Raw genomic sequence first — 55,868 nt, forward strand, 5'->3', positions numbered from 1 at the left:
TTGGTCGGAAAAACGCTTCTTCATGGGGATGTCCTCATGTGGCTTATGAAGACATTACTAACATCGGGGTGTACTAATCAACTGGGAGCAGGTCAGAGCTGCTTTTCCTTCAAGTTCAGAATGCTCTCGAACAGCTTGAGCAAAATTTTCTTCAATCAGGCTCAGCTTCTCTTGGCTATCATATAATTCATTTGCGAGGGAAGTATTACTTGCGATAAGGTTATCGACCTCCACCTTATGCTTTTTGCTTTTCTTGACTAGGGTAACAGTCAGGATTGGAGAAAGTAGGGCTAACAAGAGTACTAATGTGACAAATAAATCCATTTCATAATCCTTTATTCTGTCAATTCAAAACTGGTGTGATTCTTACATATGTAATCTCTTCAATATCTGAAAAAACACACTCAAAACTGTTGCCTGCGGTGGGAATTTAAATCATGTCCTTGGGCAATCAGATGATTAGTTTAACTGAATAAGTTCCATTGATATTGATCAACCAGTGCCCATCACATACACCTATGAATTTGGTTCACAGATGAATGAGGTTATATCACACTGATATGAAGATATCTTTATCAAGTCTGGATGCCGACATTCATTAATTCAATTCAATTCAATTCAATTCGATTATCGGATATGGGATAACTATGAGCCTAAAAATTAGTACGCAAAAAGTTGATACATGGAAGAAGCGCATACAACGAGAAGGCCTGAAGGGGTCTACTTATTTTGCACAGCAGAGTGGGGTTGTATGGGTCTCTGCATCACAAGACCATCAAGCAATCTGTCTTAGAGTACTGGGAAGAGATTCAGGATCCAGTTCGTTGGATAGCTATCTTCGCTGGGATAATGTTAGCGCGATATCGCTCGTGGAATTGCTATATCAGATTGAAGTTGCCTAGCTGGCGGGACATTACACTTGCATTTCTTCCCGCTGCTTTGTCTCGCAACGGATCTAAATGAAGTACTCAATATGCCTTATGCACAAGGTATGAATTTCGGGCAAGAAAAAACCCGGCAATCTTGAACCTAATAAGGCGGGATTGACGGGCTCTCCAAATTTGGGGACTTCAAAGAAAAGCAGTGGCACTAATTAAGACTCTGGCTAACTTTAAAAGTTCGTGCGAGGGGGCAAAAATTTAAAAAAATATTGATTTCTTTTTGCCCCATTACACTTCAATGAGTTACGTCATGCACCGGGCCAGATGATGACGATTAGCGTACCGGCGAGCGTCAGTAATACGTTAGCAATGGCATAGGTTCCTGCATAACCGAGTGCCGGAATGTTACTGCGTGCCGTGTCGCTGATGATTTCCATCGCCGGGGCGCAGGTTCGTGCACCCATGATGGCTCCGAACAGCAAAGCGCGGTTCATGCGTAAAACATATGCCCCGAAGATGAAGCAAATCACCACCGGCACCAGGCTGACAATCAGGCCGGAAAGCAGCATCTGGCCGCCTATTGCGCCGAGACCATTATTGATACCCGCACCGGCACTGAGGCCGACACCCGCCATAAACACCATCAGGCCAAACTCTTTCACCATATTTAGCGCGCCCTGCGGGATATAACCGAAAGTAGGGTGGTTGGCTCGCAGGAAGCCGAGCATGATCCCGGCGAACAGCAGTCCGGCGGCGTTACCGATGCCAAAACTAAAGTTTTTGAACTGGAAAGTGATGAGGCCGATCATCAGGCCGACAATAAAGAAGGCGCAGAAGGCCAGCAAATCCGTGAGCTGACTGTGTACGGAGATAAACCCGATACGCTCCGCCACGCTTTTCACCCGTTTTGCGTCGCCGCTGACCTGCAACACATCGCCTTTATTCAGCACGATACTGTCATCGATAGGCATTTCAATCTGACTGCGGATCACGCGGTTGAGGAAACAGCCCTGATCGGTGAGATTCAGTTGACTCAGACGCTTGCCGACCGCGTGGTTATTCTTGACCACCACTTCTTCGGTCACGATACGCATGTCGAGCAGGTCGCGGTCAAACACTTCCTTACCGTTACGGAAACTCGGGTCGAGGCGTGAATGTGCGTCCGGATAACCGACCAGTGAGATCTCATCGCCCACCTGCAATACGGCGTCGCCGTCCGGTGTCGCCAGGATGCCATTACGGCGGATTCGCTCTATATAGCAGCCAGTCTGACGATAGATCCCCAGTTCACGCAGGTTTTTACCATCAGCCCAGGCCACCAGCTCCTGCCCCACGCGATAGGCGCGGATCACCGGCAGATACACTTTTCGTTTACTGTCGGTATCCAGGCCACGCTCGCGCGCGATCTGCTGGGCGCTGGTAGGCAAATCCTGATGTTGCAGCTTCGGCAGATAACGTGCGCCGAAAATCAGGCTCACCAGACCGATGAGATAGGTCAGGGCGTAGCCCAGGCTCAGGTTATCCAGTTCAGGCCCGAGCATCTTGTTACCGCCCATGGTATTACGCAACGTGTCTCCGGCGCCGACCAGAACCGGGGTTGAGGTCATTGAACCCGCGAGCATCCCGGCGGTGAGGCCGATGTCCCAGCCGAACAAACGTCCGAGTCCGAGTGCCAGTAACATGGCGCTGCCGACCATCACCAGTGCCAGCATGAAATAATTTTTGCCGTCACGGAAGAAAATGGAAAAAAAGTTTGGCCCTGCTTCGACGCCTACGCAGAAAATAAACAACATAAAGCCGAGGTTGAGCGCTTCAGTATTAATACTGAAATGCTGCTGACCCAAAAGCAGCGAAACCACTAATACGCCGATAGAATTTCCGAGCTGAACGGAACCCAGGCGAATTTTCCCCAGGCACAGACCGAGTGCCAAAACCACAAATAATAACAGGATGTAATTCCCGTTTAACAAACTAGCGACGTTTATATTCACAAGGATAACTTATTGTTTACCAACAAATTCTTGATATAGGAGAATGTAAAGGATAAATTCAGAAACAGAAAATTCCTACTCAGGATCGCGCGGTCTGTTTCAGCCCCGGCGGGGTGGAAAATTGGGTTTCGGGCGTCATTTTAGTCACAGAACGCCAGTTCAGCCAGAGAAATGCCCGTATAAATCTTCTGAAAGCTTTTTTTGTGTTTCGCGGGAGTGCGGAACGCTCTGGGGAAATGAGCCAGAAGGCTCTGACAGGTAACAAAGAACGCATTTTATGCAGAGAACCTGTGAAATCTCGCCAACTTTAAGGAGGAAGTAAAATGGCAATTTGGCGAAAAGTGGTAGCCCCATTAATTTGTTGCACAATGTTCTTAATTATTTTTCTTATGTTAAAGAATGGCTGGATTATTGTTAGAAATATCGCGCCAGGCCCGGAATATGGTCTGTTATTATTTTTAATTCCCGGCGTGGTGACGTCGCTGATTTCCCGCGATTCGGCGATATTTTCGTCCTTTGTCGGCGGGCTGGTTTCCATCCCTGTGTGCTTTTTATTGCGCATGGCCTTTTATCCACGCGTTCGTCCGCTGATGCAGGAACTGGCCTATGCCACCAGTGCGATATTTTGGTGTGTTCTGGGCGCTATGCTGGTTCATTTGCTGGTCATTGCTTACCGGCAGTTCAGGCAACACTGACATGTCATGATGTAGAAGCCATAAAAAAGGCGCTCACTGAGCGCCTTTTGGCTGTGTATATCTTTATTTTATCGCGGATCAGTTGCTGAACAGCGCCAGATGCTCTTTGGCATAGGCTTCGAAGTCAGTACAGCCACCGATGTGTTTCTGATCGAGGAAAATCTGCGGAACGGTTTCTACCGGTTTACCCACGGTTTTTTCCAGGTCGGCTTTAGTGATGCCTTCCGCGTGAATATCTATGTAGCGGAAGTTGAAATCATCACGTTCTTCAGTCAGTTTTTCAGCCAACTCTTTAGCGCGTACGCAATAAGGACAGCCAGGACGCCCAAAAATTACTGCAAACATGGAGACTCCTTTGTTAATGCCAACAAGATAAATGAAAGGGGAATGTCTGTTTTTGTTAACCACATCACCTTTTTGATGTCGCTACTATGCCTGTTACAAACCATAAAAAAAAGCAGGAATTACCTGTCAGTCCGATACCTTTGACCTATCTGAATGAACCGGCAGTCTTTTTCAGACACAGTACATTGTTACAGCTACAGGTGCCGGAATCCTTGCAAACGGTGCTCACAGCATGAATGATTGGGGCAACTTTTTTATTTATTCTTACCGCTCAGGAATTTTTTAATGACGCCGACCATCGATCTTCTGCGCTCACACCGCTCCATCCGTGCTTTTACCGATCAACCGGTCCCGGACGAGCAACGTGAAGCCATTATTGCCGCCGCTCAGGCTGCTTCGACTTCGAGCTTTCTGCAATGTTATTCGATTATCCGCGTTACCGATCCTGTGCTGCGGGAGACGCTGGTGCAGTACACCGGTGGTCAGAAATATGTCGCCAGCGCCGCTGAATTTTGGGTTTTCTGTGCTGATTTCAATCGTAATTTACAGATCAACCCTCAAGCCGAGCTGGGTCTGGCCGAGCAGTTGTTACTCGGTTGTGTGGACACCGCGTTGATGGCGCAAAATGCCATGACGGCGGCGGAGTCACTGGGGCTGGGCGGTGTGTTTATCGGCGGTATCCGTAATCAGGTGGAAGACGTAGTGAATCTGCTGAAACTGCCTAAATTTGTGATGCCTTTGTTTGGTTTATGTATCGGAACCCCCGCGCAGGATCATCAGGTCAAGCCGCGTATGCCGCAGTCTCTGCTGGTGCATGAAAACAGCTATCAGCCGGTAGATAAAGAGCAACTGGCAGAATATGACGACGCGCTATCGGCGTATTATCTGCAACGCGACAGCAATGCGCGACGCGATACCTGGAGTGATTTGATTATTCGTACCCTTAAAAAGGAACAACGTCCGTTTATGCTGGACGCATTGCACAAGCAAGGTTGGGCAACACGCTAAACGGCGACGGAGTGTTGGATGAAAATTGCAATTCTTTCCCGTGACGGGTCGTTGTATTCGTGTAAACGCCTGAAGGAAGCGGCTGAAGCACGCGGACATGAGATCGACATTATCGATCCACTGTCCTGCTACATGAATATCAATCCTGCTGCGCCCAGCGTGCACTATCGCGGGCATCAGCTGGATAAGTACCATGCGGTGATCCCACGAATTGGCTCCGCGATTACCTTCTATGGCACAGCGGTGCTGCGTCAGTTTGAAATGCTGGGCAGTTTCCCGCTGAATGAATCGGTGGCGATCACCCGGGCGCGCGATAAATTGCGTTCCATGCAGATTCTGGCGCGTGAAGGCATTGATCTGCCGACGACCGGTTTTGCTAATGCGCCGGATGACACCGCTGATTTGATTGCGCTGGTCGGTGGTGCGCCGCTGGTGGTGAAGCTGGTTGAAGGAACACAGGGGATTGGTGTGGTGCTGGCAGAAACCCGTCAGGCGGCAGAAAGTGTCATTGACGCATTTCGCGGCCTGAACGCGCATATTCTGGTGCAGGAATATATCCGCGAAGCAGAAGGGCGCGACATTCGTTGTCTGGTGGTGGGGAAAAAAGTGGTCGGAGCGATTGAGCGTCAGGCCAAACCGGGTGATTTCCGCTCGAACCTGCATCGCGGCGGGACGGCCACCAATGTCAAAATTACGCCGCAGGAGAAAGACATTGCGGTTAAAGCCGCGCAGACTCTGGGGCTGGACGTCGCCGGGGTCGATATTTTACGTTCAAACCGCGGGCCGCTGGTGATGGAAGTCAATGCTTCGCCGGGGCTCGAAGGGATCGAAGCCACCACCGGTCTGGATATCGCCGGTATGATGATTGACTATATCGAACAAAGAGCGCGGCCGGGATTCCGTCTGAAATCCGGTGGCTAATTCTTATTCCCGTGCGTTAAATGTCCATCAATCCGGTAATGATCGTAGCGCTGACCGGCAATATTCCGTAAGCTATGACCCCTTCGTAATGCCGCTGGCGTTACGAAGGGTTTGTTTTTTTCGTTGTGTTGAACTCGTGAGGCATTCTATGGATTCGCTCATCGTCCCTGATTTAGCGCTGCTGCGGCGCTGGCTGGATCAGCTGGGCATCTCTTTTTTCGAGTGTGATTCCTGTCAGGCTCTCCATTTGCCGCATATGCAGAATTTTGACGGCATTTTTGATGCCAAACTCGATATTGTAGATAATGTGATTTTGTTTTCTGCACTGGCCGAAGTCAAACCGACGGCGTTGATCCCGCTGGTGGCCGATCTGAGCTCGATTAATGCCAGTTCACTGACCATTAAAGCGTTCGTGGATATCCAGGACGACAATTTGCCGAAACTGATTGTTTGCCAGTCACTGACGATTGCAGTGGGTGTGACGGAAGAGCAGTTTGCTTTCTTCCTGCAACAGGCTGAGGAGCAGATGTCGATGATTATTCTCGAAGCGCACGCCAATGACCTGCTTTTCCTTGGCGAGGAAGAAGAAGGCATGCCGGTCACTACTGTGAATCTGCCTTTACTGCATTAATTTTCCATTTCCGGACATTCATTTCCCCCCTCTGAAGATCCTTTCCTGCGAGCCGTGCTTATTGCGGCTCCGCTGCCTTTATCCGCTTTCGCCATAAGTTATGCTGCATTTGTGTGGTTGTTGCCAGATATTTCACTTTGTTAAAAGGCAAAATGCCAGACGGTATAGACTAAATCTGCATAATTAATCGATAAACGCCGGTTTTGTCTCAGGAGGCTGGTACACAAGGGTTGCAGGCGCTATGCTTCTGACTCTGCATCAAGCGTGATTACGTCGTAAAACCAAACGGTTAATTCGCAGGCAGCGTATGCGTCAACGTTGAATGCCTATGCATATTCCATGGGTGTCGGTTGGCAGTTGTGTGAAAGGTTTTGTATCCGTCTCAAAGATACAAATTCGATTTATATTCCCTGTCTTGGAGGTAGTAACGGATGTTCACCCTGCGTAAAAAGTGGTTATCGGGTGTTGTCGCCGGCCTGGTTATGGCTGCGTCCGTCACAGCGTCTGCGGATGAAAAAACGCTGCATATCTATAACTGGTCCGATTATATCGCACCAAATACCGTGCCTGATTTCCAGAAGGAAACCGGCATTAAAGTGGTTTACGACGTGTTTGATTCCAATGAAGTGCTGGAAGGCAAACTCATGGCAGGCAGCACCGGCTTCGATCTGGTGGTACCGTCGGCCAGCTTCCTCGAACGTCAGCTGGCGGCTGGTGTGTTCCAGCCTCTGGATAAGAGCAAACTGCCAAACTATAAAAATATGGATCCTGAGCTGCTGAAGATGGTGGCGCAACATGATCCGGGCAACAAATACGCGATCCCTTATCTGTGGGCGACTACCGGTATCGGCTATAACGTCGATAAAGTGAAAGCCGTACTGGGTAAAGATGCCCCGGTAGACAGTTGGGATCTGGTGCTCAAGCCTGAAAACCTCGAGAAACTGAAAAGCTGCGGCGTTTCATTCCTCGATGCCCCTGCGGAAATCTACGCAACAGTCCTGAATTATCTGCATCTGGATCCGAACAGCACCAAAGCATCAGATTACACCGGTGCAGCCAACGATCTGCTGCTGAAACTGCGTCCGAACATCCGTTATTTCCACTCTTCTCAGTACATTAACGACCTGGCGAACGGCGACATTTGTGTGGCAATTGGCTGGGCTGGTGATGTGATGCAGGCGGGTAACCGCGCGAAAGAAGCGAAAAATGGTGTGAACGTGGCGTACAGCATTCCCAAAGAAGGGGCGCTGGCCTTCTTCGACGTGTTTGCTATCCCGGCAGATGCTAAAAATCTCGATGAAGCCTATCAGTTCCTCAATTACCTGATGGAACCAAAAGTTATCGCGCAAATCAGTAACACCGTTTACTACGCCAGCGGAAACAAAGCCGCGACACCACTGGTTAACGAAGATGTGCGTAACAACCCGGGCATTTATCCACCGGCCGATGTTCAGGCGAAACTCTTCACCCTGAAAGTTCAGGATCCGAAGATTGACCGCGTGATCACCCGTTCGTGGACCAAGGTTAAAACCGGCAAATAATACTCTTCATCCTTCAGGCTGCCTCTGCGTTGGCTGCGCGAACGCGCCCCGGTCACTGACGTGTGTCAGCTCCCGGGGACTTGCTCACTTGCCGCCTTGATGCAACCAGAATGATTTTGAGTATCGTTAACGCGGCTCCGCTTATTGATGGCGGGGCCGCTGACGTTTTGCTTCCGGCTGTATTTTGGGTATACCGATCAGGCACTTTCCCCCCTGACTGTTATGCTTATTTGAACTGCTTTATTCTGATACCGGAGATTTCTCTGAGTGAACGACGCTATCCCCCGCCCGCAGCCTAAGACCCAGAAAGGTTTCACGCCTTTGCTGGAAATCCGCAATCTGACCAAATCTTTTGATGGCCAGGCCGCCGTCGATGATGTGAGCCTGACCATTTATAAAGGCGAGATTTTCGCACTGCTCGGCGCGTCCGGCTGTGGGAAATCAACCCTGTTGCGTATGCTGGCCGGTTTTGAGCCGCCCACGCAGGGCCAAATCGTACTGGATGGCGTAGATCTTTCGCAGGTGCCGCCGTATCAGCGTCCGATCAATATGATGTTCCAGTCTTACGCCTTGTTCCCGCACATGACCGTTGAGCAAAACATCGCGTTCGGCCTCAAGCAGGACAAACTGCCGTCAGCGGAAATCAAAAGCCGCGTGGCGGAAATGCTGACGCTGGTGCATATGCAGGAATTCGCCAAACGTAAGCCGCACCAGCTTTCCGGCGGTCAGCGTCAGCGTGTGGCATTAGCGCGCAGCCTGGCGAAAAGACCAAAACTGCTGCTGCTCGATGAGCCGATGGGGGCGCTGGATAAAAAGCTGCGCGACCGTATGCAACTGGAAGTGGTGGATATTCTTGAGCGCGTCGGCGCGACCTGTGTGATGGTGACACACGATCAGGAAGAGGCGATGACCATGGCGGGGCGTATCGCCATCATGAACCGCGGTAAATTCGTGCAAATCGGCGAGCCGGAAGAAATTTATGAACACCCGACCAGCCGTTTCAGCGCCGAATTTATCGGCTCCGTGAATATATTTGAAGGTGTGCTGAAAGAGCGTCTGGACGATGCGCTGCTGCTGACCTCGCCGGGGCTGAGGCATCCGCTGAAAGTCGATCCGGATGTGTCTGTGGTTGACGGCGTGCCGGTGTATGTTGCGCTGCGTCCGGAAAAAATCATGTTGTGTGAAGACGTGCCGCAGGATGGCTGCAACTTCGCGGTCGGAGAGGTGGTCAATATCGCCTATCTTGGCGACCTGTCGATTTATCACGTCAGGCTGCACAGCGGGCAGATGATTACGGCGCAGTTGCAGAACGGTCACCGTTTCCGCAAAGGTATGCCAACCTGGGGCGACGAAGTGCGCCTGTGCTGGGAAGCCGACAGCTGTGTCGTGCTGACTGTTTAAAGGGGGATGAAAATGTCTGTAATCTCCGAAACCCCGGCCAGCAAACCTCCGGGCGGATTTAAAGCCTTCACCGGTCGTCTGCAACAGCGGCATGGCCGCAAGCTGGTGATCCTGCTGCCGCTGGTCTGGTTCCTGCTGCTGTTTTTACTGCCATTTCTGATTGTTTTCAAAATCAGTTTTGCTGAAATGGCGCGGGCCATTCCGCCGTATACCGATCTGGTTACCTGGTCAGACGGCATGCTGGATATTGCACTCAACATCGCCAACTACATCGGCCTGACCCAGGATCCGCTGTATATCGATGCGTATTTGCAATCGCTGCAAGTGGCAGCGATTTCCACGCTGCTTTGCCTGCTGATTGGGTATCCGCTGGCGTGGGCGGTGGCACACAGCCGCACCTCGACGCGCAACATCCTGCTGTTGCTGGTGATCCTGCCATCATGGACGTCATTCCTGATCCGCGTTTATGCCTGGATGGGCATTCTTAAAGACAACGGTGTACTGAATAACGTACTGATCTGGCTGCATGTTATCGACCAGCCTCTGGTGATTTTGCACACCAATCTGGCCGTGTATATCGGCATCGTGTATTCGTATCTGCCGTTTATGGTGTTGCCGATTTACACCGCGCTGACCCGCATGGATTACTCACTGGTGGAAGCGGCGCAGGATCTCGGTGCGCGTCCGATGAAAACCTTCTTCAAAGTGATTATGCCGCTGACCAAAGGCGGGATTATTGCCGGTTCGATGCTGGTCTTTATCCCGGCGGTGGGGGAGTACGTGATACCGGAACTGCTCGGCGGGCCGGACAGTAATATGATTGGCCGTGTCCTGTGGCAGGAATTCTTCAATAATCGCGACTGGCCGGTAGCCTCGGCGGTGGCGGTGGTCATGTTGTTGCTGCTGATCATGCCTATCCTGTGGTTCCAGAAATACCAAAACAAAGAGCTGGGAGATAAAGAATGAATCAGTTACCGGTTGTCCGTTCGCCGTGGCGAATTCTTATTCTGGTGCTCGGCTTTACGTTTTTGTACGCCCCGATGCTGATGCTGGTTATTTACTCATTCAACAGCTCGAAGCTGGTAACGGTCTGGGCTGGCTGGTCTACCCGCTGGTATACTCAGCTTTTCCATGATTCGGCGATGATCAATGCTGTCGGCATGAGCCTGTCGATCGCCACCGCTGCCGCCACCATGGCAGTGGTGGTCGGTACACTAGCCGCCGTGGTGATGGTGCGTTTCAGGCGTTTTCGCGGTTCAACCGGTTTTGCGTTTATGCTGACTGCGCCGCTGGTCATGCCTGATGTCATCACCGGTCTGGCGTTGTTGTTGCTGTTTGTGGCGATGGGGCACACTTTTGGCTGGCCGGCTGAACGTGGCATGTTCACTATCTGGCTGGCGCACGTGACGTTTTGTAGTGCGTATGTCGCGGTCGTGGTCTCGGCGCGTTTGCGTGAACTGGACCGTTCCATCGAAGAAGCGGCAATGGATTTAGGCGCACCGCCACTGAAAGTGTTCTTTATTATTACGCTGCCGATGATCTTGCCAGCGCTGATTTCGGGCTGGTTGCTGGCGTTTACGCTGTCGCTCGACGATCTGGTGATCGCCAGTTTCGTCGCCGGGCCGGGCGCGACCACGTTACCGATGCTGGTTTTTGCCAGCGTGCGTATGGGTGTCAACCCTGAAATCAACGCACTGGCGACGCTGATCCTGCTGGTGGTGGGCATCATCGGCATGATTGCCTGGTGGTTTATGTCGCGTGCCGAGAAACAACGGCGCAAAGAAATTCAGCGCGCTCAACGTGCTTAAATTTTAAGATAATTTTCAGGGCGGATGTATTCCGCCCTGAACGTAAATGGAGAGCCCAAACGGATTTATGAAACTGGCATTTATCCCTGTTCCCGTCATGATCGGTGCGTCGGCGATTGTCGCGACGCGCTTGCTCGAATTCATATTATTGTTTGATGCTATGGGCTTTTCAGGGCTGATGAGCTTTATTGAAGTCAGTGCCGAGTCCTGGCTGAACTGTTTCATCATGCTGGCCAGTTTGCTGATTGTGTTGACCGAATGCCGTGCCGCGTACGCTATGATGCGTGGCCGCCGCTGGGGGCGCCGGGCATTCATCGGTTGTCAGGTGATCGTGGTCGGTTACATGCTGCTGGCGTCATTTGACTGGTTCGGCCCGCGTATCTTTCGCTTTAACGTCGAAACACAGGGCGAATTTCTCTATGCGCTGCTGATGCAAAAAATTCCCGATATGCTGGTGCTGCTACTGTTGTATGTGCCTGCCAGCAGCCGCAGATACTTTTCCCGTCGCAAATAGCCTCGATGTAAGTGAGTCTTTCCCGCCGCGCAGTGATAAACTGCGCGCCAGTTTTTTACTGCATCTGATGACCGGAAATTTTTCATGCATTGCGCACTTTACACCGCCGGAACCTGCCGTTCCTGCCAGTGGCTCGACAAACCTTATTTACAACAGTTAGCCGACAAGCAGCGGGATCTCAGCGATTTGCTGTCAGATTTGCCGGTGGCTGAATGGTGTGAACCGGTCACCGGCCCGGAAAGTGCGTTTCGTAATAAAGCCAAAATGGTGGTCAGCGGCAGCGTGGAACGCCCTTTACTTGGGATGTTGCACCGCGACGGCACGCCGGTCGATTTGTGTGAGTGCCCGTTGTATCCGGCCAGTTTCCCGGCGGTATTTTCAGTTCTCAAAATCTTTATTGCCCGCGCGGGCCTGACCCCTTACAGCGTTGCGCGCAAACGCGGCGAGCTGAAATTCCTGTTACTGACTGAAAGTCAGAAAGATGGCGGCATGATGCTGCGCTTTGTGTTGCGTTCAGACGGCAAACTGGCGCAACTGCGTGCGGCACTGCCGTGGCTGCAACAGCAGTTGCCACAGTTGAAAGTGATTTCCGCCAACATCCAGCCGGTGCATATGGCGATCCTCGAAGGTGACACTGAAATTCCACTGACGGATGTTCAGCGGCTGGAAGAAGATTTTAACCATGTCCCCCTGTTTATCCGCCCGCAAAGCTTTTTCCAGACCAATCCGGTGGTGGCTGAAAAGCTTTACGCCACGGCGCGTGACTGGGTGAGGGGGCGAGGGGATATCCGAAGTATGTGGGATCTGTTCTGTGGCGTGGGCGGCTTTGGTCTGCACTGTGCAACGCCGCAGATGAAACTGACCGGTATCGAAATCAGCGCGGAAGCCATTGCCTGTGCGAAAGAATCGGCGGTGCGTCTGGGGCTGCAAAACGTTGAGTTTCAGGCGCTCGATTCCACCGGTTTTGCGACCGGCAAAGGCGAGGTGCCGGATCTGGTGCTGGTGAATCCGCCGCGTCGCGGCATCGGCAAAGCATTGTGCGAATATCTCAGCCACATGGCGCCGGACACGATTCTCTATTCAAGCTGTAACGCCCAAACTATGGCGCAGGATCTGGCGTTACTGCCGGACTATCACATTCTGCGTGTCCGGCTTTTCGACATGTTCCCGCATACCGCGCATTACGAAGTGATGGCGCTGCTGGTGCGGCGTTAAGCCATTCAGTCAGCCGCCAGCTGATTCATGATCAACACAATCTTATCCAGAATTTCACTGAACAGATGCTCGCTGAACGGGGCGAGCATCGGCATCATCAGGCTGATCGCCAGAATCCCAATGCTGAGGGTCAGCGGAAAACCGATGACGAAAACGGAAAGCTGTGGCGTCACGCGGTTTAACAGGCCCAGCGCCATGTTGAGCGTCAGCAGCAATGTCACGATTGGCAGAGCCAGCATCATCCCGCCGCTGAATACAATGCTGCCCGCTTTGGCGACGGCCATAAAACCTTCGGCATTCACCGGATTATGGCTGATGGGCAGGGTATGAAAACTGTCGGCCAGCAGGGAAATCAGCCACAGATGCGCGTTGAAACTCAGGAACAACAACACCGCCAGCAGGTTTAAAAACTGTGCCAGCAGCGGGGTATTGAGACGGTTGCTCGGATCATAAAACGTCGCAAAGGAAATCCCCATCTGCAAACCCATAATTTCACCGGCCATACGGATGGCGGCAAAGGCCAGTTGCATGGTGATACCCAGCGCGGTGCCAATCATAATCTGCTGCATTGCCAGCCACAGTGCAGGCGTGGAGAAGATCGGCGTGTCCACCGGCGGCAGGGAAGGCGCAATCAGGAAGGTAATCATCATCCCAAGACCGAGTTTCACGCGGTTCGGTACTGACTTTTCACTGGTGATCGGCGCGGTGCTGATCAGCGCCAGAATTCGCAGCAGGGGCCAGAAATACATGCTCAGCCATCCGGCTAACTGGGTGCTGTCGAAGGAAACCATAGATTAACCGATGATGTAAGGCAGGTTGGTAAACAACGTGCGCATGTAATCGAGCAGCAGATTCAGCATCCACGGCCCGGCGATCACGATAGTCGCCACAACGGCCAGAATTTTAGGAATGAAGGACAGCGTTTGTTCGTTGATTTGTGTCGCCGCCTGCAACAGGCTGACGATAAGCCCGGTCACCAGCGCGGCCAGCAACAAAGGCGCAGCAACGGCCAGCGCCACTTTCATTGCCTCGTTACCCAGTGCCATTACCGATTCAGGAGTCATAAGATTCTCGTAAAAGAAGACGGGCGACTCCCTCCCCTGCGAAGGGGAGGGTTGGGGTGGGGTATGAATAGCAGCTCAGAATTTCAAGTTGCCTGTAAAACCCCCTCCCGGCCTCCCCCTTCGCAGGGGGAGGAGCAAAAAACGCCCAACAATTTAGCGTTTTGAATTAACTGTAAAAACTCTGCGCCAGTGATCCGAGCAGCAGTTGCCAGCCATCGACCAGCACGAACAACATCAGCTTGAACGGCAGTGAGATGGTGGCGGGTGGCACCATCATCATCCCCAGCGCCATCAGTACGCTGGCGACCACCAGGTCGATAATCATGAACGGTATGAATACGGTGAAGCCAATCTGGAAAGCGGTTTTCAGTTCGCTGGTGACGTAAGCCGGTAACAAAATACGCATCGGCACGGCTTCCGGGCCTGCAAGAGGCGGGATGTTGGCCAGACGCGCATACAAAGCCAGATCGCTTTCACGGGTCTGGCGCAGCATAAACTGGCGTAACGGCTGAGCGCCTTTGTCCATTGCTTCCTGCATGGTGATCTTGTTTTCGCTGAAGGGCTGATAAGCATCGCTGTAAATTTTGTCGAATACCGGTGCCATCACGAAGAAGGTCAGAAACAGGCCAAGGCCGAGCAGCACCTGGTTTGGCGGCGCGGAAGGTGTACCCAGTGCATTTCGCAGTAAACCCAGCACGATAATGATGCGGGTAAAACTGGTACACATCAGCAGCATCGCAGGTAACAGGGTCAGTGTGGTGATAAACACCAGCGTCTGGATCGGCAGCGACCAGTTTTGTGTCCCGTTAGACATCTGCTGGCTGATGATCCCCGGTAACTGTGCAAAAGCTGCCGGGCTGGCAAGCAATAGCAGCGGCAGACACAGGTGAGTGACCAGGCGAACAGGGCGCTGACGGGCAGCGGTAAGGGCGGATTTCAACAAGGTCATGCCTGCTTTCCCGGACGTTTCAACATTTTCTGCATCAGCTGACGGAAATCAGCGGGTGGGTGATTGGGATTGCCTGAGTCTGGCGTCTGTTCAACCGGAGGCGCGCTCAGCGTATGCAGTGGGGTGATGTTTTGCGCCGTCACGCCCAGCACCAGCCAGGTATTGTCGACCTCTACGATCACTACTTTTTCACTGCGACCGACCTGTACACTGGCGGTCACTTTCAGCAGTTTGTTATTTTTAGACTGTGGCGCGAAACCTGCACGCTTAACCACCCAGCCGATAAACAGGATCAGTAGCAGGATGCCGCCGAGTACAGTACTGACTTGTGTCAGCACCGAACTGGCAGGCATCGCCTGAGGTGATGCCTGGGTGGTGGCGTGATTGACCGGGCCGGAAATGTACGGAGAATCCGTCACGGCATTCTGGCTCATCAGCGGCTCAGGCGACGCATACGTTCGGACGGGGTGATGATGTCAGTGATACGCACGCCGTATTTATCGGCGACCACCACTACTTCACCCTGAGCAATCAGATAACCGTTGATCAGGATATCCAGCGGTTCACCGGCCAGACCGTCGAGCGACACCACGGAACCCTGCGACAGACGCAGCAGTTCTTTGATGGTCATTTTGGTGCGACCTAATTCCACGGTCAGTTTCACCGGAATATCGAGGATCATGTCGATATCTTGCAAACTGCCTGTTCCGTCCTGGGCACCCAGCGCGGCGAAAACACCGTCAGTTGACGCTTTCGCGCCGCCCGCAGACTGTTGTTCGTTAAACGCATCAGCCCATAAATCGTCAACGTTATCCGATCCGGCGTCAGACGGTTTATTGGTGTCACTCATGGGGCTGTTCCTCATCTAGAGAATTTAAAATTGGGTTGATCAAATGTTCAACGCGCAGGGCGTATTGTTCGTTTAAGGTGCCATATTGGCTGGTCAGCACAGGCACGCCATCGACATGAGCGATCAGGCGGTCCGGCTTCTCAATCGGCAGTACATCGCCCGGTTTCAGTTTCAGGATCTGCGACAGGCGCAGCGGGATTTCGACGAAATTCGCCACCAGTTCGAGCTCAGACTGCTGAACCTGATGCACCAGGTTTTCACGCCACTGACTTTCTTCATTACGTGAGTTTTCGACCGGCGGATTGGTCAGTAACTCGCGTAAAGGTTCGATCATGCTGAACGGAATACAGATGTTGAAATCACCGCTCAGCGCACCGATTTCCACATGGAACGGCGTGGTCACCACGATGTCGTTCGGGGAAGAGGTGATGTTAGTGAATTTGATCTGCAATTCGGCACGCACATATTCAACGCTCAGCTTGTAAACGCCGCTCCAGGCATCTTCGTAGGCATCCAGTGCCAGCCTGAGCATGCGTTTAATCACGCGCTGTTCCGTGTGGGTAAATTCGCGGCCCTCCACTTTGGTCGGGAAACGACCATCGCCCCCGAACAGGTTATCCACTGCGATAAACACCAGGCTCGGTGCGAACACAAACAGCGCCGTGCCGCGCAGAGGTTTCAGGTGGATAAGGTTCAGGTTGGTGGGCACCGGTAAGTTGCGTGCGAAATCGTGGTAGGGCTGGATTTTGATCGCCCCTACGGTGATGTCCGGGCTACGGCGCAAGAGGTTGAACAGCCCCATACGGAAATGACGGGCAAAACGCTCGTTAATGATTTCCAGAGCCTGCAACCGCTCACGCACAACGCGACGCTGCGTCGTAGGGTCAAAAGGTTTTACACCGTCATCAGACGCGGCAGTCTTTGCTGCAGCCGCAGTGTTGCTTGCATTATCACTGTCACTGTCACCATTGAGCAGCGCGTCGATCTCGGCCTGTGAAAGTATGCTGTCGCCCATAATTTGTTTATCGCAGTATGAAAGCAGTGAAAAGCACGTCGTTGATCACCTGAGGAGGCTGACCTTTGACCAGTGGCGCGTCCAGAACCTGTTTGATGTCCTGAACCAGCTGTTGTTTACCCGCTTCGCTGGCTAACTCCGTCGACTTCTGACGGGAGAGCAGCAACAGCAGGCGGCTGCGAACTTCAGGCAGGTATTCATTAAGCGTAGCGCGATTTTTTTCGTCCGGCAGACGCAGGGTCAGCCCGACATACAGCACGCGGTCAGGATCGTTATCCGCCGTTTGCAGGTTAACGGTGAAGGTATCCAGTGCCAGGAAAATCGGAGCCGCAGGCGGTTCGTTCTTTTTCACTTCAGTCGTCTGTGTTCCATTTCCGGATTGTTGCTTGTGCAACATCCACCAGGCGTAACCGGCCGCACCACAGGCTCCGATGGCAATCAGTAACAGCAGAATGATCATTAACGGCCGCTTTTTTTTACGCGACGCCGAGAGAGCAGAGTCAGACATGGATGAGGCGATTTCCTGTAAGTATGAGCCGTCTGGCGCGAGAAGCACCACACTGCTGAGTCAATTCTGAAAACGATTATCCCGCTTATCCCGTTGTTCAATAGTCAGAATAGGCGGGGTAAATAAGGTCAGCTCTGCCGTTTGAATTAAGGACGAACTGACCGTCAGCAATTATCTGAAACAATTCTGCGAACTTTTACGCAAATTCCTACGCAAAAATGTCCACGCTGTTGTTGCCGCTGACCCGTGAAGCGAGGGAGGCCGGAACCGGCAAGGCATCGCTGGCAGAGGGAGTGCTGCCGGAGCTGAACGCCGCCCAACTGGCGGCATTACCTTGCTGCGAACCGGACTGACTTTGCTGCTGGGCTTGCTGCCACTGCGAACTGTCACTGCCGACGCTGCTCTGACCCAGGCTGATGCCGTTGTCTGCCAGCGCGGTTTTAAGCTCCGGCATGGCGGCTTCAATTGCCGAGCGCACGCCGCTGTGACCGGACACAAAGTGGAGCTGTGCCTGATTGTTTTCAATCTTCATGCTGATCTGAATAGAACCCAGATCAGCCGGATGCAGACGAAGTTCTGCGGTCTGTTGCCCCTGACGGTTGAACATCATCACCTGCTGGCCCAGCTGTTGCTGCCATTCCGGTGTACCGAGCTGTGCATTAAGCAGCGGCGTTGTTGGCGCGGTCACGGCGCTGGTCATGGTTGGCGTGCTGGAAACCGGCGCGGAAGAGACAGCAACGGCGGCGGTGTTGAGCTGATTCAGTGCCTGCGTGCCGTTATCGGCAGCGCGGCTGTCATTTTGCTGCAGGGCCGCGGCATTGCCGGCTGCTGCGCTCATTGACGCCAGCGCGCTGCTAAAATCAGGTGTGTTGCTGGTGGCCGCTTTACTGCTGGCGGCATGTTGTGCGGAGCCCGACGCGGTATTGCCTGAGGCGGCAGCCGCTGCTTTCGGATCGGTGTCCGTTACTGCGGCGGTTTTGCCATCAGCCGTCAGTAAGGAAGAGGCGGTCAGACCGGCGAGCAGTGAACTCTGCTTATCGGTTGTGGTGGGTTCGCTGCTGACGGTTTGCGTGGCGACGGTGGTGGCGGTTTGAATCTGCTGAGCCGGTTGCTGCTGCGCCGCAAGTTGCGCGAGCAATGACTGAACAGAAAGGTCAGCACCGGCGTCAGTGCTGTCTTTATCTTTATCGCTCAGGGCGGCATCTTTGACCGGGACGGAGCCCGTGCCTTTCAGATTGCCGGTCGGCAATATCTGAATCGCGGCGATCATTTTGCTCAGATCACTTTCATCCAGCATCAGGCTGCCGTCTTCTTCACCAGAAGTCACTGCCTGCGTCAGGGTTGTTTTATCGACGACCACCCCTTTGGCAGAGATTTGCTGGCCGAGTTTGGCTAACGTACTGGTGATTTTCGGATCCACTTTTTCGCCGAGCTGGGCTTCAAGCTGGCTGGCGAAATCCGCCGGGCTGGTAGCGCCCGGCTCGGTGATCGCACTGACGTCCGTTGCCGGTGACGTACTGACAGAGGCACTGCCGGTCGCCGCGCTCGCGGTGGTCTTCGCCGTGGTAACGGCTGCAGGCAAAATATTCAGATTCATGGTTGTTTCTTCCTGTGTGCGCTGCGCTGGGCGAACTCATCGTTCTGCTTTTGATCAATCTTATTTTCCAGAGAACGTTGCTGCTCACTGGCGCGGGTTTGCAACGTCTGGTACGCATTGAGCCGTTGCTGCTTGTCCTGCCACTGGTTAACCGCCATATTCAGCCGCTGATCCCATTGTTGTAGCTGTTTGCGGTGCTGCTCAATCGCCACTTCCAGTGTGCCGATAAACTGTTGGTAGTTTTGCCAGGTATTCGCGGCAATCCCGTCGGTCATGGTGGAATTGAGTTTTTCCCGGTATTCACGCTGATAATTGAGCAGCATGGTGAGCTGCTCGTCAGCCTGACGTTGCGATTGTCGGATTTGGCCCAAATGACTGGTCGCCTGATCCAGCGCTTTTTGCGCCAGCGAGCAAAGTGTGATTAACGGCGATGAACTTTCCATTTATGCCTCGCTTATCTTGGTTTAGCCCGGGAACAACATGTTCAGTTCCAGACAGGCGTCTTCATATGTGCTGCGTTCCATGATGTCCTGTTGCAGGAAGTTCTCCATCTGCGGATACAGCTTGATAGCGCGATCGAGCATCGGATCGCTGCCTGCGGCGTATGCACCGACGCTGATCAGGTCACGGTTGCGCTGGTAGCTGGACAACAATTGTTTGAAATTACGAACGCGCCCGTACTGGGCGTCGTCAATAAGCGAGGTCATGGCACGGCTGATCGACGCTTCAATATCGATTGCCGGATAATGGCCGGATTCCGCCAGACGGCGCGACAGCACCACATGGCCGTCAAGAATGGCGCGGGCGGAGTCAGCAATCGGATCCTGCTGGTCATCCCCTTCGGTCAGTACGGTATAAAACGCGGTAATCGAGCCGCCGCCGCTGATGCCGTTACCCGCGCGTTCAACCAGCGCAGGCAGTTTTGCAAACACGGAAGGCGGATAGCCTTTGGTGGCCGGTGGTTCGCCGATCGCCAGGGCGATTTCACGCTGCGCCATGGCATAACGGGTCAGGGAATCCATAATCAGCAATACGTGCTGACCGCGGTCGCGGAAGTCTTCGGCGATACGCGTGGCGTAAGCGGCACCCTGCATACGTAAAAGAGGAGAGACGTCAGCCGGTGCTGCGATAACCACAGAACGGGCACGACCTTCGTCGCCCAAAATGTTCTCGATAAAGTCTTTGACTTCACGGCCACGTTCACCAATCAGTCCGACCACGATCACGTCGGCTTTGGTGTAGCGCGCCATCATGCCGAGCAGGACGGATTTCCCGACACCTGAACCGGCGAAAAGCCCCATACGCTGTCCGCGACCCACGGTCAGCAGGGCGTTAATGGCGCGGACGCCGACATCCAGCACATCGGTGATCGGTGTACGTTGCAGCGGGTTAAACGGCGGCGTGATAAGCGCCGCGCGATAGCCGGTGTCCGGCGGCGGTAATCCATCCAGTGGCTTGGCGCTGCCATCTAGCACACGGCCGAGCAATTGCGTACCGAGCGGCAGTTGTTTACCTGCGGTCTGGCCGTCGGCGGCAATACGGGCATACACCCGCGCGCCCGGCAAAATACCTTCCACTTCTTCCAGTGGCATCAGGAACAGGCTCTGACCGTTAAAGCCGACCACTTCGCTTTCGACTTCCTGTACGACCGGCCCGTCATGGCGCTCAATCAGGCAGGTCGCACCCAGCGGTAACTGCAAACCGGTGGCTTCCAGTACCAGACCTGTTGCCCGCGTCAGACGGCCATAACGACGGACTGACGGCGTACGCGCCATGCGTTTTTCCGCGTCATCCAGCGTTTTCAGCAAACGGCTCAGTCGGGCGGTCATCAGAGATCTCCCGGTGCGGCGAGACGGCACAGTTCATGCCAGCGGGTGGCCAGCGAAGCGTCCATATCGCCATCTTCGGCACTGACTTTACAGCCGCCGCTGTGGATCTGGCTGTCGGCCAGCAGTCGCCAGCCGTTCATGCTCAGGCTGGCTCCCAGTTGCAGTTCCACACGCTCGAAATCTGCCGGGTTAACGCGCAGTTGCGGTTTGCCCTTGAACATCGGTTCCTGCTGGATAAGTTGTTGGATCTGATTAAGCAGGGCGGAACCGTCACAAATCGGCGCCTGACCAATAATCTGTTTGGCGGCAGTCAGCGCCATTTGCATCAGACGGGAAGCAATGACGCTGTCCAGCGCATCCAGTGTTTGCTGGAAGTCAGAAACCATATGCTGCCAGTGTTCAGTCAGAACCGCCTGCTGTTGCTGACCTTCCTGCAAACCCTGCTGCTGCCCGGCTTCCAGACCTTGCTGGAAACCGGCGGCGTAACCTTGTTTCTGTCCGGCTTCGAGACCCTGCTGGAAACCCTGTTGTTCGGCGTGACGCTGAAGATTGAGCAATTCATTCTGGTCTACCTGAACTTTTGGCAGACCGTCGTCTTGCTCTGGTTCGCCGCCGGCCAGCAAAGGTTCATCGGGCGTGGTAAAGACGGGCATTCTGAGGTCGCCCGGTCTCCACCGCTGCCATGGCAAAGCATTGATGCGCTCAGCATGACGTTCTTCCGCCGTTTTCTTTTCCGGTGCCGGTTTGTCAGACTCTGGTGAGTCAGTATTAGGAGCATCAGACATAAGAATCCTCGCCGCCGCCAACCATCATTTCGCCGGACTCTGCCAGGCGGCGAACCGTCTGCAGAATTGCTTTTTGTTCGTTCTCGACCAGAGACATACGCATCGGTCCGCGGTTTGCCAGATCGTCGCGCAGGATATCTGCTGCACGTTGCGACATGTTGCGCAGGAATTTGTCGCGCAATGGCTGTTCCGCCCCTTTCAGTGCAACCAGTAACGATTCGCCTTCGACTTCCTGCAACAGGCGCTGGATACTGCGGTCGTCCACATCCACCAGATTTTCGAACAGGAACATCTCGTCGATAATTTTCTGCGCCAGTTCGCCGTCGTAACCGCGAACGGCTTCGATAACCGCCTCTTCCTGCTGAGTTTTCATCAGGTTGATAATTTCTGCCGCAGTACGAACACCGCCCATCTTCGAACGTTTGAGGTTCTGGCCGTCGAGCAGGTTGTTCAGCACTTCGGTCAGTTCCGCCAGCGCCGCTGGCTGGACACCGCCGAAGGTTGCGATACGCAGCATGACGTCGTTGCGCAAACGCTCGTCGAACAGCGCCAGAATATCGGCAGCCTGACCACGTTTGAGGTGAACGAGGATGGTGGCGATAATCTGCGGATGTTCGTCGCGGATAAGATCGGCTGCCATCAGCGGTTCCATGAAGTTCAGTGTTTCCATGCCGCTGGTGGTTTCGCGCGATTCCAGAATATCTTCCAGCAGGCTTGACGCACGCTCCTCGCCCAGCGCTTTGGTCAGTACCGCACGCAGATATTCGCTGGTATTGACGCTCAGTGCGGCGTACTGCTCGGATTCGTCCTCGAACTCGTTCAGCACTTCCGCCAGTTGCTTGTTAGAAATTTGATGGATATTCGCCATCGCGCCACTGATTTGCTGCACTTCGCGAGGGGAGAGGTGTTTGAACACCTCCACCGCGCGGTCTTCACCCAGCGTGATCATCAAAATGGCGCTTTTTTCGGTTCCGGTCATAGTCATGGTTGTTCGGTACTCATCCATTGGCGGATAACCAGGGCGACGATACGAGGATCCTTATCGGCCAGCTCCTGCACACGTTGGGTCTGAACTTCAACACTGACACGCTGTTGTGAACGTTTACGTTTTTCCAGCTCGTCATTGCTGAGTTTGACCGGTTTACTGCCTTCAGGCTGTGGCATGGTGGCGGCAAGCGCGGCTGCGGCTGCGGCATCTTTCTCTGCCTGCTGTTTGCGCAGCATCGGACGAACCATCTTGCGCCACAACAGCCAGGCCACAATCAGCACCAGTAACCAGCGACCTGCATTGAGTAACTGATCGAAGAACGCCTGTTGTTTCCAGAACGGCAGCTCGCCGGAATCGTCAGCCGCTTCGTTGAACGGTGTATTCACCACGTTCAGCGTATCGCCACGTTCCTGAGAGAAGCCCATCGCTTCGCGTACCAGATCATCAATTTTCTTCAACTGATCGTCAGTCAGCGGCTTCGCTTTGCCATCCGGTCCGACCTGGTAGTTAACGACAACCGCCGCAGACAGACGCTGAACGGCACCGGCGCTGTGCTGGGTATGCGTGATGGTGCGGTCAACTTCATAGTTGGTGGTTTCATCACGACGACGGTTAGACGGCACATTGGCATTCGCGGTGGTGGCTGCATTTTGCGCATTATTGCCGGTCTGATTTTGTGTGCCATTTGCATTGTTTGCCGCTGGCGGGTTCGTCACCGGTGCCGTCGCTGCCGGAGCAGGCTGGTTGCTCAGTGCACCCGGCACGCCGCCGACCGATGACGCGCCAATCTGGTCGCTGGTGCTTAACTGACGTGACCGCACAGCCGCTTTATCGGCTGAACCATTTGGCTGATAGTTTTCATCTGTCTGTTCACGGCTGGCGTAATCAATCTGCGCGGTGATTTGCGCATGCACGTTACCGTTGCCGACCACCGGTTGCAGAATGGACTCGATACGACGTTGCAGACGGCCTTCCACTTCATTGGCATATTTCAGCTGGGAAGCATTCAGGTCACGCCCGTTGTTATCAGATTGCGTCAGCAGATGACCGCTCTGATCCACCACGGTAACGTTCGCAGGCGGTAAGCCGGAAACACTGCTCGACACCATATAAACGATGGCATTGATCTGGCCGTCATCCAGCGCACGCCCCGGCTGTAAATTCAGGGTCACAGAGGCGGAAGGATTTTTTTGTTCGCGGACAAATAAGGAAGGCTTAGGAATGGCTAAATGGACACGGGCGCTGCTGACCGGGCCCAGCGTTTCGATGGTACGTGAGAGTTCACCTTCCAGCGCACGCTGATAGTTGATCTGCTCGCTAAACTGGCTGATGCCGAATTTTTCCTGATCCATTAATTCAAAACCAACCGCGCCGCCTTTAGGTAAACCGGCAGCCGCCAGTTTCAGACGCGTTTCATACACTTTGTCGGCAGGGATCAGCAACGCACCGCCGTTATCAGAAAACTGATAAGGAATGTTCATTTGGGTCAGCTGAGTGACGATGGCGCCGCCATCCTGGTCACCGAGATTACTGAAGAGCACCTTATAAGTAGGCTGCTTAGCCCACAGCATCATGACAACAACAATAGCCACGGCTGCCGCAGCAGCGATGGCGATAGGAACTTTTGGGTTGGCGCGCAGGCGATTAAGCAACGCAGTAAAACCGCTTGGAGGGGTTTCTGCGCCGGCTATTGCGGAACTCATACAAGATCCCTATTTAGCTGTTGAATGGTGGTGTTCATGTTGTCTCTTAACAAAACAGACTCCCAAGTGCGCAATCGTTGAAGCGTGACATTTTTCAGTCCTCCATACAGGCAGGCCTATTTTCTAGGTGAGCCATTATTTGCCGCTTAACGCAAAGTTAATGGCCCGATAAGCCATGGTTTTTAGGTTCAATTACCGCGTTTAGGAAAAAACTGATGTGATAGGGTGTCATTCCATGAAAGAAGCCATTTGTTCACCGACACCCCGATAACCGGAGAAAGCATGTCAATTCAAGGCATTGAGAGCGTTTTACAGCAGATGCAGGCCACGGCTATCCAGGCCGGTGCCGCACCAAAGACCGATACCGCATCAGAGGCCGGTTTTGCCAGCGAATTAAAAGCGGCATTAGGCAAGATCAGCGAGACCCAGAACAACGCAAAACTGGAATCTGAAAAGCTGGAGATGGGTGTTCCCGGTGTCAGTCTGAACGACGTGATGGTCGATCTGCAAAAATCCTCGATTTCATTGCAGCTTGGGGTCCAGGTAAGAAATAAACTGGTAGCAGCGTATCAGGATGTGATGAACATGTCGGTGTAGGGGAGAATCTGGCGGATAAAGCGAGTGCAGGGGGTGAGCAAAAAGTTTGCCCTGTTATCACCTCCATTGAACACAATGAAAATATTATTTTCTAACTGATTAATTTGTATTAATAACTGCTAATTATTTCTTCTTCCTATTTCACTTAATAAATAACATCAGAAACACATCCGTTTTTTACGTTTAAGGCGTACTTTTACCGTTGTTATTCGCATGATGGCTTTTAATTAGCTTGTTAATCATCATGCGAGTTATTTCACCCGAATTTTTACAATCTGACACCATTGTTTTTAATTTGTATTAAGTTTGGTGTTCGGATATTTATTGTCCGGTAATTCTTATGAAGCCTGTAGATCCATGCGCAGGCAGGGGAAAATGATTAATAATCATTATCAGCATCCTTCGCGGCTGACCGGAGTATCAGCCAGATCAACAACCCGATGACCGCCAGAACGATGAGTACAATAAAAAGAATTTTCATCAGTACACCATGCTTAAATTTTCCGCCATGCTCTCTCAGATTGACATAAATTGACAATCTATTTCGGCGTGAAGTAAGCGTAATTATTGCTTCAAAACGTTACGTTATAAAAAGTTTAATTTAAGAGATGAAAAAGACAATGAAATTAACACCGCCATGATTGAAAATGACCGGACGGGATGCCGCCCGGCGGGGTTGTGAATCATTCAATAATCGTTTCGGATGTCATTTATTGATGAGCTGATAAAGAACCATGCGGCAATACCTGTGATCATCGCAATACTTAACATTATGTTCATGTTTTCAGCCTCCAGTCTTTCATGCCAGTAGGGGAGCTTCATCTTTCCGGAGTATCTGATCGAATTGTTACAGTAAGTCAGTTATGGGGGGAATTCTGGCCACTTTATTTACTTTCCTCCTGTTACTATTATCGACCTTAACGGGCAGTAACTTGAGGCTGCAGAGTGAATAAATCAGCGTTGTGAATGGGATAACCGGCGAGTTGTAACGCAGAACTGTAAGTTTCAGAAAAAATGTTACCGGTGTCACAAAATTGTCCTTTGCATGGGCAGGTTTATTTGCCAGAATCGCAAAAAAAAACGCTTCACCTGCATAAAGCACCTGCACAAAATGATAATCCGTCCCCCTCGTCACTGGTTCTTGCGTTTGTTCGCCTGGCATGGTTCTGTCCTGCCCAGTATTCTGTTCCGTCTGAGTCTCAATTTACTGATGTCACTTGCCGCCATTCTCACTCTTCCCTGGTATGAGACCCTTGGCGTGAAACTCACACTCGCGCCTTTCAGCCTGCTCGGTGTCTCTATTGCGATCTTCCTCGGCTTTCGTAACAGCGTTGCGTACGCACGTTATATTGAGGCGCGGCAATTATGGGGTGGTTTGCTGATTGCCTGCCGGACATTACAAAGTCAGGTGATGGCTGTGTGTCCGGGAGAGGCGCAGCGCGTGACTGCGTTGCTGCTGGCGTTCTGTTTCAGCCTCAAGCACCAGTTGCGTCACAGTGATCCGCGTCCGGATCTTCAGCGTTTGCTGGGTGACGATGCGGAAGATATTCTGTCGCGCCGTGCGCCGACAAATATGGTTCAGCTGCGGTTGTCACAATGGCTGGCTGAACGACGCCGCAGCGGTGAACTGTCGGATATTGTCTATACCCATATGGATTCCACGCTGTTACAGCTTTCACAAGTGGTCGGTGGGTGTGAACGCATCGTTAGCATGCCGATTCCGTTTGCGTACGGTCTGTTGCTGCACAGGACGGTATATCTGTTCTGTAGTTTGTTGCCGTTTGCACTGGTGGTGGATTTGCACTACATGACGTTGCTGGTGTCAGGTTTTATTTCTTATAGTTTTTTGTCGCTTGATACGCTGGCGGAAGAGCTGGAAATGCCTTTTGGTCTGGCCAATAACCACCTGCCTCTGGATGCCATGTGCACCAACGTAGAGATTAACCTGCGTGAGATGAACAACCAGACGCAACTGCCGGATACCCCGATGCCGGATCCGCGCTTCCGTCTGACGTAGAGGTGATCGTGCGCACAAATTGGCTAATTATTAATCAGTGCAATGGCAAAATTCTTAATGTTCATGAAGCTGTCATAATTTAGAAACAAAAGTGAAATAGGATGTAGGAGCTAAAACAATCCCTTCCGATATCACGAGGTCGTTATGTCAGTTATTCAGGCCAAATCATTGCACGAAGCTGAAGATCTGCTTAATTCCGGTATGGTGAAAAAAGTCGAGCTGGCTTTTAATATTAACAGTGATGAGTTTTTCAAACTTGCGCTGGAATGTGGTGACCGTGGTGCGAAAATTACCAAGGGTAAAAATTTCTTTATCATCACACTTAAAAAATGGGTTATTCCGTCGAATGACCAGACTGCAACAAAAAGCAACGTTCTGATGTAATTGCTTTTTGCATCTCCATAACCCTGTCATAAGACAGCGTTATGGAGGTATTTATTGCCGCTTCTGCCGTTTCCCGTGCATTACCTCATCGCTTTCATCATATAAACACTCAGCGGATCCGGGGACAACGCATAGTCGCCAAACGCTTCTGTCCGGCAATAACCCAGTTTTTCATACAGCGTGATGGCTTTTTCCTGAAACACACCCGTTTCCAGAAACAGGTCTTTGTACCCCAACGCTTTCAGTTTCTTTTCCATTGCGGCAATCAGTAATGAGGCAATGCCCTGACCGCGATACAGCGGGCTCACGTAAACACGTTTCATTTCCGCGAGGCCGTGTTTTGTGATAAACAGACAGGCGCAACCGGCCCAGTCATCATCAACCCTCGCCATAAAACACGTGATCTCACCTTCATCAAGTTCAGTGATGTTAATTCCCTGAAACGATTCCGGCGGGTAGAGCGGATATTGATAGGCATCCAGCTCAGCAATCAGTCGTGTCAGATGCGGATGAGTCGCATCGGTTTCAAAAATCTGGGCACTCACAGCGCAGGCTCTCAGTGTAACAAAGTGGATTTATATTTTTAACTTAAATCACCCCGAAAACAAGGGACTGGCAGGCAGAAGTGTGGCGGAAAACCGCCTTTGCGTAAGAAGAGTGTAAAATTTAATTATGTTCCTGATACGTCTGTCAGAGTTATCCGATTTTAAGTGCCTCCGCTTCATTTTATACATGTTCTTTATTTCTTTTATGTAACATTCATCCCGAGTGATTAATGTATGCGATGAAATAACCTGGAGTGATTAATGATTTGCGTGTTATCGCGCTGGGGGAAAGGAAGTATATTATAAGAGGTTGATTGAAAGGATAAAATTATGGCTGTCTATCCTGTTGGCGTTTTTGTCACGCTTACTTTTACACCAGGTTTATTTGAAATTGTCGCTGTTCTGGATGAGGTTAAACCAGTGCAATATCAGGTCATTAACGTTGAAACGGGCAATGTGATCAGGGTGAATGAACACTTTATCCGCGGCATCGTGAAGCCTTAGTGATTTGTATTAAATGACGATGAACTCAGGAGGCCGGGCAATACTGTTTGCCCGGCCTTTCGTTTTTAGTCCGGCATCAGGTTGTTAAAATCCTCTTCATACAGGCTGCGGCATTCTTCCATAAACTCCGGGTATCCCAGTTCTGAGGTCTGAACTTCACGGCCAAGTCGCTTTTCCAAATCTTCGTGAAACCACTCAAATTCGCCATGCAGGATGCCGGTAAATCCGGTCAGTATGATGCATTGCTGTGGCGTCAGTTTTTTCACAGGGGTTCCTCATGATTTTCGGGGGGCAAAAGACGGTTACGCCAGCTCTTGCGCAATATAAATGTTGAAAGAGAGAAGTGCTTCACGCCGGTATCCGGCAGGACGCGGCAATATATTCTATCCTCTAATTAATTCCACTGGAAAACAAGGAGTCACATATGGATCAGGATCTGTTTGAACAGGCACCGCTGCCGCTGCTTACCCGGTTTGAGATCGGTGACAGGGTCAAGTTGCTGACGTTTCCGGTAGGCGTACATCCGGCCAGCTATCAGCTTGATGTGGCGATCACCAGAATTCATGATGGTGAATTTGAAGGTGAAATTGTGCGCATTGCGCCACTTGGCCGTCTGGGGCATCACGAGGCGCATTTTACGGTGGGCGGGCATGTTGAATTTTTCGCCCGCAACATTCAGGGGATGGCGGCCTGAAAGTCAGGTGGCTCCTGAAAACAAAACCCCGCGTTAATGGCGGGGTTTATGGCTTTCAAAAAACAATTTTTACATCAGGGGTTTCACGTGCTTGGTGAGCGCCTGGGTGGTTAATTCGTCGGCTTTAATTTTCGAACAATTTCCACAATAGCCCACAAGATACCAGTTCCCGTCTGCGCCTTTTTCCGGATTAACTTTGTAGCGTTCGTTGCGTTTACCGTAAAACTCGCGTTCCGCGTTCTGTGCTGCGTCTTCCCAAAAGCACAACGAAAACTGATGTTGTTTATCAACATGCCGTTGTCCGTTGCGGCTTCCGCCAACCAGTAAATAATGATATTCAGACATGCATCCTCCTTTTCCCAATACGGGCAATTATCCTGACAACAAGTGTAAAACTCGTTTCACATGGAAAAGCTCATCCGAAAGACTGCAAAAACTTCAAAGGGCGTGCTGAAGACAACCCGTCGCACAATTCTTATTCCTCTAAAATTATAGAGCACGATCTTACTTGGGGATGGAAAAGCGGGAAAAATGTGACCATTATCACTTTTTATTTTTTAACGAGTGTGATGCGCCTCTTACAACAAATTCATCTGTTGTGCGTTGTCCGGTGTGTCTGAGATTTTTTTGTTAGATTTTCGTTCTTTAGCGACCGGAGCAGGGCGCTGCATTTCCTGATGAAGCCAGTGCAAAATCACCGTCACGGCATAGTGCTGCTGTGCGGGTGTCATAGCCGTATGTGCGGGGATGTGATGCCACTTTTCCAGACAGCCGCGACAGCAGGTGGCCGTTGCGTGCTGGGCAATGAATACCGGGTGACCGCGCATCGGCGTCTGTTTTCCATCCTGCTCTGGCTCTGTCGGGGCAAGGCGCTTAGTAATGAAATCCGCCGCGTGCTGGCTGACCGTCTCCGGCCCTTTATCCTGGCAATACCGGTACTCTTTGGCACCGAGATGGAAACGCTGACGGAAAGGTGAAGCGGCCAGGCGCTTAAAAACATGATCGATGGAAAACATAATCTGGATGTCCGGGTCAATTCTAGGCGCAGAAATAGCGGCGTTAATCACATCATCAGTCGCCATCAGCGGCTGCCAGACCATGTTAGTCTGGCCTGACTATTCCACTCCCGCAGGAACCTGCAATGGCAGAAAAACATGTTATAGATTTGGTCATGTCGGTCAACAAGCAAGCTGAAGAAACTGCCATGCAACAGATGATGCTGCGAAACTTTATCATTGTGATGTGTCGCAGTATGACCGACGAACAAAAGAATCAGGTGAGATGGCAGATGCGCCAGATCCACCAGGTGTCGGATGCTGAACACCGCAACGGCGATACCGACATGCTGGAAAAAACACGGCGGGATGTTGAAATTATGCTGGAGCTGATCAATTAGGTTTCATCTGATGCCCGTTTCATTTCTCATGCGCTATCGTTAACACAATGATAACCAAAGGGAGAGTAAGATGGGATTCTGGAGAGTATTGATCACAATTCTTGTGCCGCCATTGGGCGTATTGATTGGCAACGGTTTCGGCGGTGCGTTTCTGCTGAACATTATCCTGACACTTTGCGGTTACCTGCCGGGTCTAATCCACGGATTTTGGGTGCAGACTCGCAAATAACACATTGTCTCGCAATAACACTGTCTTGCAGTTATCTGATCCCGGTCAGCAGGCCGGGTTCAAGATATTAAGAGGACATTCAGTGCAGGCAAACTCAGAACAGAGAGAAGAGAAGGACGACCGGCAGACTCATCGGCCAGGTAAATCCGATAATACCGGAAGTTAACAGTCTTATTTTTATCGTATCGCGGCTCACCAGCAAAGTGAACAGCACCGCAATGCCCAATCCGCCCCAGTAAATTGTTTTAATCACTTCCCACCAAACGTGCACAACTCACTCCTGCCCATGAATAAAATAACGGCGTGTATGATATTCCGTTAACATCTGGTAATCAAATATTGTGTGATGTTACTCAAGGTTTTGTATTGTATCTGTTTGGCGCGAGTTGTTATATGTTGTCGATTGTGAGCGGCGCAGGGGTAGAAAGGGGGCGTAAATGACCACGGATGGCGGTAGGGGCGAATCCAAAACGTTTCCGGAAACGCTCGGCAAAACGCGAGCCGCTTTCATAACCTACCTGATGTGCAATATGTGAAATGGCCAGATCGGTGCATTGCAACAACCGCAGTGCGTGGGTCATGCGTACATCGATCATCAGATTTCGCAGCACACAATTTTCGCCCGCAAGACGTCTGCGCAACATCACTTCATTCATCATCAGCTTTTCTGCCACTTCGGCGGCGGTAAATGATTTATGCAGATTATTGACTAATAATTCACGTACGTTATCTGTCACGCTTTCACTGTGCTGTACGGAATACCGCACACCCAGTTGCGAAAGCCAGAGTAACTGTTCGAGCATGCGGTGGCGGGTTATCGGTGCGGGCAGACCATGGTGCCAGAGAATGGCTGAGTGAGTGTCGGTAAAACTTTGTTTGAACGCACCGGGGATGTGCGGAATGACTTGCAGGGTATTAACAGCAAGAAGTGGCGGGCTGAAGCCGGTTGCGTGCAGGCCTGCATCACTGAGTAACTGATGATCCCATGCCATGATGGCGCAGCTGAAAGGGCCATTTCCGGATAAATGGTGAGTCATGCTCAACGTTTGTCCACTGTTAAGCACCAGCATTTCGCCAGCCTGCAGTGTGACTTGCTGTGCCTGATCCGTAATTGAGAGGCTTCCGTTCTGAATGAGAACCAATTGTGGCTTATCAATATAAACATCATGAATAAAAAGTTCACTATGCTGAATAAGCAGAGAAATGGTTCCTATCCCTGGAGTCACTTTTATTTTACGAACCATGATGATGATGCCCGAAAATGACGACGGCAACCTGTAGTGTGCTGCCTGATAAATAATTCCCGCTTTGCTAATACAAACAGGCTGCCGGTTAATATGTGTAAGTTATGGGAGCAGACAGAGAGAACTAGCCCTGGCAGCCAGGCGCTCTCTGCCTCTGAAACCTTATTTTTGCACAAGAAATATTGGAAAGAAAACAAACAAATATTTAATAATTATTGGCGATCGCCGAAGGCAATCGAACGGAGGTCAATTTTTCCGTAAGTCGTATTCACTTGTTGTTGTCGGGACGACTGACCAATCAGCTCGGTGAGTTTATTCATCCGGGCTTGTAACAATGTTTTAATCGTATTTTCGTTATCAAGAATAATGCGCAAATAGCGGCGGACATCATTCTGAATCATTACCGATGTCTGTTCTGACATCGGTAACCGGGTCGTGGCTTCGACTGCTTTGACGTAACTGACTTCGAGCTCAACCAGCTCATCCCATTTCTCTTCTCTCGCCAGCCGCAACATCTGCTCGCTTAAAGACAGGATCAGTTGATATTCATTAACCAGATACTGATGTTGATCCATTATATTGGTCCTGCGACGGGTGGTAGTTTGGGCCGATTTGCCGCCAGGCATCGGCGATATTTTCAAGCAAGGTCAGCACCTCAGCGATGGCCTCTTGATCGTTGTGTAAATTTGCATGCAATAAACGACGGACCATATAGGAATAAAGCGCTTCGAGGTTATCCACTAATTCAGGATCGCCTTTTTCACGACTTAATCCGGCTTTCAGTCCGCTGTCGATAATGTTAATTGCCATAGACAGTGATTTGCCTTTTTCGGCAATGCTGCCCTGCTGGATAAAAATACGAGCACGGATCAGGGCGCTGCGCGCCCCGTCGAATAACATCGTCACCAGCTGATACGGAGTGGCGCTCATGACGCCACTTTCAAGGCCTACCTGTGCGTAGGCCTGAGTTCCTTTTGCATTATACATATTCAGTTTCCTTACTAGCTTGAACTTGATGAGGACATAGCTTCGAACTGCTGCGTCAGATAATCCGCTGTGCTGTTGAGCTTCTGGATCGAGACATCAAGTGCCGTGAATTGCGTTTTATAACGGGCGATGGTGTCGTTAATGCTGGTGTTCACCTTGTTGTACTGCTCGGTGAGGCTTTTCAGCGTGGTGTTCACGGCTGTTTGGGCATTAGCAATCGTACCGGTGCTGGTGTTCAGGAACCCGCTGTTCAGGTTGCTGATGTTGGTCATCACGCCGGTGGTTTTGCCGTCACCTACCATCATGGTCTGCACAGCATTCGGGTTACTGGTTAACGCTGCACTCAGCTTGGTGCTGTCAACTTCCAGCTTACCGGTGTCCGGGTCAGTGGTAATACCGATACTCTGCAATGAACTTACTGAACCAGAACCCGAGACGCCGGTGATCGCTGACTTCAGACGTGTCTGGATGGTACGCAGTGCGCTGTCACCCAGTAATGCGCCGTTGGTACTGTCAGCCGTATCGGTATTCGTCGCGGTGGCTGTGAACTTGGTCAGGCTGGAGAACGTATCCTGCAACTTGTTATACGCATCAACAAAAGTCTGGATAGCAGTTGTTGCTGTGGAGGTATCTTTCGCCACTGTCAGCGTTGCTGCGGTTGTGGTCGTGCCGGTCAGATTTAACGTAATCCCGTCCTGCGCATCACTGATGGTGTTGCTTTGACGTTCCAGATCGATGCCATTAAAGGTCAGCTTGGCATTGCCTGCTGTGGCATTTTCGGTCATCGCACCGGTGCCGGTGGATGAGTTATATCCGATAATATTATTCAGCTGGTCATCACCGGTGACGCTGACGGTCATTTCTGAATTGGTACCGGTATTGTTCGCGCTCAGTACCAGCTTGTAGCTGCTGTCATCCACTTTGACGATACTGGCCGTGACACCGCCACCGGCTTTATTGATCGCATCACGAACACCGGTCAGTGAAGTCTGATCATCGGTCAGTTTGATGCTCAGTGGTTTACTGCCGTCGCCCTGGCTGATGGTCAGGGTACGGGTATTATCAGTGGTCGTGGCGCCCAGTGCGGTTTTATTGCTCGACTGCGTGGCAGAAACCAAAGACTGCGCAGAGGCCAGCTGTGTCACGGAAACGGAATATTTACCCGCCGCGGCGCCGGTGCCGGTTGTCACACTGAACGCAGACGTGTTGCTCGACGAAGCCGTGGTCGCCCCGTAAGTATTGGTCGATGACAATGCGGTCGCAGCGTCAGAAAAAGTTTGTAATGCGCTTTGGAGCGTGCCATAGGCCGTCAGTTTGGCGCTATAGCTGGTTTGTGCCGCGGTGATCGGGGTTAAACGTTTTTTTTCTGCAGTCGTCAGGTTATCCAGCAGGTCTGAAAGTTGTAAACCTGAACCGATACCTAATGAAGAGATAGTGCCTGAAGTGGCCATAATTATCCTTTACAGTTTGATTGCCCTGAGTACGTGAATTTACAGTCGCCTTCGCTTCGTTCGTTCACCGGTTTTCCTGACGGATGTCAGGTAACGGGTTCACTCCCTCGCCGCTTACTGCAACTCCAATGACTTTAGGTATAAAAGAGTCTTTAAGCCCTATCGGCACGACGGAGAAAAAGTTTAATAGATCACAACAAAAAGTAATGGCGTGAATAGGCGGTATAAGGAAGGGTAATTCTCAAAGTAAGAAAACCGGATTTTTTGAGAAATAATTCTAAAGGTTACCGCAGTACCGCCGATACAAGTTTGGACGGTGATGAACGCCGTGGGCAATAAGCCCGAACCCTTAACCAGATTTGAAGGAATACACTCATGGCTCAAGTTATCAATACCAACACGCTGTCTCTGATGACTCAGAACAACCTGAACAAATCCCAGTCCGCTCTGAGCACCGCTATCGAGCGTCTGTCCTCCGGTCTGCGTATCAACAGCGCAAAAGACGATGCTGCTGGTCAGGCGATTGCTAACCGCTTCACTTCTAACATCAACGGTCTGACTCAGGCTTCACGTAACGCCAACGACGGTATCTCTGTTGCGCAGACCACTGAAGGTTCACTGAGCGAAATCAACAACAACTTACAACGTATTCGTGAGCTGTCTGTTCAGGCTGCTAACGGCACCAACTCCGATTCCGACCTGACCTCAATCCAGGACGAAATCACTTCCCGTCTGTCTGAAATCGACCGTGTATCTGGTCAGACTCAGTTCAACGGCGTGAACGTACTGGCCTCTAACCAGACGATGAAAATCCAGGTTGGCGCTAACGATGGTCAGACTATCGACATCGACCTGCAGAAAATCGACTCTACCACTCTGGGTCTGAACGGTTTCTCAGTAGCAAGCAACGCACTGAAAACCAGCGATGCAATCACTCAGGTTGGCGCAAGCGGCTCCCTGAAAAACGTTGACCTGTCTGCAGCGGCAACTTCTCTGGGCCTGGACGCAAGCAAACTGTCTCTGAAAAACGTTCAGACAGCAGCTGGCGCAGCGACTGCAACTTACGTTGTTTCTGATGGTACCAGCAACTACGCTGCATCTGTAGATGACGCAACTGGCGCTGTAACACTGAACACCACTGACGTTTCTTACACTGACACTGACAACGGTGTTACTGCAGGTACTCAGACTGGCAAACTGGTTAAAGTTGGCGCAGACGCCACTGGCGCAGCAGTAGGTTACGTTACCGTTCAGGGTAAAGACTACAAAACTGCAGCTGGCGCTATCGTTGACGGCGGCGCTACCGGTACTGCGAACGTTGCAAGCACCATCGGCGACATCGCCAGTGCTGCTAACACCAACGCTTACACTGGCGTTGCGACTTCTGACCCACTGAAAGCAATCGACGCTGCTATCGCTAAAGTTGACACCTTCCGTTCTTCACTGGGTGCGGTTCAGAACCGTTTCGATTCTGCCATCACCAACCTGGACAACACCACGACTAACCTGTCTTCTGCACAGAGCCGTATTCAGGATGCTGACTACGCAACAGAAGTTTCAGCAATGTCTAAAGCACAGATCCTGCAGCAGGCTGGTACTTCAGTATTGTCTAAAGCTAACCAGGTTCCTCAGTCTGTACTGTCCCTGCTGCAATAATTGTCTTAGTCGACAAATTACGCAGTTCGGTTACAAACAGAACAAACCCCGCTCCGGCGGGGTTTTTTTTAACTAAAATTTACCATTCTTAAGGATTAATGCGGGGCATTCGCTGGTATAATTTAAGATAATCTTTATGTTGCGATTGTTTTTTGGTCAATCGTTTGCGGTGTTACCGGCGGACGTCTGCAAACAGAATCTGCGAGACATAATCAAAATAACCGCGTTTTTCAGGCCTTATTCAGCCGATTGATTAGCGATTATCACTGGCACAATGATACTGACCCTAAATTTGCCAGGTTACGACAGTGAGCGATCTGTATACCGCCGACGGCGTGATAGACAAAAATTCTTTGTGGCAGCGCTATGTTCCGCTTGTGCGCCATGAAGCCCTGCGTTTGCAGGTGCGGCTTCCCGCCAGCGTAGAGCTTGATGATCTACTGCAAGCGGGCGGGATCGGCCTGTTAAATGCGGTTGAGCGTTTTGATGCGATGCAGGGGACGGCGTTTACGACGTATGCCGTTCAGCGTATTCGCGGCGCCATGCTCGATGAGTTGCGTAGCCGCGACTGGGTGCCGCGTAGTGTCAGACGTAATGCGCGTGAAGTGTCCCAGGCGATGCATAGCGCAGAACAGAAATTAGGGCGACCGCCGAGTGAAGGAGAGGTGGCGCAGGTGCTGGATATTCCCATTGAGGAATACCGGCAGATATTAATGGATACGAACAGTAGCCAGTTGTTTTCTTATGACGAATGGCGCGAAGAGCACGGCGATACTGCCGAGGCATTGATGGAAGGGCACGAAGAGGCCAACCCGTTACATCATCTGTTGGAGGGTAATTTACGCCACCGGGTGATGGAAGCTATCGATGCGTTACCTGAACGGGAGAAGTTGGTACTTACGCTTTACTACCAGGAAGAGTTGAATTTAAAAGAGATCGGGGCGGTGCTGGACGTCGGGGAATCCCGTGTAAGCCAGCTCCACAGTCAGGCGATTAAGCGTTTGCGAACACGCCTGGCCAACGACCACTGATCCGCTTTTTCCTGGCCGGTTATACATTTTATATCCCTTATCAGGAATAAATTTATGCCAGCGGGAATCAAAACAAGGCCTTTAAGCCGTTATCTTAAAGATTTTAAACACAGTCAGACTCATTGCTCACAGTGTGCAAAAGAACTCGACAGGATGGCACTGGTGTTTCGCGGGCAAATCATCAATAAAGAGGCCATCGCCAAGATGGACCAGCCTATTGATGATGACGTGTGGCACAACCTGTCGCAGGAACTGACCGCACTGTGTCGTTTTTGCAGTGAGATAAGCTGTAACAGCCATTCGTCCTATTTTGACATTATGGCGTTTAAGCAATATCTGTTTGAGCAGACTGAGATGAATCACAGCACGGTGCGCGAGTATGTTGTCCGCCTCCGCCGTCTGGATGAAATCCTCTCTGCAAACAACTATCCTCTGGATAAACTTTCAGGGGACAGTATCCACCAGCGGATCATCAATGATTTGCCGGTGGCGGGTCATGACAACTACCGTATTGCCCTGCGCAAATACGACCAGTATCTGGCCTGGCAGAAATCCGCGTAATCGGATCTCAGACAGACTGACACGCAATGCACAAACAGGCTCCTCCGGGAGCCTGTTTTTTTGTCTTGAATCTGTCCGCAGTTTCTATAAATTCTTTATATACTTACTCAATAACCTGTCTCTAAACTCAAACCAACTTCGACTATAACGACTTCGTGCGGCACCGTGCTGTGCGTCAGGGGAACATCGTGCCTGCTAAAATTTCTTTGCTTAAAACCCGGCTGGAAGCCTTCGATCGGATCGATTTACTGGGCAGCGCCACGCCGCTGGAAAAACTGCATCGTCTTTCCGAATACGCCGGACGTGACATTTACATTAAACGCGATGACATCACGCCGCTGGCGATGGGCGGTAACAAGCTGCGCAAACTGGAATATCTGGCCGCCGCAGCGCTGGCAGAAGGTGCGGATACGCTGGTGACCGCTGGTGCCATTCAGTCAAATCATGTACGCCAGACCGCCGCCGTGGCCGCCAAACTGGGCCTGAAATGCGTTGCGTTGCTGGAAAACCCGATCGGCACCACCGAAGTCAATTATCTGAGCAACGGCAACCGTCTGCTGCTGGATCTGTTCAATGTGGAAGTGGTGATGTGCGATGCGCTTGATGACCCGATGGCGCAGCTTGCAGAACAAGCCGAACGTCTGGAAGCACAAGGTTTTCGTCCCTACGTCGTGCCGGTTGGCGGTTCCAATGCGCTTGGTGCACTCGGCTACGTGCAGTGCGCGCTGGAAATCGCCGAGCAGTCTTCGGCCAGTTTTGTGGATTTCAGTGCCGTGGTGGTGGCATCGGGCAGCGCCGGTACGCACGCTGGTCTGGCCGTCGCTTTGCAACATTTAATGCCAGACACGCAGTTGATTGGTGTGACAGTGTCGCGCAGTGCCGATGCCCAGCGTCCCAAAGTTGAAGCCATTGCCCGGGAAGTGACAACACAATTACAACTGGGTGAGAAAACGCCGTCAATTACCTTGTGGGACGAATATTTTGCGCCACGCTACGGTGAGCCAAATGAAGCCGGAACCGCCGCCGTGAAATTGCTGGCAGAGCAGGAAGCCATGCTGCTGGATCCGGTGTATACCGGCAAAGCGATGGCCGGATTGCTCGACGGTATAGCGCGTGATTTGTTCCCGGATGAAGGCCCGATCCTGTTCATTCATACCGGCGGTGCACCGGCACTGTTTGCGTATCATCCGCAGGTTTAATACTCTAAAATCCGCTTATGCTTTTTTGAGCTAAGATTATGGAATTATATTCCTGATAACTGACGCGGCGGGTGCTACTGTGCGCAAATTCGTAGGGGATATAGCGTTCTATAACTAACTATAACTGAGGTGAATATGGGTTTTTCTACACTGCGTCGTCGTTTACTTCTGGGTGCTGTTGCGGTCACGCTGACAGCAGGCATGGTCAGCAATACTTTTGCTGACGAAGGGTTACTGAAGAAAGTCAAAGATCGCGGCACCTTGATTGTCGGGCTGGAAGGGACTTACCCTCCGTTCAGTTTCCAGGGTGAAGACGGCAAACTGACCGGCTTTGAAGTCGAGTTCGCCGATGCACTGGCGCAGCACATGGGCGTTAAAGCGAAACTGCAACCGACCAAATGGGACGGCATGCTGGCTTCGCTGGAATCCAAGCGTATTGATGTGGTGATCAATCAGGTGACCATTTCGCCTGAGCGTGAGAAAAAATATGACTTCTCTACGCCATACACCGTTTCCGGTATTCAGGCGCTGACTAAAAAAGGTCAGGAAGGCACCATCACTAAACCTGAAGATCTGAAAGGCAAAAAAGTCGGCGTGGGTCTGGGCAGTAACTACGAGCAATGGTTGCGCGAGAATGTGCAGGGCGTGGACATCCGTACTTATGATGATGACCCGACTAAATATCAGGATCTGCGCGTAGGCCGTATCAACGCCATTCTGGTTGACCGTCTGGCAGCACTGGATCTGGTGAAGAAAACCGGTGATACCTTAGCCGTTGCAGGCGCACCGTTCTCCCGTCTGGAATCTGGCGTGGCCATTCGCAAAGACAACCCGGAACTGCTGGCTGCTATCAACAAAGCGATTGCTGAAATGCAGAAAGATGGCTCGCTCGCCAAAATCTCTGAAAAGTGGTTTGGTGCTGACGTCACAAAATAATACCCGTAAAACCGGAGCGTCAGACTGGCGCTCCGGCTCATTACGAACTGATCCATAAGGTTCTTATCGGATGCAAGAAAGTATTCAACTGGTGCTGGATTCAGCACCATTTTTATTGAAAGGAACACTGTTTACGCTCCAGCTCAGTCTGGGCGGAATGGTGTTCGGTCTTATCCTGGGCTTCGTGCTGGCGCTGATGCGCCTTTCGCATTTCTGGCCGCTGTCATGGTTATCGCGTTTTTACGTCTCCGTTTTCCGTGGCACGCCGCTGATCGCCCAATTGTTTATGATCTACTACGGTCTGCCACAGTTTGGCATCGAGCTGGATCCTATCCCGGCAGCCATGATTGGCCTGTCGCTCAATACCGCGGCCTACACCTCCGAAACCCTGCGTGCGGCGATTTCGTCCATCGAAAAAGGGCAGTGGGAAGCGGCGGCCAGTATTGGTATGAATCCGTGGCAGACCATGCGCCGCGTGATTTTGCCGCAGGCCGCCCGCACCGCGCTGCCGCCGCTCGGTAACAGCTTTATCGGCCTGGTAAAAGATACCTCGCTGGCCGCGACCATCCAGGTGCCGGAACTGTTCCGTCAGGCACAGCTTGTGACGTCGCGCACGCTGGAAGTGTTCACCATGTATCTGGCCGCATCGGTTATCTACTGGGTGCTGGCGACTGTTTTATCCTTCCTGCAAAACCGTCTGGAAGACCGCGTTAACCGTCAGGATCAGGAGCCTTCATGAGTACCATTGACGTAAAGCAACTGACAAAAAAATTCCACGGACAAACGGTGTTGCACGGTATCGATTTACAGGTCAACGCCGGCGAAGTGGTAGCGATCATCGGGCCAAGCGGTTCGGGTAAAACCACCTTGCTGCGCAGCATTAACCTGCTGGAAGAGCCGGACGGCGGCACCATAAAAGTCGGCAATATCGAAATTGATGCCAGTAAGCCGCTCAGTAAACAGAAGAATAACGTCCGTGAGCTGCGCAAGCAGGTGGGGTTTGTTTTCCAGAACTTCAACCTGTTCCCGCACCGTTCAGTCCTGGAAAATATCATCGAAGGACCGGTGATTGTGAAGGGCGAGTCAAAAGAAAAAGCCATCGCCACAGCACGTCAGCTTCTGGAAAAAGTCGGGTTAAGCGGCAAAGAAAATGCCTATCCGCGACGTCTCTCCGGTGGCCAGCAGCAACGCGTTGCCATCGCCCGCGCACTGGCGATGAGCCCGGAAGTGATTTTGTTTGATGAACCGACCTCCGCGCTCGATCCGGAACTGGTGGGTGAAGTGCTCAACACTATCCGCGCACTGGCACTTGAGCACCGCACCATGGTGATTGTGACCCACGAAATGAGTTTCGCCCGTGACGTGGCAGACCGCGCTATTTTTATGGATCAGGGGAAAATCGTGGAGCAGGGGCCAGCGAAAGAGCTGTTTTCGAATCCGCAACATGCCAGGACGAAACAGTTCCTGGAGAAGTTCCTGGCCCACTGAGATCAAAACCGTGGGCGTCGGCCCACACCGACTTGGGGGACGGCTTATCGCCGCCGCCCCCCAAGCCCCCCCCGGCTCTTTCACTGCGCGCTTCGCTGGAGGCTATGTTTCAGCGAGCGAGGTGACAGCCGCAAAATCCCGCCGCTACGCGGCAAGATTTCCAGCCTGTCGCAGTGTTTCCTGAAACATAGCTTGCGTGCGGATCACTTGTTTGAAAAAGCGAGGGGAGTTCAGAGGGGAAAAGCTTTTCCCCTCTGGTCGGTTTCGGCGCGAAAGGCCACATGATAACCGTTATTGAGAAACCGAAATTTTCTCGATTCAGCCCTTAATGTAACGGGAAATTTTTTCAGGCTTTTTTAAAAGCCGCCACTTGCAGCGGCTTTCCTGCCATCCCAACCTTTATCCGATCGTCATCAGACTCGCATTGCCCCCGGCGGCTGCCGTATTCACACTCAGTGAACGTTCATGCAGCAGGCGTTCCAGCAGAATATTATCCTCGCCGCGTGCAAAGCCCTGTACCGATATAATGGCGCCCGGACGCTGCGCAATGGTCTGACAAAGTTCGCGCAACTGATCCGCATCACCGTGATAAATCACTGCATCAAATACCTGCGCATCGTTCTGCCAGTCTTTGGCGAAATCGACTCGCGCCTGCACTGCTTTTGGCAGGATGCTGAACAAATCACGTTGCAATGGCGCTTCCGGCCAGAGAATGCGGCAACCTGTCGCGGTGACAGCGGCAAGCTGGGTCAGGGCATCTTCCTGATTATCCGCCAGTGCCAGAACGCGCTCACGCGGTAACAGTGCGTAAGTGTTACGCTCGCCGGTTGGTCCCGGCAGTGTGCGCAAGGTGCCGCCCTGACTGGTTTGGGCGAAACGTTCGCAAACTGCGACAAACTCCTCACGGTGTTTCTGCTCCGTTGCCCATTGTTGCAGCGCCCGGTGCGGTGCCAGCAAGGCTTCGCGCACGGAGGTATCGAGCGGCAGTTCGCGATCCTGACGTAACAGGGTTTGCTGGACGGCGTCTTGCGGACGGCTGCTCAGCAGACGATAAAGATACAGCGGGCCACCGGCTTTCGGACCGGTGCCGGACAAGCCTTCGCCGCCAAAAGGTTGCACACCCACGACAGCACCCACCATATTGCGGTTCACGTACATATTGCCGACGTGTGCCTGCTGCGTAACGCGATGAATGGTTTCGTCGATGCGGGTATGAATACCCAGCGTCAGGCCATAACCGGCGGCATTAATCTGACCGATCAGCTTATCCAGATCCTGGCGGGCATAACGCACCACGTGCAACACCGGCCCGAAGATTTCTTTCTTCATCTCATCGAAGCTTTCCAGCTCGATCAGCGTCGGTTTAACAAAGGTACCGCGGCTCCATTCCTGCTGGTCAGCCGTAAATTCCTGCGCAGCCTGATACACGGTGCGGCCTTTGGTGCGCATCGCATCGATGTGTTTTTCGATACCGGCTTTGGCTTCGGCGTCGATCACCGGCCCGATGTCGGTAGACAAGCGCTCCGGATTGCCCATCCGGCATTCCGCCATCGCACCGCGCAGCATTTGCAGCGTGTGGTCGGCGACGTCGTCCTGAATACACAACACGCGCAGGGCGGAGCAGCGCTGACCGGCGCTGTCGAAAGCCGACGCGACCACATCCGTCACTACCTGTTCGGTCAGGGCGGAGGAATCGACAATCATGGCGTTCAGCCCGCCGGTTTCGGCGATAAGCGGCGTCGGACGCCCCTGCAGATCCAGACGACCGGCGATGTTGCGTTGCAGAATACCCGCGACATCCGTCGAACCGGTAAACAGCACGCCGCGTACACGTTCGTCATTGACCAGTTGCGAACCGACCGTTTCACCCCGGCCCGGCAGCAACTGCAATACGCCTGCCGGAACTCCGGCTTCATGCAGAATGCTGACGGCTAATGCAGCAATCAGCGGCGTCTGTTCTGCCGGTTTTGCCAGCACGCTGTTCCCGGCGGCCAGCGCGGCAGCAATCTGACCGGTAAAGATCGCCAGCGGGAAGTTCCACGGGCTGATACAGACCACCGGCCCCAGCGGACGGTGCGTGTCATTGGCGAAATCTTCGCGGATCTGCCCGGCGTAATAATGCAGGAAGTCCACGGCTTCACGTACTTCGGCAATGGCGTTATTAAAGGTTTTTCCCGCCTCGCGCACCAGCACGCCGAGCAGGTTTTGCAACTGCGCTTCCATCAGTTCTGCAGCGCGTTGCAGGATGGCGGCACGTTCTTCGGGAGGTGTCGCAAACCAGATTGACCCGGCAGCGGTTGAGGCATCCAGCGCGCGGCTGATTTCAGCTTCTGTCGCTTCGCGAACATACCCGACAATATCGGTATTTTCAGACGGGTTGATCACCGGCAGGAATTCGCCGTCGTCCGTTTGCGCATCAATTATCGGCTGCGCTTTGACCGGGTGGCTGGCGCTTTGCAGCAGGGCGCTGGAAAGGGAGGCCAGACGGTGCTCGCTGGACATATCCAGACCGGCAGAATTCACACGTTTTTCGCCATAAAGATTGCGCGGCAGGGCGATTCGCGGATGGGGTAACCCGACCTGACCTTCGCTGGCGGCAAGCGCTTCGACCGCCAGAACCGGATCGGCAACCAGTTCATCGATCGGTAACGTGGCATCGGCAATACGGTTAACAAAGGAGGTGTTCGCGCCGTTTTCCAGCAGACGACGTACCAGGTATGCCAACAGTGTTTCGTGTGTACCGACCGGGGCATAAATGCGGCACGGGCGGTTCAGTTTGCCGTCAGAAATTTTCCCCACCACCTGCTCGTACAGCGGTTCACCCATACCGTGCAGGCACTGGAATTCGTACTGACCGGGATAATAGTTATTACCGGCCAGTTGATAAATCGCCGCCACGGTGTGGGCGTTATGCGTCGCGAACTGAGGATAAATCAGGTTCGGCACGGCCAGCAGTTTACGGGCGCAGGCCAGATAGGAGACATCGGTGTAAACCTTGCGGGTATAAACCGGATAATCTTCCAGACCGTCCATTTGTGCGCGCTTAATTTCGCTGTCCCAGTACGCACCTTTCACCAGACGGACCATCAGACGGCGGCGGCTGCGCTGTGCCAGACTGGTCAGGTAATCAATCACCATCGGGCAGCGTTTCTGATACGCCTGAATCACGAAGCCGATGCCGTTCCAGCCCGCCAGTTCCGGTTCGAAGCAGAGTTTTTCCAGCAAATCGAGAGAGATTTCCAGGCGGTCAGCTTCTTCGGCATCGATGTTGATACCGATGTCGTAACTGCGTGCCAGCAAGGTCAGTGAAAGCAGGCGCGGATACAACTCTTCCATTACACGTTCATATTGCGCACGGCTGTAACGCGGATGCAGGGCGGAAAGCTTGATGGAAATGCCGGGGCCTTCATAAATGCCGCGACCATTGGAGGCTTTGCCGATGGCATTGATCGCCTGCTGATAGGACTGCAAATAGGCCTGCGCGTCTTTCGCGGTGAGCGCGGCTTCACCCAGCATGTCGTAGGAATAGCGGAAGCCTTTTTCTTCATGTTTGCGGGCATTGGCCAGCGCTTCGGCGATGGTTTCGCCGGTCACGAATTGCTCTCCCATCAGGCGCATTGCCATGTCCACACCTTTGCGGATTAGCGGTTCGCCGCTTTTGCCGATAATGCGGTTCAGCGATTTTGACAGACTCGCTTCATTATGCGTCGCCACCAGCTTGCCGGTGAACAGCAAACCCCAGGTCGCGGCGTTAACGAACAGCGACGGGCTGCGGCCCAGATGCGAATGCCAGTTACCGTTGCTGATTTTGTCGCGGATTAACGCATCGCGGGTTGGTTTGTCAGGAATACGCAGCAGCGCTTCCGCCAGACACATCAGCGCCACGCCTTCCTGAGAAGACAGAGAGAACTCCTGCAGCAGGCTTTGCACCATACCGGCGCGGCCGTTTGCACTCTTTTGGTTCCTGAGTCTGGTGGCAATGTCAGCAGCCAGTTTCAGCGCAGCATCATTGAGCGGGGCAGGCAAACGCGCCTGTTCAAGCAGCATCGACACGGCTTCAGGTTCAGGGCGGCGATAGGCGGCAGTGATGGCAGAACGGCTGACTGACTGTGGCAGGATCTGCTCGGCGAAATCTAGGAACGGCTGATGGGCTTCCTGAACCAGTTGCACAGCGACATCTTCCATACCTTCAGGCGCAGCGCCATTCAGCGCCGGAATTTCCGGCAGCGTATCGCCATTTTCCAGTCGTTCCAGATAGGAAAATATCGCTTGTTTGATCAGCCAGTGCGGCGTGCGGTCAATTTTGTGAGCCGCTTCTTTAAGCCTGTCGCGTGTACCTTCATCCAGCTTCACGCCCATCGTCGTCATACCCATGCGCAAACACTCCATATAAAAAATTTCAGGTGAATTCGTTATTTTATGCTGAGCAATATCTTCTATGTTGCAACCTTGTGCAACCCTGTTAATGCATGAAGTATGCCTGTTGTGATTTGTCTGGCATTTTTAACAATAAAATAACGGCATGGATCTTGCCTGCATTCACCTGAGGAGAATGTCAAAGGTTGCATCAGGTGCAACTTTTGTCAGTGCAAAGTACAACCGGTATTGCGGATAACTGTGATGGAGGGTGAATTTTGTGTATTTGAAATGTTAAAAATATTGAAAAGTGGATCAGGCTAAACCAGTATCCGGCCCGACAGTAATTTTGAACAAAAACCACACAGAGTCAGTGACTACGTAAAAAATATGGAGAGTCTTGCTGCAACCTTACAGGGTTTCAGCCATCATCTCGCCCCGGCAGGTTTTTAGCGGCACTTCTGGTGGAGTGCTTCAGGACAGACAGCTGCCGGACAACATCGCAAAAAATAAGAAGTGGAGAATGGAATGACAATGAACACACCGATGCTGGTGACGTTTTGTGTTTATATTTTCGGGATGATTTTTATTGGGCTCATCGCGTATCTACGAACCAAAAACTTTGATGATTATATTCTGGGCGGACGCAGTTTAGGCAGCGTGGTGACGGCGCTTTCAGCCGGTGCTTCTGACATGAGCGGCTGGCTGTTAATGGGATTGCCGGGGGCGATTTTTATTTCCGGGATTTCGGAAAGCTGGATCGCCATTGGCCTGACCATCGGCGCGTACCTGAACTGGAAACTGGTGGCAGGGCGGCTGCGTGTGCACACTGAAGCCAATAATAATGCGCTGACACTGCCGGATTACTTTACCCATCGTTTTGAAGATTCCAGCAAGCTGCTGCGCATTATCTCCGCGATTGTGATTTTGGTGTTCTTCACCATTTACTGTGCCTCCGGCATCGTGGCCGGTGCGCGTCTGTTTGAAAGCACCTTCGGCATGACGTACCAGACTGCACTTTGGGCTGGTGCGGCGGCGACCATCATTTATACTTTTATCGGCGGTTTTCTGGCAGTCAGCTGGACTGATACCGTGCAGGCCAGCCTGATGATTTTCGCGCTGATCCTGACACCGGTTATCGTCATCCTCGCAGTGGGCGGTATTGATACCTCGATGATGGTAATCAATGCCAAAAACCCTGAATACACCGATATGTTCAAGGGCATGAATCTGGTGGCGATTTTGTCATTGCTGGGCTGGGGACTGGGCTATTTTGGTCAGCCGCATATTCTGGCGCGCTTCATGGCGGCCGATTCTCACCGAACTATCCGCAGCGCGCGCCGTATCAGCATGACATGGATGATTTTGTGTCTGGCGGGCACCATTGCCGTAGGATTCTTCGGGATTGCTTACTTCAGCAATAATCCGGGCGAAGCGGGCAACGTGACGCAAAACGGTGAGCGCGTGTTCATCGAGCTGACGAAAATTCTGTTTAATCCCTGGATTGCCGGTATTTTGCTGTCCGCTATTCTGGCGGCGGTGATGAGTACCCTGAGCTGTCAGTTGCTGGTGTGTTCAAGCGCGATTACCGAAGATTTGTATAAAGCCTTCCTGCGCAAAGGCGCAAGCCAGCGCGAACTGGTGTGGGTAGGGCGTGCGATGGTGCTGGTTGTGGCGCTGGTCGCGATTGCGCTGGCCGCCAATCCGGAAAACCGTGTTCTCGGTTTAGTCAGTTATGCATGGGCCGGTTTTGGCGCAGCATTCGGACCGGTGATCCTGATTTCCGTGATGTGGAAACGTATGACGCGTAACGGTGCACTGGCAGGCATGATCGTCGGTGCCGTGACAGTGATCCTGTGGAAACAATACGGCTGGGCCGAACTGTATGAAATCATTCCCGGCTTTATTTTCGCGTCACTGGCTATCTGGATTGTCAGCCTGGCGGGGCGTAAACCTTCCGCCGCCGTGGAACAGCGCTTCACTGTTGCGGAAGCGGAATATAATACTATTTAACGGTTTTTTACTTTTATGACACTCAGACCGGGGGCATTCAGCCCCCGGTTTTCAGCATTTTCCGCCGGATAATCCCCCCGTCCTGATTTTTCCTGTCTATTTACCGATCACGCTTCAAAAAAAGGATCGGTTACCTCTTGTATTTCTTTTGGCAAGAATGATAATCACTATCGTTTCTTTTTACTTTTCTTTACAGAGACCTTACACATTCTGTTGTTCGTCAGAATTCAGGGCTCGGGAGCTCGTCATGTTCGTTCCGTTTCTCATTATGTTTCGCGAAGGGCTGGAAGCTGCACTGATCGTCAGCCTGATTGCCAGCTATCTCAAACGGACGCAACGCGGGCAGTGGCTCGGTGTGGTCTGGATTGGCGTTTTCATCGCTGCCGCACTCTGTCTGGCGCTCGGTCTTTTCATCAATGCCACGACCGGTGAGTTTCCACAAAAACAGCAGGAGCTGTTTGAAGGTATCGTCGCCGTCGTTGCGGTGTGCATCCTGACTTATATGGTGTTCTGGATGCGCAAAGTGTCGCGTTCTATCAAAGTGCATCTGGAAGGGGCGATTGATCATGCGCTGAATTCCGGCCGCGGTCAGGGCTGGGCACTGGTCGCGATGGTGTTTTTTGCGGTAGCGCGTGAAGGTCTGGAATCGGTGTTTTTCCTGCTGGCGGCCTTCCAGCAGGATGTCGGCATCGAAGCGCCGATCGGCGCAGTGCTCGGGCTTGGCGCGGCCATCGTGCTGGGTTTCCTGATTTACTACGGCGGGGTGAAGCTGCATCTGGCGAAGTTCTTCAAATGGACCAGCCTGTTCATTCTGTTTGTCGCCGCCGGGCTGGCTGCGGGGGCTATTCGCGCTTTCCACGAAGCCGGATTGTGGAACCGTATGCAGGATATTGCTTTTGATCTGAGCGGCACATTATCCACGCACTCTTTATTCGGCACGTTGCTGGAAGGGATGTTTGGCTATCAGGAAGCCCCGACGGTCAGCGAAGTCGCGGTGTACTTCCTGTATCTGATCCCTGCGCTGTTCCTGTTCTTTATGCCACAAGGTAAATCGCCTGTGGCCGCGCCGGCCTCTGCCGGGCAAAAAACACGACGTTGATCCTTAAACCTTTCCATCATCTTGCCTTTGTCACGGAGTTGTACATGACACATTTTCGCCGTAAAGCTTTACAGATTGCACTGTTATCCCTGCCGGCTTTTGCGCTGAGCGCCAATGTGCTGGCTGCTGATGTTCGTCAGGTCAAAATTGCTGTTAACGACAAACAATGTGAACCGATGGCGCTGACCGTGCCCGCCGGTAAAACCCAGTTTGTTATCCATAACAACAGTCAGAAAAACCTGGAATGGGAAATTTTGAAAGGCGTGATGGTGGTGGAAGAACGTGAAAACGTGGCACCGGGTTTCACGCAAAAAATGACGGCTAACCTTGAACCGGGCGAATACGACATGACCTGTGGCTTGCTGAGCAATCCGAAAGGCAAACTGACTGTCACCGCCGAGGGGACAGCCGCTTCCGGTAAGCCTGACGCCATGGCGCTGGTTGGCCCGATTGCGGAATACAAAGTCTATGTGACGCAGCAGGTCGCTGAACTGGTGGCGCATACCAAAGCCTTTACCGACGCAGTGAAGAAGGGTGATCTGGCGAAAGCACAATCCCTTTACGCGTCAACCCGTGTTTACTATGAGCGCATCGAACCGATTGCCGAACTGTTCTCTGATCTGGACGGCAGCATCGACGCCCGTGAAGATGATTTCGAGAAAAAAGCCGAAGATCCTAACTTCACCGGTTTCCACCGTCTGGAGAAAATTCTCTTCGCGGACAAAACCACCAAAGGCACCGAACCCTTTGCTGACAAGCTTTATACCGATACCGTTGATTTGCAAAAACGTATCGCAGACCTGACTTTCCCGCCTAGCAAAGTGGTCGGCGGCGCGGCGGGCCTGATTGAAGAAGTGGCCGCCAGTAAAATCAGCGGCGAAGAAGACCGTTACAGCCGCACTGACCTGTGGGATTTCCGTGCCAACCTTGATGGCGCACAAAAAATCGTCAATCTGCTGCGTCCGTTACTGGTCAAAGCCGATAAACCGTTGCTGGATAAAATCGACGCTAACTTCAAAACCGTCGATGCGCTGCTGGATAAATACAAAACCAAAGACGGTTACGAGAATTATGAAAAACTGTCTGATGCAGACCGTAACGCAATGAAAGGGCCGATCACCACGCTGGCAGAAGACTTGTCCAAACTGCGCGGTGTGCTTGGTTTAGATTAAACTCCTCCCCCTGCGAAGGGGGAGGCAGGGAGGGGGTTTAGCAGACCATACACTGGCTGAAGCACGCTTCAACTTTTGTTTTTGACCGTAATACCCCACCCCAACCCTCCCCTTCGCAGGGGAGGGAGCTTTTAAATTCCCGAGGCATAGCAATGAGTCACAAAAACGATAATCAGAACGACGTTTCTTCTTCCCGCCGCAGTTTGCTGAAAGGTGTGGGATTGTTAGGCGGGGCATTTGCCCTGGGCGGCGCTGCCACGGCGCAGGCTGAGAAAACACCCGGCGCAAAAAAAGAGTACACGCCAGGCACGGTTTCCCCGGACGAACGCTGGGGCAGGCAACCTTATTACGGCGAGCATCAGGCAGGGATTTTAACGCCACAACAGGCGTCGATGATGCTGGTTTCCTTTGACGTGCTGGCCACCAACAAAGCCGATCTGGAGCGTCTTTTCCGTCTCCTTGATTCACGGTTTGCCTTCCTGACCAAGGGTGGCACCGCACCTTCAATGGATCCGAAATTCCCGCCGATGGATTCCGGCGTGATGGGGGCAGAAATCTACCCGGATAACCTGACCATGACGCTGTCGGTGGGGGATTCCCTGTTCGATGAGCGCTTTGGATTAGCGCCGCATAAGCCGCTGAAATTGCAGCGCATGACGCGTTTCCCGAATGATTCACTGGATGCCACACTCTGTCATGGTGATCTGTCACTGCAAATCTGTGCCAACAACAACGATACGGTGGTGCATGCGTTGCGTGACATCATCAAGTACACACCGGATTTACTCAGCGTGCGCTGGCGTCGTGACGGCTTTATTTCGTCCCACGCAGCGCGCAGTCAGGGCAAAGAAACGCCGATTAACCTGCTGGGCTTTAAAGACGGCACGGCGAATCCTGACTCGAAAGACACACCACTGATGGATAAAACCGTCTGGGTCACCGCCGGTCAGGGCGAACCGGCGTGGACGCTTGGCGGCAGTTATCAGGCCACACGTCTGATCCCGTTCAAGGTGGAATCCTGGGACCGTACGCCGTTGCAGGAGCAGCAGTCTATTTTCGGGCGTAACAAAGCCACCGGCGCACCTTTGGGGATGGAAAAGGAGCACGATGTGCCGGATTACGAAAAAGACCCGGAAGGTAAGACCATCCGCCTTGATTCGCATATCCGTCTGGCGAATCCGCGTACCAAAGCCACCGATGAAAACCTGATGCTGCGCCGTGGCTACAGCTATTCGCTTGGCGTGACCCATTCCGGGCAACTGGAAATGGGGCTGATTTTTGTCTGTTATCAGCATGACCTGGAAAAAGGTTTCCTGACCGTGCAGAAACGCCTGAACGGCGAAGCGCTGGAAGAGTATATCCGTCCGAATGGCGGCGGCTTTTTCTTCACGCTGCCGGGGAATAAAGATGAAAGCCACTATCTCGGTCAATCGTTAATCGAAGCGTAATTTAATGCCTCCCCCTGCGAAGGGGGAGAAGCTCAATCCAGAAATCCTTTTTACGCTTCGTTACGCAATTCACCGCCTGTTAATACTCCGCTGCATCCCAAAAAATCTCAGCAATGTCATGATGATAAATCGTCAAACTGATTTATTACGATGCCTGCTCCGAGACTGTTATGACCATCAACCATGCCCGCAGAAAATTACTGATCTTTGGCATCGGACTTTCCCTGACGGCACCACGCCTGTATGCCGCCCAAAAAGCCGTGCGCATTACCATGACATCAGACGCCAGTCAGATTTACCTGACGTTACCGGCAGCGGATAAATACAGCCGGGTGTTTATGCTCAGTGCGCCGGAAAGAGTGGTGATTGATATGCCGATGGCGTCATTTCCACCGGAACTGGAGCATGCGCTGACGGTGGTCAGGCAGAAATTTTCGTGGATAAAAGAGGGGAGGATTGCTCACTTCAGCCCGCAAGTGGCGCGCATTGTGTTGCAGGTAAACGGTAAACCGAAGATTACGCGCAGCACGGAAAACGGTGTGCTGAACGTGACGATATCCGGAGAAAGCCCTGACGCCGCGATTTTGCCCGTCACCACCGCTGCACCTCGGGCAGAGAAACCGCTGCTGGTGATGATTGATCCGGGGCATGGCGGAAAGGATCCGGGCGCGATCGGCAACGAAGGCACCTATGAAAAACACGTGGTGCTGCACATCGCCAAACGACTGCAAACCTTGCTTGATCAACAGCACGGTATTCAGGCGGTGCTGACGCGCCAGGATGACGTATTTATTCCGCTGTATCACCGCGTCAGCCTGGCGCATCAGCATGAGGCAGATCTGTTTATCTCAATTCATGCCGACGGTTTTACCAACGATCAGGTCTCCGGTGCGTCGGTTTTCGCGCTGTCTGAACACGGTGCGGGCAGTGCGATGGCGCGCTATTTGTCGCAAAGCGAAAACAGCGCAGATGTGTTGTATGACGACGATTTTAAAACCGACGATCAATACCTTAAAGAAACGTTGTTTGATCTCGACCAGCACGAAACCATTCATCGCAGCCTGAATTTTGGCCATCATCTGACGGCAACTATTAGTAAAGTGCATCACATGCACAGTCCGCATCCTGAACAGGCGGGATTTGCGGTACTGAAATCCCCGCGAATTCCTTCCGCGCTGGTGGAGACATCCTTCATCACCAATAAACAGGAAGAAAAATTACTGGGTGAGCCGGTGTTTCAGGAGAAAATGGCGCATGCGCTGGCGGAAGGCATTAACAGTTACTTCATCAATGAAAAGAAAAATAATCTGCTGGGCTGAGAGAAATTCAGCACGATTAAAGAGGATCTGAAAAAGATCCTCATGATCCTATTGACGTCAGCCACAAACTTTTTTACATTTTGGTAACGCAAATGTTTCAGCTGTCATTATACTGACATTTATAAGCGGTAGTTTTCACGAGGTGTACGGCAGGTGCCGTTAATAACACTGCGGGGAGCGCGAATGGTAAAGTCCATGTTTGGGCTGTTGATCGAAAATAACACACTTCTCTCATTCACTCGTTGTTGTCGCTTAAATGCAAACGAGGGCCAGGCTTCCGACTCTCTAATATTTCAACCTTTACTTTCAGCTTTTTCCTGCCGCTTGCTGCAAAAAATATCATCCACTCAACCTCAACCCTGTTCTTTAACTGACCCCGTAAATGTTTACCAAAATGATGTGAATATCACTGGCTTTTATTCTGGAATTTTCATTGTATGGGTCAGCGGTTTGTCATTATTGACACTTTTGACAATGCCTCCTCGTGAACAGAAAACAACCAAAAGACTTTCCGTTAATCCCTTTGGTTTCTTTTCCTCTTCACGTTATTCATTGGCTCCACTTGGTCTAAAAGGAGACCAAAACCTCATTTGTTAGTGAAACATAACCGTGCGGGCATTATGCCTTAGCGTTAAGTGAATCAAACTGTAAGGTGCCACTATGGGAAGACAGAAAGCAGTGATCAAAGCTCGTCGTGAAGCAAAACGTGTTATTCGTAGTGATTCACGTAGTCACCGCCAGCGCGAGGAAGAATCTGTGACGTCATTAGTACAGATGGGCGGTTTGGAATCGATCGGCATGGCTCGCGACTCCCGCGATACGTCCGTCATCGAAGCGCGTACTGAAGCTCAAGGTCATTACTTATCAGCCATAGAGAATAAGCAGTTAATTTTTGCCACCGGTGAAGCCGGTTGCGGCAAAACATTTATCAGCGCTGCGAAAGCGGCAGAGGCATTAATTCACAAAGAAATCGACAGGATTATTGTGACGCGCCCGGTATTGCAAGCCGATGAAGATCTCGGTTTCCTGCCCGGTGATATTTCTGAGAAGTTCGCGCCTTATTTCCGTCCGGTCTACGACATTCTATTACGTCGTCTGGGTTCATCATTCCTGCAATATTGTTTGCGACCGGAAATAGGGAAGGTTGAAATTGCGCCATTCGCTTATATGCGCGGGCGTACTTTCGAAAATGCGGTGGTTATTCTGGACGAAGCGCAGAATGTCACGGCCAGCCAGATGAAAATGTTCCTGACCCGTCTCGGTGAAAATGTGACGGTGATTGTTAACGGTGATATTACCCAGTGCGATTTACCACGCGGCGTAGTATCGGGGCTCAGCGATGCAATGTCTCGCTTCGAAGAAGACGAGATGATTGGCATCATTGAATTTGGCAAAGAGGACTGCGTGCGTTCAGAGCTGTGTAAACGCACTCTCCACGCCTACTCTTAATTCTCCCATCCCTCCCATGAAAAAGGCCGCTCAGTTGAGCGGCCTTTCTTTTGTCATTCTTCATTCAATCAAAATCATTTGGGTTGTATCAGGGCGGCAACCCGAAGGATGAAGATTTAAAGCATAATTAGCATCATGTAGGCGCAGAAGAGGGCCAGATGCGCGGTACCGTTTAATACATTGGTACGGCCAGTGGAGAATGAAATCTGGCACAAGATCAGCACCGCCAGCATCACCACAATATTCGCCGGATCCAGGCCGAAAATCAGATCCTGACCTGTCAGGGTGGCGATGACGGTCACCGCCGGTACGGTCAGTGAAATCGTCGCCAGCACGGAGCCGAAGAACAAATTCATGGCGCGCTGTACCTGATTTTTCAGTACCGCTTTCAGTGCGCCCAGACCTTCCGGTGAAAGGATCAGTAACGCGACCAGGAAGCCGGTGAACTGCGCAGGAGCATTCAGTTCGGTCAGCAGGCTTTCCAGCGGATTGGCGTTGAACTTGGTCACTGCGATAACCAGCACCAGATGGACAATCAGCCAGAGCGTATGCGTCAGGTTACTTTTCGAAGACGGTTTTCCGTGTCCGTCTTCTTCGCCTTCATCTTCATGCTCGTAGATAAACAGGCTCTGATGGGTTTTGGTCTGGATAAGCAAAAATACGCCGTACATGGCGGCTGAAATCATCGCGACAAACAACGCCTGTAGCGTCGAGAAATTGCCCGCCGGCAACGCGGCAGGCAGCACCAGCACAATCACCGCCAGCGGGAATATCGCCATCAGGTATTGTTTGATCCCACCGAGATTCACATATTGTGTCGCAAATTTGCGCCCGCCCAACAGCAGGGCAACGCCAACCAGACCGGCGGTAACAATCATGATGATCGAGAACAACGTGTCACGCATCAGCGCGGGCGCGGCGTCGCCGGTCGCCATCAGGGCCGAAATCAGGCTGACTTCGAGGATGACCACTGAAAGGCTGAGGATCAGCGACCCGTAAGGTTCGCCAAGACGATGTGCCAGTACGTCGGCATGACGCACCACGCTGAAGGCGCTGGCGAGGATACCGACCAGCGCGATTAAATTGATACCGACAACCGAGGCAAAGTTACTGCTGTTGCCCCAGAGGATGAGAACGATAAGTGCAGCGATGGGAAAAACCAGGGAGTATTCCTGATGGCGGGTTTTGATTTTTGGATGTTCCTGTGAAGACACCATGATGATTATTCTCCTTATAAACGCTCACGTAATAACAACCGCCTGTCTGTCAGTTGTCAGAAAAATGCCTGGCAGCATAAAGGTCTAACCTGTTAAGTATAGTAGATAAATTAATCTATTAACAGGGTAAAGTCATTGTTAATGCATAAAAAATGACATATCAATTGTTTATCATGGAATAATCTGAATTAACCAGCAATAAACACCCTAATAATTCGTTTTGTTAAAATATTAAGTCATTTAAAAACAATGTATTATATTGATATTGTAGTAATATGGCGATTATGCGTCAGTTTGTGTAAATCATCAGGATACCCACACAATTTCATGGAGTAAATGTGCAGTCAGCGGCCCGATAACGAGAATAATCTGGCAGCGTCCTTTGAGGGTAGCAGCTAGACTTTATCCTGTGCGCAGACGCCGCACATAAAAAATATCAATGCGATGAACGCTATGAAAAAGGAGACGACTATGCCTTATCAGAACCGCTCAGCGTTGCCTGAATCCGTGCGCAATGTGCTTCCTGCCCATGCGCAGGATATCTATAAGGAAGCGTTTAACAGCGCCTGGGATGAGTATAAAAAACCTAAAGACCGGCAGGGCGATGACTCGCGTGAGGAAACGGCGCATAAAGTTG

At 52.0% G+C, this 55,868-nt stretch carries 60 protein-coding genes (1 of these 60 running past the window's edge); 32 read left to right on the forward strand and 28 right to left on the reverse strand.

The window, feature by feature from the left end:
- Positions 1–57: 57 nt before the first annotated feature.
- Positions 58–324: a hypothetical protein gene (locus ABIC79_RS20820; protein WP_354568364.1), complete on the reverse strand. Its 267-nt coding sequence runs from the start codon at positions 322–324 to the stop codon at positions 58–60.
- Between the two features lie 865 nt (positions 325–1,189).
- Positions 1,190–2,872, reverse strand: coding sequence for an aspartate:alanine antiporter (locus ABIC79_RS20825; RefSeq protein ID WP_013575820.1), 1,683 nt, complete (start codon positions 2,870–2,872; stop codon positions 1,190–1,192).
- 323 nt (positions 2,873–3,195) lie between these two features.
- Here ABIC79_RS20825 and ybjM point away from each other — a divergent pair, with 323 nt between their 5' ends.
- On the forward strand, positions 3,196–3,567 hold the full coding sequence (ybjM, locus tag ABIC79_RS20830; RefSeq protein WP_013575819.1) for an inner membrane protein YbjM: 372 nt from the start codon (positions 3,196–3,198) through the stop codon (positions 3,565–3,567).
- A gap of 78 nt (positions 3,568–3,645) precedes the next feature.
- On the opposite strand, the gene ABIC79_RS20835 is transcribed toward ybjM, so the two are convergent.
- Positions 3,646–3,912, reverse strand: a complete 267-nt coding sequence (locus ABIC79_RS20835) for a GrxA family glutaredoxin (protein ID WP_013575818.1) — start codon at positions 3,910–3,912, stop codon at positions 3,646–3,648.
- A gap of 285 nt (positions 3,913–4,197) precedes the next feature.
- Here ABIC79_RS20835 and nfsA point away from each other — a divergent pair, with 285 nt between their 5' ends.
- From nfsA to rlmC, 9 genes are all read left to right on the forward strand, one after another.
- Positions 4,198–4,920: an oxygen-insensitive NADPH nitroreductase gene (nfsA, locus tag ABIC79_RS20840; RefSeq protein ID WP_013575817.1), complete on the forward strand. Its 723-nt coding sequence runs from the start codon at positions 4,198–4,200 to the stop codon at positions 4,918–4,920.
- A gap of 18 nt (positions 4,921–4,938) precedes the next feature.
- A complete protein-coding gene (rimK, locus tag ABIC79_RS20845; protein WP_013575816.1) occupies positions 4,939–5,841 on the forward strand; it encodes a 30S ribosomal protein S6--L-glutamate ligase in 903 nt (300 codons plus the stop codon).
- Positions 5,842–5,989: 148 nt separating this feature from the next.
- Positions 5,990–6,472, forward strand: a complete 483-nt coding sequence (locus ABIC79_RS20850) for a type III secretion system chaperone family protein (protein ID WP_126124944.1) — start codon at positions 5,990–5,992, stop codon at positions 6,470–6,472.
- Positions 6,473–6,903: 431 nt separating this feature from the next.
- On the forward strand, positions 6,904–8,013 hold the full coding sequence (gene potF, locus ABIC79_RS20855) for a spermidine/putrescine ABC transporter substrate-binding protein PotF (protein WP_013575814.1): 1,110 nt from the start codon (positions 6,904–6,906) through the stop codon (positions 8,011–8,013).
- Positions 8,014–8,280: 267 nt separating this feature from the next.
- Positions 8,281–9,414, forward strand: coding sequence for a putrescine ABC transporter ATP-binding subunit PotG (potG, locus tag ABIC79_RS20860; protein ID WP_013575813.1), 1,134 nt, complete (start codon positions 8,281–8,283; stop codon positions 9,412–9,414).
- Between the two features lie 12 nt (positions 9,415–9,426).
- On the forward strand, positions 9,427–10,380 hold the full coding sequence (gene potH, locus ABIC79_RS20865) for a putrescine ABC transporter permease PotH (RefSeq protein ID WP_013575812.1): 954 nt from the start codon (positions 9,427–9,429) through the stop codon (positions 10,378–10,380).
- Complete coding sequence (potI, locus tag ABIC79_RS20870) at positions 10,377–11,222, forward strand: putrescine ABC transporter permease PotI (protein WP_013575811.1); 846 nt, start codon at positions 10,377–10,379, stop codon at positions 11,220–11,222. Before potH ends, potI begins: the two co-directional genes overlap by 4 nt.
- Before the next feature lie 67 nt (positions 11,223–11,289).
- Complete coding sequence (locus tag ABIC79_RS20875) at positions 11,290–11,736, forward strand: YbjO family protein (RefSeq protein WP_013575810.1); 447 nt, start codon at positions 11,290–11,292, stop codon at positions 11,734–11,736.
- Between the two features lie 84 nt (positions 11,737–11,820).
- Entirely contained in the window at positions 11,821–12,951 is a 1,131-nt protein-coding gene (gene rlmC / locus ABIC79_RS20880; protein ID WP_354568370.1) for a 23S rRNA (uracil(747)-C(5))-methyltransferase RlmC, read from the forward strand.
- Positions 12,952–12,956: 5 nt separating this feature from the next.
- On the opposite strand, the gene fliR is transcribed toward rlmC, so the two are convergent.
- The 13 genes from fliR to fliF all read right to left on the reverse strand — a co-directional run bounded on the left by fliR (position 12,957) and on the right by fliF (position 24,239).
- The gene (gene fliR, locus ABIC79_RS20885; protein ID WP_013575808.1) at positions 12,957–13,742 is read right to left on the reverse strand and encodes a flagellar biosynthetic protein FliR; all 786 of its coding nucleotides are present in this window, start codon (positions 13,740–13,742) and stop codon (positions 12,957–12,959) included.
- 3 nt (positions 13,743–13,745) lie between these two features.
- Positions 13,746–14,015, reverse strand: coding sequence for a flagellar biosynthesis protein FliQ (fliQ, locus tag ABIC79_RS20890; RefSeq protein ID WP_013575807.1), 270 nt, complete (start codon positions 14,013–14,015; stop codon positions 13,746–13,748).
- A 166-nt stretch (positions 14,016–14,181) separates the two neighbouring features.
- Entirely contained in the window at positions 14,182–14,964 is a 783-nt protein-coding gene (gene fliP, locus ABIC79_RS20895) for a flagellar type III secretion system pore protein FliP (RefSeq protein ID WP_013575806.1), read from the reverse strand.
- The gene (gene fliO, locus ABIC79_RS20900; protein ID WP_119261720.1) at positions 14,961–15,398 is read right to left on the reverse strand and encodes a flagellar biosynthetic protein FliO; all 438 of its coding nucleotides are present in this window, start codon (positions 15,396–15,398) and stop codon (positions 14,961–14,963) included. The genes fliP and fliO overlap by 4 nt, the downstream gene beginning before the upstream one ends.
- Positions 15,398–15,814, reverse strand: coding sequence for a flagellar motor switch protein FliN (fliN, locus tag ABIC79_RS20905; protein ID WP_013575804.1), 417 nt, complete (start codon positions 15,812–15,814; stop codon positions 15,398–15,400). The genes fliO and fliN overlap by 1 nt, the downstream gene beginning before the upstream one ends.
- Positions 15,807–16,829 (reverse strand): flagellar motor switch protein FliM, encoded by a 1,023-nt coding sequence (fliM, locus tag ABIC79_RS20910; protein ID WP_013575803.1) that lies wholly within the window; start codon positions 16,827–16,829, stop codon positions 15,807–15,809. The genes fliN and fliM overlap by 8 nt, the downstream gene beginning before the upstream one ends.
- A gap of 7 nt (positions 16,830–16,836) precedes the next feature.
- A complete protein-coding gene (gene fliL / locus ABIC79_RS20915) occupies positions 16,837–17,337 on the reverse strand; it encodes a flagellar basal body-associated protein FliL (RefSeq protein ID WP_037034434.1) in 501 nt (166 codons plus the stop codon).
- 208 nt (positions 17,338–17,545) lie between these two features.
- Positions 17,546–18,934, reverse strand: coding sequence for a flagellar hook-length control protein FliK (locus ABIC79_RS20920; RefSeq protein ID WP_015690045.1), 1,389 nt, complete (start codon positions 18,932–18,934; stop codon positions 17,546–17,548).
- Positions 18,931–19,377: a flagellar export protein FliJ gene (fliJ, locus tag ABIC79_RS20925; protein WP_013575800.1), complete on the reverse strand. Its 447-nt coding sequence runs from the start codon at positions 19,375–19,377 to the stop codon at positions 18,931–18,933. Before fliJ ends, ABIC79_RS20920 begins: the two co-directional genes overlap by 4 nt.
- Before the next feature lie 21 nt (positions 19,378–19,398).
- A complete protein-coding gene (fliI, locus tag ABIC79_RS20930; RefSeq protein ID WP_013575799.1) occupies positions 19,399–20,763 on the reverse strand; it encodes a flagellar protein export ATPase FliI in 1,365 nt (454 codons plus the stop codon).
- Entirely contained in the window at positions 20,763–21,416 is a 654-nt protein-coding gene (gene fliH, locus ABIC79_RS20935) for a flagellar assembly protein FliH (protein ID WP_370447467.1), read from the reverse strand. The genes fliI and fliH overlap by 1 nt, the downstream gene beginning before the upstream one ends.
- Positions 21,417–21,540: 124 nt before the next feature.
- Positions 21,541–22,533: a flagellar motor switch protein FliG gene (gene fliG / locus ABIC79_RS20940; RefSeq protein WP_013575797.1), complete on the reverse strand. Its 993-nt coding sequence runs from the start codon at positions 22,531–22,533 to the stop codon at positions 21,541–21,543.
- A complete protein-coding gene (gene fliF, locus ABIC79_RS20945; protein ID WP_013575796.1) occupies positions 22,530–24,239 on the reverse strand; it encodes a flagellar basal-body MS-ring/collar protein FliF in 1,710 nt (569 codons plus the stop codon). The genes fliG and fliF overlap by 4 nt, the downstream gene beginning before the upstream one ends.
- Positions 24,240–24,521: 282 nt before the next feature.
- Here fliF and fliE point away from each other — a divergent pair, with 282 nt between their 5' ends.
- A complete protein-coding gene (gene fliE, locus ABIC79_RS20950; protein ID WP_013575795.1) occupies positions 24,522–24,836 on the forward strand; it encodes a flagellar hook-basal body complex protein FliE in 315 nt (104 codons plus the stop codon).
- 847 nt (positions 24,837–25,683) lie between these two features.
- Here fliE and ABIC79_RS20955 read toward each other — a convergent pair.
- Positions 25,684–25,998, reverse strand: a complete 315-nt coding sequence (locus tag ABIC79_RS20955) for a hypothetical protein (RefSeq protein WP_222940662.1) — start codon at positions 25,996–25,998, stop codon at positions 25,684–25,686.
- On the opposite strand from ABIC79_RS20955, the gene ABIC79_RS20960 reads away from it, so the two are divergent.
- Positions 25,948–26,853: a bestrophin family protein gene (locus tag ABIC79_RS20960; protein ID WP_037034430.1), complete on the forward strand. Its 906-nt coding sequence runs from the start codon at positions 25,948–25,950 to the stop codon at positions 26,851–26,853. The genes ABIC79_RS20955 and ABIC79_RS20960 overlap by 51 nt on opposite strands.
- Positions 26,854–26,997: 144 nt before the next feature.
- Positions 26,998–27,237: a hypothetical protein gene (locus ABIC79_RS20965; RefSeq protein ID WP_013575792.1), complete on the forward strand. Its 240-nt coding sequence runs from the start codon at positions 26,998–27,000 to the stop codon at positions 27,235–27,237.
- Positions 27,238–27,317: 80 nt separating this feature from the next.
- Here the strand turns inward: ABIC79_RS20965 and ABIC79_RS20970 are convergent, their stop codons facing one another.
- Positions 27,318–27,782 (reverse strand): GNAT family N-acetyltransferase, encoded by a 465-nt coding sequence (locus ABIC79_RS20970; protein ID WP_013575791.1) that lies wholly within the window; start codon positions 27,780–27,782, stop codon positions 27,318–27,320.
- A 330-nt stretch (positions 27,783–28,112) separates the two neighbouring features.
- Between ABIC79_RS20970 and ABIC79_RS20975 the strand changes: the two genes are divergently transcribed.
- A complete protein-coding gene (locus ABIC79_RS20975; protein WP_013575790.1) occupies positions 28,113–28,286 on the forward strand; it encodes a hypothetical protein in 174 nt (57 codons plus the stop codon).
- A gap of 65 nt (positions 28,287–28,351) precedes the next feature.
- Here ABIC79_RS20975 and ABIC79_RS20980 read toward each other — a convergent pair whose 3' ends face one another.
- Positions 28,352–28,552 carry a DUF7736 domain-containing protein gene (locus ABIC79_RS20980; protein WP_013575789.1) on the reverse strand — a complete coding sequence of 67 codons (201 nt, stop codon included), beginning with the start codon at positions 28,550–28,552 and terminating at the stop codon, positions 28,352–28,354.
- A gap of 158 nt (positions 28,553–28,710) precedes the next feature.
- Here ABIC79_RS20980 and ABIC79_RS20985 point away from each other — a divergent pair, with 158 nt between their 5' ends.
- On the forward strand, positions 28,711–28,980 hold the full coding sequence (locus tag ABIC79_RS20985) for a hypothetical protein (RefSeq protein ID WP_013575788.1): 270 nt from the start codon (positions 28,711–28,713) through the stop codon (positions 28,978–28,980).
- A gap of 69 nt (positions 28,981–29,049) precedes the next feature.
- Here ABIC79_RS20985 and ABIC79_RS20990 read toward each other — a convergent pair whose 3' ends face one another.
- Both ABIC79_RS20990 and ABIC79_RS20995 read right to left on the reverse strand, forming a co-directional pair.
- Positions 29,050–29,325 carry a hypothetical protein gene (locus tag ABIC79_RS20990; RefSeq protein WP_013575787.1) on the reverse strand — a complete coding sequence of 92 codons (276 nt, stop codon included), beginning with the start codon at positions 29,323–29,325 and terminating at the stop codon, positions 29,050–29,052.
- Between the two features lie 233 nt (positions 29,326–29,558).
- Complete coding sequence (locus ABIC79_RS20995) at positions 29,559–30,080, reverse strand: DUF4186 domain-containing protein (RefSeq protein WP_354568380.1); 522 nt, start codon at positions 30,078–30,080, stop codon at positions 29,559–29,561.
- A gap of 41 nt (positions 30,081–30,121) precedes the next feature.
- Here ABIC79_RS20995 and ABIC79_RS21000 point away from each other — a divergent pair, with 41 nt between their 5' ends.
- Entirely contained in the window at positions 30,122–30,376 is a 255-nt protein-coding gene (locus tag ABIC79_RS21000; protein ID WP_037034427.1) for a hypothetical protein, read from the forward strand.
- Positions 30,377–30,446: 70 nt separating this feature from the next.
- Positions 30,447–30,605: a YqaE/Pmp3 family membrane protein gene (locus ABIC79_RS21005; protein WP_015690040.1), complete on the forward strand. Its 159-nt coding sequence runs from the start codon at positions 30,447–30,449 to the stop codon at positions 30,603–30,605.
- 94 nt (positions 30,606–30,699) lie between these two features.
- Here the strand turns inward: ABIC79_RS21005 and ABIC79_RS21010 are convergent, their stop codons facing one another.
- From ABIC79_RS21010 to fliD, 5 genes are all read right to left on the reverse strand, one after another.
- Positions 30,700–30,876: a GhoT/OrtT family toxin gene (locus ABIC79_RS21010; protein ID WP_013575783.1), complete on the reverse strand. Its 177-nt coding sequence runs from the start codon at positions 30,874–30,876 to the stop codon at positions 30,700–30,702.
- 118 nt (positions 30,877–30,994) lie between these two features.
- On the reverse strand, positions 30,995–31,642 hold the full coding sequence (locus ABIC79_RS21015) for a helix-turn-helix transcriptional regulator (protein WP_225444887.1): 648 nt from the start codon (positions 31,640–31,642) through the stop codon (positions 30,995–30,997).
- Between the two features lie 419 nt (positions 31,643–32,061).
- On the reverse strand, positions 32,062–32,424 hold the full coding sequence (gene fliT, locus ABIC79_RS21020) for a flagella biosynthesis regulatory protein FliT (RefSeq protein WP_013575781.1): 363 nt from the start codon (positions 32,422–32,424) through the stop codon (positions 32,062–32,064).
- Positions 32,399–32,836, reverse strand: a complete 438-nt coding sequence (gene fliS / locus ABIC79_RS21025) for a flagellar export chaperone FliS (RefSeq protein ID WP_013575780.1) — start codon at positions 32,834–32,836, stop codon at positions 32,399–32,401. Before fliS ends, fliT begins: the two co-directional genes overlap by 26 nt.
- Positions 32,837–32,850: 14 nt before the next feature.
- Positions 32,851–34,287 carry a flagellar filament capping protein FliD gene (gene fliD, locus ABIC79_RS21030; protein ID WP_112152541.1) on the reverse strand — a complete coding sequence of 479 codons (1,437 nt, stop codon included), beginning with the start codon at positions 34,285–34,287 and terminating at the stop codon, positions 32,851–32,853.
- Between the two features lie 375 nt (positions 34,288–34,662).
- Between fliD and ABIC79_RS21035 the strand changes: the two genes are divergently transcribed.
- The 7 genes from ABIC79_RS21035 (at position 34,663) to tcyN (ending at position 41,158) form a co-directional block, all read left to right on the forward strand.
- Complete coding sequence (locus ABIC79_RS21035) at positions 34,663–35,943, forward strand: FliC/FljB family flagellin (RefSeq protein WP_013575778.1); 1,281 nt, start codon at positions 34,663–34,665, stop codon at positions 35,941–35,943.
- Between the two features lie 308 nt (positions 35,944–36,251).
- On the forward strand, positions 36,252–36,974 hold the full coding sequence (locus ABIC79_RS21040) for an RNA polymerase sigma factor FliA (RefSeq protein ID WP_013575777.1): 723 nt from the start codon (positions 36,252–36,254) through the stop codon (positions 36,972–36,974).
- 54 nt (positions 36,975–37,028) lie between these two features.
- Entirely contained in the window at positions 37,029–37,535 is a 507-nt protein-coding gene (fliZ, locus tag ABIC79_RS21045) for a flagella biosynthesis regulatory protein FliZ (RefSeq protein ID WP_013575776.1), read from the forward strand.
- Between the two features lie 188 nt (positions 37,536–37,723).
- Entirely contained in the window at positions 37,724–38,734 is a 1,011-nt protein-coding gene (locus ABIC79_RS21050; protein WP_166860431.1) for a D-cysteine desulfhydrase, read from the forward strand.
- 135 nt (positions 38,735–38,869) lie between these two features.
- Positions 38,870–39,670 carry a cystine ABC transporter substrate-binding protein gene (gene tcyJ, locus ABIC79_RS21055; protein ID WP_015690037.1) on the forward strand — a complete coding sequence of 267 codons (801 nt, stop codon included), beginning with the start codon at positions 38,870–38,872 and terminating at the stop codon, positions 39,668–39,670.
- 70 nt (positions 39,671–39,740) lie between these two features.
- Positions 39,741–40,409 (forward strand): cystine ABC transporter permease, encoded by a 669-nt coding sequence (gene tcyL, locus ABIC79_RS21060; RefSeq protein WP_013575773.1) that lies wholly within the window; start codon positions 39,741–39,743, stop codon positions 40,407–40,409.
- Complete coding sequence (gene tcyN, locus ABIC79_RS21065; RefSeq protein WP_013575772.1) at positions 40,406–41,158, forward strand: L-cystine ABC transporter ATP-binding protein TcyN; 753 nt, start codon at positions 40,406–40,408, stop codon at positions 41,156–41,158. The genes tcyL and tcyN overlap by 4 nt, the downstream gene beginning before the upstream one ends.
- 399 nt (positions 41,159–41,557) lie before the next feature.
- On the opposite strand, the gene putA is transcribed toward tcyN, so the two are convergent.
- Positions 41,558–45,532: a trifunctional transcriptional regulator/proline dehydrogenase/L-glutamate gamma-semialdehyde dehydrogenase gene (putA, locus tag ABIC79_RS21070; protein WP_166860429.1), complete on the reverse strand. Its 3,975-nt coding sequence runs from the start codon at positions 45,530–45,532 to the stop codon at positions 41,558–41,560.
- Positions 45,533–46,042: 510 nt separating this feature from the next.
- On the opposite strand from putA, the gene putP reads away from it, so the two are divergent.
- The 7 genes from putP (at position 46,043) to phoH (ending at position 54,014) form a co-directional block, all read left to right on the forward strand.
- Entirely contained in the window at positions 46,043–47,527 is a 1,485-nt protein-coding gene (gene putP / locus ABIC79_RS21075; protein WP_013575770.1) for a sodium/proline symporter PutP, read from the forward strand.
- A gap of 247 nt (positions 47,528–47,774) precedes the next feature.
- Complete coding sequence (gene efeU / locus ABIC79_RS21080) at positions 47,775–48,626, forward strand: iron uptake transporter permease EfeU (RefSeq protein ID WP_037034423.1); 852 nt, start codon at positions 47,775–47,777, stop codon at positions 48,624–48,626.
- Positions 48,627–48,670: 44 nt separating this feature from the next.
- On the forward strand, positions 48,671–49,798 hold the full coding sequence (gene efeO, locus ABIC79_RS21085) for an iron uptake system protein EfeO (protein ID WP_013575768.1): 1,128 nt from the start codon (positions 48,671–48,673) through the stop codon (positions 49,796–49,798).
- 152 nt (positions 49,799–49,950) lie between these two features.
- The gene (efeB, locus tag ABIC79_RS21090; RefSeq protein ID WP_013575767.1) at positions 49,951–51,246 is read left to right on the forward strand and encodes an iron uptake transporter deferrochelatase/peroxidase subunit; all 1,296 of its coding nucleotides are present in this window, start codon (positions 49,951–49,953) and stop codon (positions 51,244–51,246) included.
- Positions 51,247–51,416: 170 nt separating this feature from the next.
- Positions 51,417–52,565: an N-acetylmuramoyl-L-alanine amidase gene (locus ABIC79_RS21095; protein ID WP_354568388.1), complete on the forward strand. Its 1,149-nt coding sequence runs from the start codon at positions 51,417–51,419 to the stop codon at positions 52,563–52,565.
- 183 nt (positions 52,566–52,748) lie between these two features.
- Entirely contained in the window at positions 52,749–53,162 is a 414-nt protein-coding gene (locus tag ABIC79_RS21100) for a hypothetical protein (protein WP_071823627.1), read from the forward strand.
- A gap of 63 nt (positions 53,163–53,225) precedes the next feature.
- Positions 53,226–54,014, forward strand: a complete 789-nt coding sequence (phoH, locus tag ABIC79_RS21105) for a phosphate starvation-inducible protein PhoH (protein WP_013575764.1) — start codon at positions 53,226–53,228, stop codon at positions 54,012–54,014.
- A gap of 116 nt (positions 54,015–54,130) precedes the next feature.
- On the opposite strand, the gene chaA is transcribed toward phoH, so the two are convergent.
- Positions 54,131–55,231: a sodium-potassium/proton antiporter ChaA gene (gene chaA / locus ABIC79_RS21110; RefSeq protein WP_013575763.1), complete on the reverse strand. Its 1,101-nt coding sequence runs from the start codon at positions 55,229–55,231 to the stop codon at positions 54,131–54,133.
- A gap of 471 nt (positions 55,232–55,702) precedes the next feature.
- Here chaA and chaB point away from each other — a divergent pair, with 471 nt between their 5' ends.
- A protein-coding gene (chaB, locus tag ABIC79_RS21115; RefSeq protein WP_013575762.1) for a putative cation transport regulator ChaB crosses the window boundary here: on the forward strand, positions 55,703–55,868 show its 5' portion. The gene runs 68 nt beyond the window's last position; the window shows 166 of its 234 coding nt (coding positions 1–166); the start codon lies at positions 55,703–55,705; its stop codon lies off the right edge, out of view.

It is taken from the genome of Rahnella sp. 2050 (genome assembly GCF_040544515.1).
Taxonomy (GTDB): domain Bacteria; phylum Pseudomonadota; class Gammaproteobacteria; order Enterobacterales; family Enterobacteriaceae; genus Rahnella; species Rahnella aceris.

What these genes read in the sequence shown, in the direction of transcription:
- ABIC79_RS20820 (WP_354568364.1), bottom strand. Translation starts at nt 324, where the DNA reads ATGGATTTATTTGTCACATTAGTACTCTTGTTAGCCCTACTTTCTCCA.
- ybjM (WP_013575819.1), top strand. Translation starts at nt 3,196, where the DNA reads ATGGCAATTTGGCGAAAAGTGGTAGCCCCATTAATTTGTTGCACAATG.
- ABIC79_RS20835 (WP_013575818.1), bottom strand. Translation starts at nt 3,912, where the DNA reads ATGTTTGCAGTAATTTTTGGGCGTCCTGGCTGTCCTTATTGCGTACGC.
- nfsA (WP_013575817.1), top strand. Translation starts at nt 4,198, where the DNA reads ATGACGCCGACCATCGATCTTCTGCGCTCACACCGCTCCATCCGTGCT.
- rimK (WP_013575816.1), top strand. Translation starts at nt 4,939, where the DNA reads ATGAAAATTGCAATTCTTTCCCGTGACGGGTCGTTGTATTCGTGTAAA.
- ABIC79_RS20850 (WP_126124944.1), top strand. Translation starts at nt 5,990, where the DNA reads ATGGATTCGCTCATCGTCCCTGATTTAGCGCTGCTGCGGCGCTGGCTG.
- potF (WP_013575814.1), top strand. Translation starts at nt 6,904, where the DNA reads ATGTTCACCCTGCGTAAAAAGTGGTTATCGGGTGTTGTCGCCGGCCTG.
- potH (WP_013575812.1), top strand. Translation starts at nt 9,427, where the DNA reads ATGTCTGTAATCTCCGAAACCCCGGCCAGCAAACCTCCGGGCGGATTT.
- potI (WP_013575811.1), top strand. Translation starts at nt 10,377, where the DNA reads ATGAATCAGTTACCGGTTGTCCGTTCGCCGTGGCGAATTCTTATTCTG.
- ABIC79_RS20875 (WP_013575810.1), top strand. Translation starts at nt 11,290, where the DNA reads ATGAAACTGGCATTTATCCCTGTTCCCGTCATGATCGGTGCGTCGGCG.
- rlmC (WP_354568370.1), top strand. Translation starts at nt 11,821, where the DNA reads ATGCATTGCGCACTTTACACCGCCGGAACCTGCCGTTCCTGCCAGTGG.
- fliR (WP_013575808.1), bottom strand. Translation starts at nt 13,742, where the DNA reads ATGGTTTCCTTCGACAGCACCCAGTTAGCCGGATGGCTGAGCATGTAT.
- fliQ (WP_013575807.1), bottom strand. Translation starts at nt 14,015, where the DNA reads ATGACTCCTGAATCGGTAATGGCACTGGGTAACGAGGCAATGAAAGTG.
- fliP (WP_013575806.1), bottom strand. Translation starts at nt 14,964, where the DNA reads ATGACCTTGTTGAAATCCGCCCTTACCGCTGCCCGTCAGCGCCCTGTT.
- fliO (WP_119261720.1), bottom strand. Translation starts at nt 15,398, where the DNA reads ATGAGCCAGAATGCCGTGACGGATTCTCCGTACATTTCCGGCCCGGTC.
- fliN (WP_013575804.1), bottom strand. Translation starts at nt 15,814, where the DNA reads ATGAGTGACACCAATAAACCGTCTGACGCCGGATCGGATAACGTTGAC.
- fliM (WP_013575803.1), bottom strand. Translation starts at nt 16,829, where the DNA reads ATGGGCGACAGCATACTTTCACAGGCCGAGATCGACGCGCTGCTCAAT.
- fliL (WP_037034434.1), bottom strand. Translation starts at nt 17,337, where the DNA reads ATGTCTGACTCTGCTCTCTCGGCGTCGCGTAAAAAAAAGCGGCCGTTA.
- ABIC79_RS20920 (WP_015690045.1), bottom strand. Translation starts at nt 18,934, where the DNA reads ATGAATCTGAATATTTTGCCTGCAGCCGTTACCACGGCGAAGACCACC.
- fliJ (WP_013575800.1), bottom strand. Translation starts at nt 19,377, where the DNA reads ATGGAAAGTTCATCGCCGTTAATCACACTTTGCTCGCTGGCGCAAAAA.
- fliI (WP_013575799.1), bottom strand. Translation starts at nt 20,763, where the DNA reads ATGACCGCCCGACTGAGCCGTTTGCTGAAAACGCTGGATGACGCGGAA.
- fliH (WP_370447467.1), bottom strand. Translation starts at nt 21,416, where the DNA reads ATGCCCGTCTTTACCACGCCCGATGAACCTTTGCTGGCCGGCGGCGAA.
- fliG (WP_013575797.1), bottom strand. Translation starts at nt 22,533, where the DNA reads ATGACTATGACCGGAACCGAAAAAAGCGCCATTTTGATGATCACGCTG.
- fliF (WP_013575796.1), bottom strand. Translation starts at nt 24,239, where the DNA reads ATGAGTTCCGCAATAGCCGGCGCAGAAACCCCTCCAAGCGGTTTTACT.
- fliE (WP_013575795.1), top strand. Translation starts at nt 24,522, where the DNA reads ATGTCAATTCAAGGCATTGAGAGCGTTTTACAGCAGATGCAGGCCACG.
- ABIC79_RS20960 (WP_037034430.1), top strand. Translation starts at nt 25,948, where the DNA reads ATGATAATCCGTCCCCCTCGTCACTGGTTCTTGCGTTTGTTCGCCTGG.
- ABIC79_RS20955 (WP_222940662.1), bottom strand. Translation starts at nt 25,998, where the DNA reads ATGCCAGGCGAACAAACGCAAGAACCAGTGACGAGGGGGACGGATTAT.
- ABIC79_RS20965 (WP_013575792.1), top strand. Translation starts at nt 26,998, where the DNA reads ATGTCAGTTATTCAGGCCAAATCATTGCACGAAGCTGAAGATCTGCTT.
- ABIC79_RS20975 (WP_013575790.1), top strand. Translation starts at nt 28,113, where the DNA reads ATGGCTGTCTATCCTGTTGGCGTTTTTGTCACGCTTACTTTTACACCA.
- ABIC79_RS20985 (WP_013575788.1), top strand. Translation starts at nt 28,711, where the DNA reads ATGGATCAGGATCTGTTTGAACAGGCACCGCTGCCGCTGCTTACCCGG.
- ABIC79_RS20990 (WP_013575787.1), bottom strand. Translation starts at nt 29,325, where the DNA reads ATGTCTGAATATCATTATTTACTGGTTGGCGGAAGCCGCAACGGACAA.
- ABIC79_RS20995 (WP_354568380.1), bottom strand. Translation starts at nt 30,080, where the DNA reads ATGGTCTGGCAGCCGCTGATGGCGACTGATGATGTGATTAACGCCGCT.
- ABIC79_RS21000 (WP_037034427.1), top strand. Translation starts at nt 30,122, where the DNA reads ATGGCAGAAAAACATGTTATAGATTTGGTCATGTCGGTCAACAAGCAA.
- ABIC79_RS21005 (WP_015690040.1), top strand. Translation starts at nt 30,447, where the DNA reads ATGGGATTCTGGAGAGTATTGATCACAATTCTTGTGCCGCCATTGGGC.
- ABIC79_RS21015 (WP_225444887.1), bottom strand. Translation starts at nt 31,642, where the DNA reads ATGACTCACCATTTATCCGGAAATGGCCCTTTCAGCTGCGCCATCATG.
- fliT (WP_013575781.1), bottom strand. Translation starts at nt 32,424, where the DNA reads ATGGATCAACATCAGTATCTGGTTAATGAATATCAACTGATCCTGTCT.
- fliS (WP_013575780.1), bottom strand. Translation starts at nt 32,836, where the DNA reads ATGTATAATGCAAAAGGAACTCAGGCCTACGCACAGGTAGGCCTTGAA.
- fliD (WP_112152541.1), bottom strand. Translation starts at nt 34,287, where the DNA reads ATGGCCACTTCAGGCACTATCTCTTCATTAGGTATCGGTTCAGGTTTA.
- ABIC79_RS21035 (WP_013575778.1), top strand. Translation starts at nt 34,663, where the DNA reads ATGGCTCAAGTTATCAATACCAACACGCTGTCTCTGATGACTCAGAAC.
- fliZ (WP_013575776.1), top strand. Translation starts at nt 37,029, where the DNA reads ATGCCAGCGGGAATCAAAACAAGGCCTTTAAGCCGTTATCTTAAAGAT.
- tcyJ (WP_015690037.1), top strand. Translation starts at nt 38,870, where the DNA reads ATGGGTTTTTCTACACTGCGTCGTCGTTTACTTCTGGGTGCTGTTGCG.
- tcyL (WP_013575773.1), top strand. Translation starts at nt 39,741, where the DNA reads ATGCAAGAAAGTATTCAACTGGTGCTGGATTCAGCACCATTTTTATTG.
- tcyN (WP_013575772.1), top strand. Translation starts at nt 40,406, where the DNA reads ATGAGTACCATTGACGTAAAGCAACTGACAAAAAAATTCCACGGACAA.
- putA (WP_166860429.1), bottom strand. Translation starts at nt 45,532, where the DNA reads ATGGGTATGACGACGATGGGCGTGAAGCTGGATGAAGGTACACGCGAC.
- putP (WP_013575770.1), top strand. Translation starts at nt 46,043, where the DNA reads ATGACAATGAACACACCGATGCTGGTGACGTTTTGTGTTTATATTTTC.
- efeU (WP_037034423.1), top strand. Translation starts at nt 47,775, where the DNA reads ATGTTCGTTCCGTTTCTCATTATGTTTCGCGAAGGGCTGGAAGCTGCA.
- efeO (WP_013575768.1), top strand. Translation starts at nt 48,671, where the DNA reads ATGACACATTTTCGCCGTAAAGCTTTACAGATTGCACTGTTATCCCTG.
- efeB (WP_013575767.1), top strand. Translation starts at nt 49,951, where the DNA reads ATGAGTCACAAAAACGATAATCAGAACGACGTTTCTTCTTCCCGCCGC.
- ABIC79_RS21095 (WP_354568388.1), top strand. Translation starts at nt 51,417, where the DNA reads ATGACCATCAACCATGCCCGCAGAAAATTACTGATCTTTGGCATCGGA.
- ABIC79_RS21100 (WP_071823627.1), top strand. Translation starts at nt 52,749, where the DNA reads ATGGTAAAGTCCATGTTTGGGCTGTTGATCGAAAATAACACACTTCTC.
- phoH (WP_013575764.1), top strand. Translation starts at nt 53,226, where the DNA reads ATGGGAAGACAGAAAGCAGTGATCAAAGCTCGTCGTGAAGCAAAACGT.
- chaA (WP_013575763.1), bottom strand. Translation starts at nt 55,231, where the DNA reads ATGGTGTCTTCACAGGAACATCCAAAAATCAAAACCCGCCATCAGGAA.